At 66.3% G+C, this 57,465-nt stretch carries 49 protein-coding genes, 1 tRNA gene and 2 pseudogenes (1 of these 52 cut by a window edge); 19 read left to right on the forward strand and 33 right to left on the reverse strand.

Annotated features, from left to right (window positions below):
- Positions 1-67 precede the first annotated feature (67 nt).
- From TX76_RS10895 to TX76_RS10920, 6 genes are all read right to left on the reverse strand, one after another.
- On the reverse strand, positions 68-1,270 hold the full coding sequence (locus tag TX76_RS10895; RefSeq protein WP_049902478.1) for a GNAT family N-acetyltransferase: 1,203 nt from the start codon (positions 1,268-1,270) through the stop codon (positions 68-70).
- 64 nt (positions 1,271-1,334) lie between these two features.
- Positions 1,335-3,497: a heterodisulfide reductase-related iron-sulfur binding cluster gene (locus tag TX76_RS10900; RefSeq protein ID WP_049902480.1), complete on the reverse strand. Its 2,163-nt coding sequence runs from the start codon at positions 3,495-3,497 to the stop codon at positions 1,335-1,337.
- Positions 3,498-3,607: 110 nt separating this feature from the next.
- Entirely contained in the window at positions 3,608-3,844 is a 237-nt protein-coding gene (locus TX76_RS10905) for a hypothetical protein (RefSeq protein ID WP_049902481.1), read from the reverse strand.
- A gap of 105 nt (positions 3,845-3,949) precedes the next feature.
- Complete coding sequence (locus TX76_RS10910; protein WP_049902482.1) at positions 3,950-4,666, reverse strand: energy-coupling factor transporter transmembrane component T family protein; 717 nt, start codon at positions 4,664-4,666, stop codon at positions 3,950-3,952.
- Positions 4,660-5,367, reverse strand: coding sequence for an energy-coupling factor ABC transporter ATP-binding protein (locus TX76_RS10915; RefSeq protein ID WP_049902483.1), 708 nt, complete (start codon positions 5,365-5,367; stop codon positions 4,660-4,662). Before TX76_RS10915 ends, TX76_RS10910 begins: the two co-directional genes overlap by 7 nt.
- On the reverse strand, positions 5,364-5,948 hold the full coding sequence (locus TX76_RS10920; protein WP_049902484.1) for a biotin transporter BioY: 585 nt from the start codon (positions 5,946-5,948) through the stop codon (positions 5,364-5,366). The genes TX76_RS10915 and TX76_RS10920 overlap by 4 nt, the downstream gene beginning before the upstream one ends.
- A 143-nt stretch (positions 5,949-6,091) precedes the next feature.
- Between TX76_RS10920 and TX76_RS10925 the strand changes: the two genes are divergently transcribed.
- Both TX76_RS10925 and TX76_RS10930 read left to right on the forward strand, forming a co-directional pair.
- Positions 6,092-6,760 carry a hypothetical protein gene (locus TX76_RS10925; RefSeq protein WP_049902485.1) on the forward strand — a complete coding sequence of 223 codons (669 nt, stop codon included), beginning with the start codon at positions 6,092-6,094 and terminating at the stop codon, positions 6,758-6,760.
- An 88-nt stretch (positions 6,761-6,848) separates the two neighbouring features.
- Positions 6,849-7,571 (forward strand): competence/damage-inducible protein A, encoded by a 723-nt coding sequence (locus tag TX76_RS10930; RefSeq protein WP_049902487.1) that lies wholly within the window; start codon positions 6,849-6,851, stop codon positions 7,569-7,571.
- 12 nt (positions 7,572-7,583) lie between these two features.
- Here the strand turns inward: TX76_RS10930 and TX76_RS10935 are convergent, their stop codons facing one another.
- Complete coding sequence (locus TX76_RS10935) at positions 7,584-8,762, reverse strand: CBS domain-containing protein (RefSeq protein ID WP_049902489.1); 1,179 nt, start codon at positions 8,760-8,762, stop codon at positions 7,584-7,586.
- A 79-nt stretch (positions 8,763-8,841) separates the two neighbouring features.
- Between TX76_RS10935 and TX76_RS10940 the strand changes: the two genes are divergently transcribed.
- Entirely contained in the window at positions 8,842-9,312 is a 471-nt protein-coding gene (locus TX76_RS10940) for a cupin domain-containing protein (RefSeq protein ID WP_049902490.1), read from the forward strand.
- Between the two features lie 71 nt (positions 9,313-9,383).
- Positions 9,384-11,447, forward strand: a complete 2,064-nt coding sequence (locus tag TX76_RS10945) for a DEAD/DEAH box helicase (protein WP_049902492.1) — start codon at positions 9,384-9,386, stop codon at positions 11,445-11,447.
- A gap of 2 nt (positions 11,448-11,449) precedes the next feature.
- Here the strand turns inward: TX76_RS10945 and TX76_RS10950 are convergent, their stop codons facing one another.
- The gene (locus TX76_RS10950; RefSeq protein WP_049902493.1) at positions 11,450-11,725 is read right to left on the reverse strand and encodes a pro-sigmaK processing inhibitor BofA family protein; all 276 of its coding nucleotides are present in this window, start codon (positions 11,723-11,725) and stop codon (positions 11,450-11,452) included.
- Positions 11,726-11,806: 81 nt separating this feature from the next.
- Here TX76_RS10950 and TX76_RS10955 point away from each other — a divergent pair.
- The 3 genes from TX76_RS10955 (at position 11,807) to TX76_RS10965 (ending at position 18,064) form a co-directional block, all read left to right on the forward strand.
- Positions 11,807-11,879: transfer RNA gene (locus TX76_RS10955), tRNA-Pro, on the forward strand.
- A 38-nt stretch (positions 11,880-11,917) separates the two neighbouring features.
- Positions 11,918-12,334, forward strand: a complete 417-nt coding sequence (locus TX76_RS10960; RefSeq protein WP_049902495.1) for a group I intron-associated PD-(D/E)XK endonuclease — start codon at positions 11,918-11,920, stop codon at positions 12,332-12,334.
- Between the two features lie 102 nt (positions 12,335-12,436).
- Positions 12,437-18,064, forward strand: coding sequence for an LAGLIDADG family homing endonuclease (locus TX76_RS10965; RefSeq protein ID WP_049902496.1), 5,628 nt, complete (start codon positions 12,437-12,439; stop codon positions 18,062-18,064).
- A gap of 27 nt (positions 18,065-18,091) precedes the next feature.
- Here TX76_RS10965 and TX76_RS10970 read toward each other — a convergent pair whose 3' ends face one another.
- From TX76_RS10970 to TX76_RS10985, 4 genes are all read right to left on the reverse strand, one after another.
- Positions 18,092-18,943 carry a transcription initiation factor IIB gene (locus TX76_RS10970; RefSeq protein WP_049902497.1) on the reverse strand — a complete coding sequence of 284 codons (852 nt, stop codon included), beginning with the start codon at positions 18,941-18,943 and terminating at the stop codon, positions 18,092-18,094.
- A gap of 69 nt (positions 18,944-19,012) precedes the next feature.
- On the reverse strand, positions 19,013-19,438 hold the full coding sequence (locus TX76_RS10975; RefSeq protein ID WP_049902498.1) for an HIT family protein: 426 nt from the start codon (positions 19,436-19,438) through the stop codon (positions 19,013-19,015).
- 55 nt (positions 19,439-19,493) lie between these two features.
- Positions 19,494-20,123: a uracil-DNA glycosylase gene (locus TX76_RS10980; RefSeq protein WP_049902552.1), complete on the reverse strand. Its 630-nt coding sequence runs from the start codon at positions 20,121-20,123 to the stop codon at positions 19,494-19,496.
- Positions 20,124-20,340: 217 nt separating this feature from the next.
- On the reverse strand, positions 20,341-21,000 hold the full coding sequence (locus tag TX76_RS10985; RefSeq protein ID WP_049902499.1) for a bacterio-opsin activator domain-containing protein: 660 nt from the start codon (positions 20,998-21,000) through the stop codon (positions 20,341-20,343).
- A gap of 308 nt (positions 21,001-21,308) precedes the next feature.
- On the opposite strand from TX76_RS10985, the gene ileS reads away from it, so the two are divergent.
- Positions 21,309-24,569 (forward strand): isoleucine--tRNA ligase, encoded by a 3,261-nt coding sequence (ileS, locus tag TX76_RS10990; protein ID WP_049902500.1) that lies wholly within the window; start codon positions 21,309-21,311, stop codon positions 24,567-24,569.
- A gap of 6 nt (positions 24,570-24,575) precedes the next feature.
- Here the strand turns inward: ileS and prs are convergent, their stop codons facing one another.
- The 3 genes from prs to rocF form a co-directional block, all read right to left on the reverse strand.
- Positions 24,576-25,427, reverse strand: a complete 852-nt coding sequence (prs, locus tag TX76_RS10995) for a ribose-phosphate diphosphokinase (RefSeq protein ID WP_049902501.1) — start codon at positions 25,425-25,427, stop codon at positions 24,576-24,578.
- 21 nt (positions 25,428-25,448) lie between these two features.
- Positions 25,449-26,282, reverse strand: a complete 834-nt coding sequence (locus TX76_RS11000) for an HVO_0234 family beta-propeller protein (protein WP_049902502.1) — start codon at positions 26,280-26,282, stop codon at positions 25,449-25,451.
- A gap of 329 nt (positions 26,283-26,611) precedes the next feature.
- Positions 26,612-27,523 carry an arginase gene (rocF, locus tag TX76_RS11005; protein ID WP_049902503.1) on the reverse strand — a complete coding sequence of 304 codons (912 nt, stop codon included), beginning with the start codon at positions 27,521-27,523 and terminating at the stop codon, positions 26,612-26,614.
- 131 nt (positions 27,524-27,654) lie between these two features.
- Here rocF and TX76_RS11010 point away from each other — a divergent pair, with 131 nt between their 5' ends.
- Positions 27,655-29,007 (forward strand): diaminobutyrate--2-oxoglutarate transaminase, encoded by a 1,353-nt coding sequence (locus tag TX76_RS11010; protein WP_049902504.1) that lies wholly within the window; start codon positions 27,655-27,657, stop codon positions 29,005-29,007.
- Positions 29,008-29,143: 136 nt separating this feature from the next.
- On the opposite strand, the gene TX76_RS11015 is transcribed toward TX76_RS11010, so the two are convergent.
- Complete coding sequence (locus TX76_RS11015) at positions 29,144-30,067, reverse strand: NAD-dependent epimerase/dehydratase family protein (protein ID WP_049902505.1); 924 nt, start codon at positions 30,065-30,067, stop codon at positions 29,144-29,146.
- A 126-nt stretch (positions 30,068-30,193) separates the two neighbouring features.
- On the opposite strand from TX76_RS11015, the gene TX76_RS11020 reads away from it, so the two are divergent.
- Positions 30,194-30,718: an Rrf2 family transcriptional regulator gene (locus TX76_RS11020; RefSeq protein ID WP_049902506.1), complete on the forward strand. Its 525-nt coding sequence runs from the start codon at positions 30,194-30,196 to the stop codon at positions 30,716-30,718.
- A gap of 34 nt (positions 30,719-30,752) precedes the next feature.
- Here the strand turns inward: TX76_RS11020 and TX76_RS11025 are convergent, their stop codons facing one another.
- From TX76_RS11025 to TX76_RS11045, 5 genes are all read right to left on the reverse strand, one after another.
- On the reverse strand, positions 30,753-31,352 hold the full coding sequence (locus TX76_RS11025; RefSeq protein ID WP_049902508.1) for a winged helix-turn-helix transcriptional regulator: 600 nt from the start codon (positions 31,350-31,352) through the stop codon (positions 30,753-30,755).
- Positions 31,353-31,426: 74 nt separating this feature from the next.
- Entirely contained in the window at positions 31,427-32,662 is a 1,236-nt protein-coding gene (locus TX76_RS11030; RefSeq protein WP_049902509.1) for an SPFH domain-containing protein, read from the reverse strand.
- A gap of 77 nt (positions 32,663-32,739) precedes the next feature.
- Positions 32,740-33,363 carry an NfeD family protein gene (locus TX76_RS11035; RefSeq protein WP_049902511.1) on the reverse strand — a complete coding sequence of 208 codons (624 nt, stop codon included), beginning with the start codon at positions 33,361-33,363 and terminating at the stop codon, positions 32,740-32,742.
- 45 nt (positions 33,364-33,408) lie between these two features.
- On the reverse strand, positions 33,409-33,651 hold the full coding sequence (locus tag TX76_RS11040; RefSeq protein ID WP_049902512.1) for a DUF7312 domain-containing protein: 243 nt from the start codon (positions 33,649-33,651) through the stop codon (positions 33,409-33,411).
- An 83-nt stretch (positions 33,652-33,734) separates the two neighbouring features.
- On the reverse strand, positions 33,735-34,517 hold the full coding sequence (locus tag TX76_RS11045; RefSeq protein WP_049902513.1) for a DNA polymerase sliding clamp: 783 nt from the start codon (positions 34,515-34,517) through the stop codon (positions 33,735-33,737).
- Between the two features lie 140 nt (positions 34,518-34,657).
- Here TX76_RS11045 and TX76_RS11050 point away from each other — a divergent pair, with 140 nt between their 5' ends.
- Entirely contained in the window at positions 34,658-35,197 is a 540-nt protein-coding gene (locus tag TX76_RS11050) for a hypothetical protein (RefSeq protein ID WP_228842362.1), read from the forward strand.
- 33 nt (positions 35,198-35,230) lie between these two features.
- On the opposite strand, the gene metG is transcribed toward TX76_RS11050, so the two are convergent.
- The 5 genes and pseudogenes from metG to mfnA form a co-directional block, all read right to left on the reverse strand.
- On the reverse strand, positions 35,231-37,288 hold the full coding sequence (gene metG / locus TX76_RS11055; protein ID WP_049902516.1) for a methionine--tRNA ligase: 2,058 nt from the start codon (positions 37,286-37,288) through the stop codon (positions 35,231-35,233).
- Positions 37,289-37,606: 318 nt separating this feature from the next.
- Positions 37,607-37,917: pseudogene (locus TX76_RS11060) on the reverse strand (hypothetical protein); the annotation flags it as partial.
- A gap of 87 nt (positions 37,918-38,004) precedes the next feature.
- Positions 38,005-38,805 (reverse strand): hypothetical protein, encoded by an 801-nt coding sequence (locus tag TX76_RS11065; protein WP_049902517.1) that lies wholly within the window; start codon positions 38,803-38,805, stop codon positions 38,005-38,007.
- A gap of 91 nt (positions 38,806-38,896) precedes the next feature.
- Positions 38,897-39,478: a YqaA family protein gene (locus TX76_RS11070; protein ID WP_049902518.1), complete on the reverse strand. Its 582-nt coding sequence runs from the start codon at positions 39,476-39,478 to the stop codon at positions 38,897-38,899.
- 37 nt (positions 39,479-39,515) lie between these two features.
- Positions 39,516-40,589 carry a tyrosine decarboxylase MfnA gene (mfnA, locus tag TX76_RS11075; protein ID WP_049902519.1) on the reverse strand — a complete coding sequence of 358 codons (1,074 nt, stop codon included), beginning with the start codon at positions 40,587-40,589 and terminating at the stop codon, positions 39,516-39,518.
- 111 nt (positions 40,590-40,700) lie between these two features.
- Here mfnA and TX76_RS11080 point away from each other — a divergent pair, with 111 nt between their 5' ends.
- Positions 40,701-40,925 carry a hypothetical protein gene (locus TX76_RS11080; RefSeq protein WP_154019059.1) on the forward strand — a complete coding sequence of 75 codons (225 nt, stop codon included), beginning with the start codon at positions 40,701-40,703 and terminating at the stop codon, positions 40,923-40,925.
- A gap of 68 nt (positions 40,926-40,993) precedes the next feature.
- On the opposite strand, the gene ppsA is transcribed toward TX76_RS11080, so the two are convergent.
- The 3 genes and pseudogenes from ppsA to TX76_RS11095 form a co-directional block, all read right to left on the reverse strand.
- Positions 40,994-43,270: a pyruvate, water dikinase gene (ppsA, locus tag TX76_RS11085; protein WP_049902521.1), complete on the reverse strand. Its 2,277-nt coding sequence runs from the start codon at positions 43,268-43,270 to the stop codon at positions 40,994-40,996.
- A gap of 113 nt (positions 43,271-43,383) precedes the next feature.
- Positions 43,384-44,287: pseudogene (locus TX76_RS11090) on the reverse strand (PhzF family phenazine biosynthesis protein).
- A 59-nt stretch (positions 44,288-44,346) separates the two neighbouring features.
- The gene (locus tag TX76_RS11095; RefSeq protein ID WP_049902523.1) at positions 44,347-44,697 is read right to left on the reverse strand and encodes a DUF7344 domain-containing protein; all 351 of its coding nucleotides are present in this window, start codon (positions 44,695-44,697) and stop codon (positions 44,347-44,349) included.
- Between the two features lie 255 nt (positions 44,698-44,952).
- Here TX76_RS11095 and TX76_RS11100 point away from each other — a divergent pair, with 255 nt between their 5' ends.
- Together TX76_RS11100 and TX76_RS11105 are read left to right on the forward strand one after the other, a co-directional pair.
- Positions 44,953-45,648: a phosphoribosyltransferase gene (locus TX76_RS11100; RefSeq protein ID WP_049902525.1), complete on the forward strand. Its 696-nt coding sequence runs from the start codon at positions 44,953-44,955 to the stop codon at positions 45,646-45,648.
- Positions 45,630-46,532, forward strand: coding sequence for a prenyltransferase (locus tag TX76_RS11105; protein WP_228842363.1), 903 nt, complete (start codon positions 45,630-45,632; stop codon positions 46,530-46,532). Before TX76_RS11100 ends, TX76_RS11105 begins: the two co-directional genes overlap by 19 nt.
- Here TX76_RS11105 and TX76_RS11110 read toward each other — a convergent pair.
- The gene (locus tag TX76_RS11110) at positions 46,512-47,327 is read right to left on the reverse strand and encodes a DUF547 domain-containing protein (protein WP_079890808.1); all 816 of its coding nucleotides are present in this window, start codon (positions 47,325-47,327) and stop codon (positions 46,512-46,514) included. The two genes, TX76_RS11105 and TX76_RS11110, sit on opposite strands and share 21 nt — an antisense overlap.
- A 75-nt stretch (positions 47,328-47,402) precedes the next feature.
- On the opposite strand from TX76_RS11110, the gene mtnP reads away from it, so the two are divergent.
- The 3 genes from mtnP (at position 47,403) to TX76_RS17620 (ending at position 49,952) form a co-directional block, all read left to right on the forward strand.
- Positions 47,403-48,254 carry an S-methyl-5'-thioadenosine phosphorylase gene (gene mtnP, locus TX76_RS11115; protein ID WP_049902527.1) on the forward strand — a complete coding sequence of 284 codons (852 nt, stop codon included), beginning with the start codon at positions 47,403-47,405 and terminating at the stop codon, positions 48,252-48,254.
- Positions 48,255-48,334: 80 nt separating this feature from the next.
- Positions 48,335-49,813, forward strand: a complete 1,479-nt coding sequence (locus TX76_RS11120) for a sodium:solute symporter family transporter (RefSeq protein WP_079890809.1) — start codon at positions 48,335-48,337, stop codon at positions 49,811-49,813.
- Positions 49,806-49,952: a hypothetical protein gene (locus TX76_RS17620; RefSeq protein WP_154019060.1), complete on the forward strand. Its 147-nt coding sequence runs from the start codon at positions 49,806-49,808 to the stop codon at positions 49,950-49,952. Before TX76_RS11120 ends, TX76_RS17620 begins: the two co-directional genes overlap by 8 nt.
- 385 nt (positions 49,953-50,337) lie before the next feature.
- On the opposite strand, the gene TX76_RS11125 is transcribed toward TX76_RS17620, so the two are convergent.
- Genes TX76_RS11125 through TX76_RS11135 form a run of 3 tightly spaced genes read right to left on the reverse strand, consistent with a single transcriptional unit; the run spans position 50,338 to position 55,093 of the window.
- Positions 50,338-51,228: a segregation and condensation protein A gene (locus TX76_RS11125; protein WP_049902530.1), complete on the reverse strand. Its 891-nt coding sequence runs from the start codon at positions 51,226-51,228 to the stop codon at positions 50,338-50,340.
- The gene (gene smc / locus TX76_RS11130) at positions 51,221-54,787 is read right to left on the reverse strand and encodes a chromosome segregation protein SMC (protein ID WP_049902533.1); all 3,567 of its coding nucleotides are present in this window, start codon (positions 54,785-54,787) and stop codon (positions 51,221-51,223) included. The genes TX76_RS11125 and smc overlap by 8 nt, the downstream gene beginning before the upstream one ends.
- Positions 54,788-54,805: 18 nt before the next feature.
- A complete protein-coding gene (locus tag TX76_RS11135) occupies positions 54,806-55,093 on the reverse strand; it encodes a DUF7518 family protein (RefSeq protein ID WP_049902535.1) in 288 nt (95 codons plus the stop codon).
- 142 nt (positions 55,094-55,235) lie between these two features.
- Between TX76_RS11135 and gatB the strand changes: the two genes are divergently transcribed.
- Both gatB and trpB read left to right on the forward strand, forming a co-directional pair.
- A complete protein-coding gene (gene gatB / locus TX76_RS11140) occupies positions 55,236-56,729 on the forward strand; it encodes an Asp-tRNA(Asn)/Glu-tRNA(Gln) amidotransferase subunit GatB (protein ID WP_049902538.1) in 1,494 nt (497 codons plus the stop codon).
- Between the two features lie 78 nt (positions 56,730-56,807).
- Positions 56,808-57,465, forward strand: partial view of a tryptophan synthase subunit beta gene (gene trpB, locus TX76_RS11145; protein WP_049902540.1) — the 5' portion only. Its footprint extends 509 nt past the window's final position; the window shows 658 of its 1,167 coding nt (coding positions 1-658); its start codon is at positions 56,808-56,810; its stop codon lies beyond the right edge, outside the window.

Raw genomic sequence — 57,465 nt, forward strand, 5'->3', positions numbered from 1 at the left:
CGAGATGGGAAACCGTGACCGATCGGCCCCGATCGGCGCGACCCGACTTCCGGCGACGATTCCGTTCTCAGAAGCGCTCCGGCAGGAACACCTCCTTTTCGGGGAACAGTTCGGCCAGGGCGTCGGTCGCCGCCGTCGAGCGCACGTCGAGCCCGCCGATCCGTCGAGCGCGCTCCGCCGAGCAGTAGCCGACGAGGAGCTGTGAGAGCGTGCCGATGTCGACGGTCGCGGCCGGTTCGTCGTCGGTCGTCGCGACGCTCGCTTCGCCCTCGGCGACCTCGATCGCGAACGTCGCGTCGTTCCACGGCGCGTGCGGATCGTCGACGGCGATGGTGAGGGTAGCGTCGTCGACGTCGGGATACGGAACGGCTTCGAGCGCCCCCGGGACGTCGACGATCCGGACCATCTTACCGGCGGCCACCTCGACCTCGATCGCGTCCCGGTCGGTGACCACGTCGAGGAGTCGGTCGTGGTCGTGGCCGTACAGTTCGACCGTGCTCACCTGGGAGTCGTGGTCGTGGCAGAAGCGCAGCAGGTTCAGATACGCCTCGTGGTCGGTGGACGCCATCTCGTCGACCACGAGGCACCGACCGTCGTCGTCCTCCCGGACGCGATACAGCAGGTAGCCCCGTGGCTCGCCATCGCGGAGCCACGCGTAGCAAAAGCGCTCCGTGTCGTGAGCCTGAAAGACGCGATCGCGCCACCAGTCGGCGCTCCGGCGGGTCGCGAGGTTCACACCGTGGAGCCATCCCTCGAAGACCGGCTCCAGCGTGGCGTACTCCTCGGGCTCGATACGGCGGAACTCGCCGGCCGCGGCGGATCGCACCGTCGACAGCGCCGCGGGATCGACGGTCGCCGTCTGATACCGACAGCCGGTCGCCCAGCCGTAGCGCGCGTAGAAATCGTGCTCGAACGGCCGGAGCGCGGCGATCGGCCACCCCCGTTCGCGGTACTCCCGAAGGGAGGCTTCGAGGAGTTCCCCGACGAACCCCTGGTGTCGGCGTTCCGGTGGGGAGGCCACCCCCGAGAGGCCGGCCACCGGCAGCCACTCGCCGCGCAGCCGGGCGGTGAACTCGATGTGGGTGCCACAGGCAACGAGATCGTTGTCGTCGAATACGCCCCGATCCTCGCCGAACGCCCACCGTCGCCGACGGCGTTCGTCGATCGGCTCGTCCGGATCGTACGGCCCCGATCCGGCGTCGAAGGCGTAGCCCGTGATCGCGTGGTGGCGGTCCTCGTACTCCTCCTGGATGGGACGGTACTCGGTCATACCGATCCGGGGGTACCGTGCGTCAAATACTTTCAGGCCATCCGGTAGATCGCCGTCATCGATCTCAGTCGTTCGCCGGGGCCGCACCCGTCTCCGCGTCCGTGTCCGCCGTCGCTCCCGCTCCGCCCGCATCGAGTGCCTCCGCGAGGAGTTCGGCAAGCCCGACGATCTCGATCTCGTCCTCGAAGCTCCCGGTCTTGCGGCCGTCCTCGTACATCGTCATGCACATCGGGCACGCGACCACGAACTTCTCGACCGCCCTTCCCGCGTCGGTGTCTTCCAGCGCCTCGCGGAGTCGTTCCTCGCTCGGCTTTGGCTCCTCGTCGAAGTCCATCCAGAGCCCGCCGCCACCGCCACCACAGCAGAAACTGTTCGCGCGATTTCTGGGCATCTCGTTCAGGTCACAACCAGTCCGGCGGACGAGATCTCGGGGAGCCTCGTACTCGTCGTTCATCCGGCCGAGGTGACAGGGATCGTGGTACGTCACGGTGTGATCGAGCTCGGTCCCCGCGAGGTCGAGCGCGCCACTATCCGCGAGTTCCTGAACGACCTGCGTGTAGTGGTGCACGTCGATCTCGCCATCGGCGTTCCACTCTACGCCGTCGAGTTCGGGGTACTCGTTCGCAAACGTGTTGTAGCTGTGGGGGTCGGTGCAGACCAGCGTGTCGAACTCACAGCTCTCGAACGCGTCGACGTTGTCCTCGGCGAGCATCTCGTAGAGGCCCTCTTCACCGACTCGGCGAACGTCGTTGCCGTCGTTCTGCTCGTCCTCGTAGAGGATGCCGTAGTCGACGCCCGCGTGCTCGAAGATGGTGGCGAGCGACCGGGCGACTCGCCGGTTTCGCTCGTCGTAGGAGGGGTAGTCGCCGACGTACCAGAGGTACTCGACGGGTTCGTCGCGCGCGTCGGGCACCGCGAAGTCGAGCTCCTCGGTCCACTCGGGGCGCTTGCGCTCGGGATCGCCGAAGGAGTTGCCCTGGCCGAAGATGTCCATCATGGTCTCCTGGACGTTCTCGTCCATCTCGCCCGACTCGGTGAGCCGGCGGTTCATCTCGGTGAACTGCGGGACGTGCTCGATGTCGACGGGGCAGGCGTCCATGCAGGCCATGCAGGACATACACGACTCCATCGTGCGCGAATCGATGACGCTCGTGCCGCCGTCCGCGACGATCTCCTTCGTCTCGCCGCCCGCGTTCACCGACTCGCGATACCCCTTGAGATCGAGGATCACGTCGCGGGGGTCGAGCGGGCGGCCCGACGCCTTCGCGGGACAGACCGACGAACACCGGCCGCACTTGGTGCAGGCGTCCTGATCGAGGATCTGTCGCCACGACATGTCCTCGACCTCCGTGAACCCGATCTCGTCGGGGTCGGCGTCGGCGGGGACGCCCGGCAGCCGAACCCCTGCCTTCTCGTCGCGGGTGACGACGTTCGCGAACGAGGAGAGCATGTGGAACGGCTTGGCGTAGGGCACCCACGCGACGAACCCGAGCGCGAGCAGCGAGTGCGACCACCACGCCGCCGGGTAGATCGTCGTCGCGAGCCCTTCGGAGATGCCCGCGCCCTGGAGGACGAGCGCGACGAACCAGCCGACGAAGCTCACCGTCTCGAACTCGGGAAAGCCGGTCGCGAGGATCCGGACGCCCTCGACGAGATACCCTCCGAGGGCGAGGAGAAACAGCGTCCAGACGAACAGCCCGTCTTCGAGGCTGGTGTGTTCGCCCCAGAGCCGCTCGTTCCGGACGACGTATCGTCGGTAGATCGCCATCCCGAGACCGACGACGAACAGAAAGCCCATCGCGTCCATCACCAGCGAGTACGAGAGGTAGAAATCGCCGACGAAGAACGACTGTGTCTCGCCCAGCAGTCCCGTAATGAGACGATAGCCGTCCATGTCGATGCCCAGAATGGTGGTGCCGATCAGCAGCGTGAGGAAGCCCCACATGATGAACGCGTGCATCAGCCCGCCGTAGAGGTCGCGGTTGAACTGGTTCTCGTTGGTGGCGACGGTTTTGGCGGCGCTCACGATCCGGTTCGGGAGGTCGTCGAGCCTGGCGAAGGCGTCCTCCGTTCCCCGAGTGTAGCGGGCGAACCGCTCGTAGACCCCGTACAGGAACACCGCGACCGCGAGCGCCGCGAGGAAATAAAAGAGCGCCTTCCCGACGGGACCCACCAACCAGAACGTCTCTCGGGTGACGGTCTCTCCCGTCTGGAGCACGAGTGTCATCGATTATCGTCGTAGAGCCGACCGGCGGGGTTAAATCTTGTCCACCCGGCACGATCGGGCCGCAGTCGGTCGGGAATCAACAATGAATTTATCGTTTCCGGGCGGTAGCGTCACTGGCCTTCCGCTTGCCACTCATACCGATCCGGCAGTACGCCCACCACAGACAGTATCCCGTACAGAACCAGAAGAGCGCCAATAACTATCGCCAGAAGTGGCACTACAGGTGTTCCTGTTGGAGACACGCCGGTGAACAGCGCAAACGGATTATCGTTTGTCCAGAAGCCGATAGCGATTATCAGGAGACCGAAGCCCCCAGTGAAGAGGCCCCCTTCTGTCGCAGCGTCCATGTGCCGGTGCTCGGGTGGACCTTAGTTATCTGTTATCGTTTCCGCATCGATGTTTGAGAGTCGATTAGCGAGTGCTCATCGACCGCTCCGCTGTGATCGTCCCGGTCAGAGCGGATTTCCGACGAGTGCCCAGCCGACGAGCACCGCGGCGAAACCGAGCGCCGGCAGGTCGCGGCGGGCGAATCGGAGGTGTGGCAGGGTCGGGTTCCACGCGAAACACCGGGCACGGAGCGCCACGCCCAGCCGGTCGGCCCGCCCGAACGCCCGCCGGATTCCCGCGTTCGCGACGATTCCCATTCGATCGGTGAGCCCGCGTTCGCTCCCGAGGCGTGCGCGCATCGCCGCGCGCGTCCGCGAGAGGTCGGCCACCAGGACGGGAAGGAACCGGAAGACGAGCGCCACGCCGACGCCGAGGAAGCGACCCGGACGGCCGGGCACGAGCGACTGGACCGCCGTCCGGGAGTCACGCACGCGCGTCGTCCGGACGTAAGCGACGCTCACGGCGAGGACGAGCAGGACGCGATAGCTCGCAAGCGCCGGCGCGACAGCTTGCGAGAGGGCGATCCACGGCGGTCCGAGGGTGAGGGCGGCGATCGCCGGCCCGGCGATCAGGAGGGGGAGCGCATAGCGCGCCTCGGCGAGGGCGGCGACCGGTGACACCGCCGAGGCCGCGAGAACGACGCCGGCGAGCGCGGTCAGCACCGCGAGGCCGCGCGGCGTGGTGTGAGCGAACGCCGCAAGCGCGAATCCCACCTGCACTGCGATTTTCGCCCGCGGATCGAGTCGGTGGGCGAGCGAGTCGCCAGGCTCGTAGGTCAGCACGGCGCGCGAACGCCGAGCCCCGGAAGCCGATCGATCGCGCCGTCGGGCGGTGCGTCGAGCGCGACCCGCCCCTCGTTCATCACGATCACCCGATCGGCGGGAGCGACGAGATCGCGAAGGTCGTGGGTGACGACCACGATCCCCGTTCCATCCATGTGAAGCGCACGCATCCTGTCCAGCACCGACTGTCGCGCCGGCTCGTCGAGGCCCGCGAACGGCTCGTCGAGCACGAGGTGATTGGGTTCCATCGCGAGCGCACCCGCGATCGCGACTCGCGCCCGCTCGCCGCCGGACAACCTGTCGATGCGCTCGTCCTCGCGGCCATCCAGCTGTACTGCCGCGAGCGCGTCGGCCACCCGATGGTCGATTTCATCCCTGTCGAGCCCGAGGTTCTCGGGCCCGAACGCGACGTCCGCGCCCACGGTCGCGGCCACGAACCCGTCGCGCGGATCCTGAAACGTCATCGCGACCGCGGTTCGCGCGGCCACCACGCTCTCCGCGACCGCCTGGCCGTTCACCGACACGCTACCCGCATCGGGTTCGAGCAGGCCGTTGAACTGCCGGACGAGCGTCGTCTTCCCCGAGCCGTTCGGCCCCGCGAGCACGACGAACGACCCGTCATGGATGGTGAGCGAGACACCGTCGATCGCCGGCCCGTCGGCTCCGTCGTAGCGATGGACGAGATCGCGGGTCTCGATCATCGAGCGGCGGCGATCGCGTCGCTCCGAACGATCCCCACGCCGGCCACGATCTTCAGCACCTCGGCCGGAATGAACGCGGCCGCACCCCCGAGGAACGCCTCGACAGGGCCGAGATTTTGGACGGCCATCAGTCCGACCACCCCGAACGCGTAGATTACAACCACGCCGAGGGCCATCGCGCCGACGAGGCGGAGCAGCGAGATCGACGTGGGATCCACGAGCGAGGTGCCGCCGTGGACGACGACGCCGATCGCGGCGGCCGCGAACGGGTACGACCAGAGGTAGCCCGCGGTCGGCCCCACGAGGACGCCGAGTCCCGCCGACCCACCGGCGAACACCGGTGCGCCGAGTGCGCCCGCGAGGAGATAGAGCCCACAGGCCGCTCCGCCCCAGACCGGGCCGAGCAGGATGCCCGCGAGGAACACGCCGAGCACCTGGAGCGTGACCGGGGCGGGCGAGACGGGGTTCGGGAAGCTGACGTAGGCGAACGCGCCGATCAGGGCGGCGAACAGCGCCGCGCGCGCGAGGTTGCTCGCGGTCGCGTCACCAACGAGCTCCACGTCGCGAGTGGCGCTCACGATGCCCCCGTTCGACGGTCGCAGCGTGGTTCGGTCATCGGTACAGTCACCCGACCGTCGACTCTCTTAGCCTCGTCGGTTGACGAACCTCCTGTATCGCCGGCAGACTTTTATGGATCGGTGTCAGACGCTTCGTTCGCGCGACGATGGACGAGAAAACTGCAGAGCTCCGTGACATCTTCGTCGACGTCACCGACGAGTCGACGGTCACCGAGCGCCAGGAGGACACCCCCGGCTCGCTCACGCGCGACGAGCCGGCGGCCGAGCGCGTCGAAGCGGTCGTGGCCTCGATGCGCGAACGCTACGACTTCGATACCGACCTTCCGGACGCGGCGCTCGCCGATCTGGTCGAGGGGTTCTACGACGGCGCGAGCGACGCCGCCCTCGCGGAGCGCGCGGCAGGTGCGGTTGACGAGACCGGCGCTGAGGACGAAGACGGGGGTTCCGACGACACTTCGGCTGCCGACGTGACCGACCTCTCGCGCCGCGACGTCTTCCGCGCGCGGATGGATCTCCACCTCGTCCGGGAGGCCGACACCGACGCCCCGTTCGCCCTCGGCGACCTCCGGGATCGACTCGCGAACGACGAGTCGATCGCCGGGATCGCCGACGAGTTCGACGTCGCGGAGTCGACGGTGCGGCGCTACCGGCGGGTGCTCGACACCCAGACCGAGCGCCGGCGCGTCGGCGATCGCTTCCGCGAGGAGTTCGACGAGATCCTCTCGGACGCCGATCTCGCCTCGCTCACCGAGGACGTCACTCGCGACGGTCTTGACGACGCCACCGACGGGATGGAAAACGACCTCTCCTTTTGATCCTGTCCCCGCTGCCGGCTGTCCTAGGCTTCGACCCGAGCGCCGCACGCGAACGGGTTATCCGTCCGTGGCTCGTCGTTTCTGGCGAATGCAGGTCGCGCTCCTCACCGTCGGCGACGAGCTCCTCGCGGGCGACACCCAGAACACCAACGCGACGTGGCTCGCGGGTCAGCTCACCGATCGCGGCGCGACGATCGCACGGATCCTCGTGGTGCCCGACGACCGCGACCTGATCGCCCGGAAGGTGCGCGAGTTCGCCGGGAGTTTCGACGCCGTGATCGTGACGGGTGGGCTCGGTGGCACGCCCGACGACGTCACGATGGACGCGGTGGCGGCGGCGTTCGATCGTTCGCTCGCGCCCGATGACCGTGCGCTCGCGGATATCGAGACCACGGTCGAGGCCGTTCGTGAGGAGTTCCCCGACATCGATCTCGACCACGAGGCCGAGGCCTCGATCCCCGACGGGAGTCGACCGCTACTGAACCAGCCGGGCCTCGCACCCGGTTGCGTGATCGAGAACGTCTACGTGCTTCCCGGCGTCCCCAACGAGATGAAGGCGATGTTCGAGAACGTCGCCGAGTCGTTCGGCGGCGACGTCGAATCACGAACCTTCCACACCGCGACGCCGGAGGCCGATCTCGTCGCCGATCTCGAAGCGACTGGCGAGCGTTTCGACGTCGCCGTCGGCTGCTATCCCGATCCCGCAGTCCGTCACAACCGGATCAAACTCACGGGTGAGGACGAGAGCGAACTCGACACGGCGGCCGACTGGTTGCGCGAGCGCGTCGACGTGACGACGCCCGCAGAGTGAGCGGAAACGCGTTCAGCGCATCGTTTCGTCTGGCGACCGTGGCGCGTCCGGTGTAGATGTCGCGCTCTCGCTCGACTGGAGGATCGTGAGCGCGGTCATCAGATCGGTCCGGGAGACGAGACCGGTGAACTCCCCGTTGAGGTCGACGACCGGGAGCCGACCGACGCCCGCCGACTGCATCGTCGTGAGTGCGGTCATCGCGTCGGCGTCCGCCGGGACCGTCGTGAGCTCGCGGGTCATCACCTCCTCGACCCGGTAGGCGTCGCGCTCGACCTCGCGGACCTCGCGGGCGTCCGACAGCGTGACCAGACCGACGAGCTCGCCGTCGCGCAGCACGGGGTAGCCGGTGTGGCGCTCGGTCAACATCCGGTCGATCAGTTCGGCGACCGAGGTCTCGGGCGAGACGGCGTCGATCCCACTAGCGGGAGTCATGACCCGCTCGATTGCAACCCCCTCCAGAGCGGCCTTCGTGGTGGCCTGCTGGGCCTCACCAGCGGCGCTCATGTAGATGAAGAAGGCGATCCCGATGTAGATGATGTTGCCAACCAGCAGCCCCGCGAGACCGAGAAGCACCGCGAACCCCTTGCCGACCTCGGCGGCGAGCTGGGTGGCCCGTGCGTGGGTGCGATTGCGCGCGAGCAGCGCACGCAGGACGCGACCCCCGTCCATCGGGAAGCCGGGGAGGAGATTGAACCCCGCGAGCACGACGTTCGCCAGCGCGAGATACGCGAGGACGAACCGGGCGGCCCCGAGCGAGTCGGGGAGTGCGAGGAAGCCGAGATACGACACCGCACCGACCGCGATGCTCACGATCGGCCCGGCGATCGCGACCGCGAACTCCTGTCGCCAGTCCTCGGGCATCTCCGTTAACTGAGCGATCCCGCCGAGAAACCAGAGCGTGATCGAGTCGATCGGGTAGCCGTACCGCATCGCCACCAGCGAGTGGCCGAGCTCGTGGAGCACGACCCCGACGAACAGCCCGACGGCGGCGACGCTGCCGAGCACGATCGGGGTCTGGCCCGCCGACAGCGACGCTTCCGGGAGGTTCGCCCCCACGACGTCGTTCATGATCGAGGTCCACCGCCCCACGTCGGTGGCGATGAGCCACGCGAACAGGGGGAGGACGAGCAGGAACGATAGACCGACCTTGATGGGGATCCCGGCGATGCGGCCGATCCGAAAGCTGGGCATACCCCGAGTAGGGTCGGCGGCATCTTAAGCCCGCCCCCGCCCGCGAACGGTTTTTGCCCGCGGCGTTCGTACGTGATCCATGAGCGAGTCATCCCCGGTGGTGCGGCGGACGGAAGACATCGAGTACGAACCCGTCGATGCGGCCGACGGTCTCGAAAAAGGCGTGCTCGTCGACGAAAAACGCGGTGCGCCGAACTTCGCCATCCGGCGATTCACGCTCGAACCTGGGGGACGGGTCCCGAAACACACCAACGAGGTCGAACACGAGCAGTACGTCCTGAAGGGAGAGTACGTGGTCGGGATCAGCGAGGCGTCTTCGACGCCTCGGGCAGACGGCGACAGCGAGGCACGGTGTGCCTCGGGCCGTGCGAGCGGGCAAGGCCCGCGAGCAGAAGCCGTCGACGACGACGAGGAACACGTCGTGAGCGCCGGCGACTCGCTGTTGATCCCGGCAGGAGCGGTCCACTGGTATCGCAACGAGGGAGACGAAGAGGGGGCGTTCATCTGCGCGGTGCCGAACGGCGACGACGCGATCGAACTCGTCGAATAGCCCGGTTTCCGTCCAAAGCATCGCGATGGTCGTTCGAACCGCTGAAATACCACGATCACGTATCACCGGACGTGTCACAGCAGGTCGGGCGGGTCGAGACGCTGTTCGTCCACGGCGTCGGTGACGAGTATCTCGTCGCTGCGATCCGCGACGGGACGCGGCTCTTTCATGCGCGGCTCGAACTCGGAACGACCGACGCCGGGCCGCGGCCCGCAGCCTTTCGGATCAAGGAGGGGTCGGGTGAGGAGCCGCGCAGCCCGGATCAGTTCGTCGAGATCGCACGCCGTGCCGGCCGCATCCGGATCTCCGAGCAGACGAGCCGTCGCGACCGCGACGCGATCCGCGAGATGCTGTCGGGCTACCAGCTCGACGCGAAAACCGTCCGGACCTGCCGGTACTGCGCATCGGCCGGCCGGTACTCCCCGATCACGAGCGAAACCGCGATCGCAGCCGACGGCGAGACCATCTGTCCCGACTGCGCGCGGACAGAGCTCGAACGCGAACTCGCCCACCACGACGTGAGTTCGACCGCCGGCGACCGGCTCCAGGAACTCCTCACCGAGGTCCAGGACCTCGAACGCGTCGTCAACCTGCTCTCGGGCCACCTCGATCCCGATCTCACGAAGTTCGACGAGATGAGCGCCACTACAGAGAGTGTGGACCCCGTTCCGGTGGGCGATCTCGATCTCCATCCCGGAATGGGCGAACTGCTCGACGACCGCTTCGAGACCCTCCTACCCGTGCAGAGCCTCGCCGTCCACGGCGGCGCGCTCGACGGCGAGGATCAACTGGTCGTGAGCGCGACGGCGACGGGCAAAACCCTGATCGGCGAGATGGCGGGGCTCGATCGCCTCCTGCGCGGCGAAGGGAAGATGCTGTTTCTCGTGCCGCTCGTCGCGCTCGCCAACCAGAAGTACGAGGACTTCAGCGACGAGTACGGCCATCTCGCCGACGTCACCATCCGGGTGGGCGCGAGCCGGGTTCGCGGCGACGGCGAGCGGTTCGATCCCGACGCCGACATCGTGGTGGGCACCTACGAGGGGATCGATCACGCGCTCCGGGTCGGCCAGGACCTCGGTGACATCGGCACGGTGGTGATCGACGAGGTCCATACGTTGGAGGACGACGACCGGGGCCACCGCCTCGACGGGCTGATCGCGCGTCTCAAGGGGTACTGCGAGGACCGCGCCAACGCGGGTGCGGGCGGAAGCGAAACGAATGCAGGAACGCAGTGGCTCTACCTCTCGGCGACGGTCGGCAACCCGCGCTGGCTGGCGGGACGGCTCGACGCGAACCTCGTGGAGTTCGAGGAACGCCCGGTGCCGATCGAGCGCCACGTCACGTTCGCCGACAGCCAGGAGAAAGCCCGCGTGGCGAACAAACTCGTCCGACGGGAGTTCGATCGCGAGTCCTCGAAGGGGTATCGGGGTCAGACCATCGTGTTCACCAACTCACGGCGGCGGTGTCACGAGCTGAGCCGAAAGCTGGAGTACGACGCCGCACCGTATCACGCGGGGCTCGACTACTCCCGTCGGAAGACGGTCGAACGCCAGTTCGCCGACCAGGACCTCGCCGCGGTCGTGACGACGGCGGCGCTCGCTGCCGGCGTCGACTTCCCGGCTTCGCAGGTGATCTTCGACTCGCTTGCGATGGGAATCGAGTGGCTGACAGTACAGGAGTTCCACCAGATGCTCGGGCGCGCGGGGCGGCCGGACTACCACGATCGGGGCGTGGTCTACGTCCTCGTCGAACCCGACGGGAGCTACCATTCGAGCATGCCTGGCTCCGAGGACGAGACCGCCTTCAAACTCCTGAAGGGCGAGATGGAGCCGGTCGCGATGCGGTACGACGAGACCAGCGCCGTTGAGGAAGTCCTCGCGAACATCACCGTGGCGGGCGAGGGCGCGAAGGGGCTCACCGATCGGATGGTCGGCGAGGTACCGCTGAAACACGCGGTCGGCAAACTGCTCGACTACGGGTTCATCGACGGGCTCGAACCCACGCCGCTCGGTCGCGCGGTGACGCGACACTTCCTCGAACCAAGTGTGGCGTTCACGATGCTCGACGGGATCCGGAAGGGAACCGATCCCTACGACGTGGTGGCCGACGTCGAGCTCCGCGACGAGGAGGAGTGAGCTCAGGCCAGCGCGGCGACGACCGCGGGGACGAACGCGACATCGAGCACCGAGAGGAGCACGACGAGGATCGCGCCGGGCAGTCCGCCGATCGCGACGATCACGAGGGTGAGCCAGTCGATCTGGACCCCGACGCCGAGCCACTCCGCGACGAGGAACACGAGGAGGCCGACAACCGCGTTGACCAGCAGCGGGCGCACGGCCTGGACGATCCGCGCCGCACCGAGCAGGAAGACGACCGCGAGCGCGAGCGCCGCGATCTCGATTCCCGTAACCATACTGCGACTCCGCGGCCGTGACGTATCCCTTCTGCGATCGAACGGAAGGGTTTATTCGCGGCCGGGCGGTAGAGGGGACGCGGGACCGTGGGTTAGCCTGGTATACTCTGGCCCTTGGGTGGCCAAGACCGCGGTTCGAATCCGCGCGGTCCCACTGAGGTTTTTCTACGATACCGGAGTCAGTTCGGGGAGATGGAAACACATCGGAAAGGCGACCTCACCGAGGCGATCGTCATTGCCGAACTCAAGAAACGAGCGATTCCGGTTTCGATCCCGTTTGGGGACAACGAACGGTACGACGTCGTGACGGAAACTCCCGATGGTCGTTTGCTGAAGGTACAGATCAAGACCGGCTGGATGGCCGACGGAAAAGTGACGTTTCACGGGAAATCGCAGCACACGAACGCGAGCGGAAACGTCTATGAGACGTACGACGGCGATGTCGACTTCTTTCTCGTGTACTGCTACGAGCTCAAACGGATGTACTGGATCCGAGAAGACGAGTTTCGAACACAGATGTCGTTGCGAGTCGAAGAGCCCGAACAGGTGAAGCCGAGCATCAACTGGGCCGAGGACTACGAGTTCGACGCGACCTGGCCACCGGGGTGATACACCCCCGATCCGGTCGACCGTGGTTCCCACGGTAGGGTTCACTTTCACTCTCCACGTTGCGAAGGTTCTTACCCGGAAGCGAACAATCCAGAAACAAGGATGGCTCGTGCGGAGAACACCGAACTGATCGACGACTTCGAGGAGTTCTACCGCAACTACTACCGGAACGAGATCGGCGAGCTCGCCCGGCAGTACCCCAACGAGCAGCGATCGCTCTTTATCGACTGGGACGATCTCTACCGGTTCGACTCGGATCTCGCGGACGACTACCGCTCGCAGCCAGGCCAGCTTCAGGAGTACGCAGAAGAGGCGCTCCGACTGTACGACCTCCCCGTCGACGTGGGCCTCGGGCGCGCACACGTCCGGATCAGGGGACTTCAGGAGACCACCGAGATCCGGGAGATCCGGGCGCGCCACCGCGGCCAGCTCCTTTCGGTACAGGGCACGGTCCAGAAGGCGACCGACGTCCGCCCGAAGATCACCGAGGCCGCCTTCGAGTGTCAGCGTTGCGGGACGCTCTCTCGGATCCCACAGACGGGCGGCGATTTTCAAGAACCGCACGAGTGCCAGGGGTGTGAGCGCCAGGGCCCCTTCGACATCAACTTCGACCAGTCGGAGTTCGTCGACGCCCAGAAGATCCGGGTTCAGGAGAGCCCCGAGGGGCTGCGCGGTGGCGAGACGCCGCAGGACATCGACGTCCACATCGAGGACGACATCACCGGGAAGGTCACTGCTGGCGACCACGTTCGCGTGACGGGCGTACTTCACCTCGATCAGCAGGAATCGGGCCGGGAGGCCACGGCGATGTTCGACGTGTACATGGACGGCGTGTCGGTCGAGATCGAGGACGAACAGTTCGAGGACATGGACATCGACGAGGCCGACAAGCGCGCGATCGTCGACCTCTCGACTGCCGACGACATCTACGAACAGATGGTCGGCTCGATCGCGCCCTCGATCTACGGCTACGAGCAGGCCAAACTCGCCATGACGCTCCAGCTCTTCTCGGGTGTCGCCAAACACCTCCCCGACGGGTCGCGGATCCGTGGCGACCTCCACATGCTCTTGATCGGGGACCCTGGGACAGGGAAATGCGTCAAGGGCGATACCAGCGTGACGCTCGCTGACGGCTCGGAGCGTCCGATTCGTGATGTCGTCGAATCGAACCTCGACACGCCGACCGCGATCGAGGACGGCGTCTACGACGAAGTCGACATCGGGCTACCGTCGATGGAGCCGGATGGAACCATCACCGAGGAACGTGCGACGAAGGTGTGGAAGCGCGAAGCGCCCGACACGATGTATCGCATTCGGACGGCGAGCGGCAAGGAGATCGAAGTCACACCTTCACATCCGTTGTTCGTACAATCGGATGGACAGTTCTCCGCAACGAGGGCGTCGGAGCTACACGAAGAGGTCTTCGTTGCGACGCCGCGGACGGTGCCGACAACCGGGGACGACGCGCTCGACATCGACTACCGGCGGTCGGCGTCGAACAGCGCAGTTCGGCTGGATCTACCGACCGACTGGACGCCATCGCTCGCCCGTCTTCTCGGCTACGTCATCGCGGAAGGACACGTCCAACACCGCGACGATCACACCGGCAGCGTCTACATCACGAACAACGATTCGGCGATCATCGCGGACGTCGCGGCCGCGTACGACTCGCTCGGGGCGAACTACTCGGTCGACGAGCCTCGTGACGGAAAATTGGCGGCGCGCATCCGTTGCTCGTCCAGCGAGCTGGTGAGTTTTCTCGAAACCCTCGAACCCGCGATCCTCGAACGCTCAGCCAAGCAGCGAGTCCCTGACGCGATCCTCGGCGCAACCACGGAGACCAAACGCGAGTTCCTTCGGGCGTACGCTGACGCGGAAGGCCACGTTTCGACGAGCCAGCGCGAGCTGGCGATCGCCTCGATGAGCCGCGAACTTCTCGATGGCGTCCAGTCTCTGCTGCTGTCGGTCGGTGTTCAGTCGTCCATCGAGCCGCGCACCAACGGGAGTTACCGGGTCCGTGTCAGTGGTGCTGCCTTCGAACGATACGTCGAACGCGTCGGCTTCGTCACCGAACGGAAAGCGGACGCAGCTCACGACCTCGGCGACAGCCCGCACAACACGAACCGCGACGTCGTGCCGGACGTCGGCGACGAACTCCGGCGCGTCCGGGAAGCGCTCGCGCTCTCACAGTTCGAGTGTGGCGTCGCCCGAACGACCTACCAGCACTACGAACGCGGCGACCGGAACCCGAGCCGTGACTCGCTGCTGACTGTTGTGGAGGCTTTCGAGGAACGGATCGAATGGCTTCGGGGGACGAAACACCGGATCGAGACCGGCAGTTGGGAGGACATCGAGTCAATCAGGGACGAACTGAACGTCTCACAGGCCGATATCGCCGACGAGATGGGCGTCGAGCAGACGGCGGTGAGCTACTACGAACGGAACGACGTCGTCCCCGACGGTGGCCGAACGATGGCTGGCAAGAACGCGATACTCGAACGCATCACGACGGCCCTCGATGTCGTCGATAGCGTGGCGCGGCTGCGAGCGCTCGCCGAAAGCGACGTCCGCTGGGATCGGATCATCTCCATCGAGGAACTCACGCCCGAGGACGACTGGGTGTACGACCTCGAAGTCGCCGATACGCACACGTATCTCTCGAACGGTGTCGTCTCACACAACTCCCAGCTCCTTCAATATATCCGACAGATCGCGCCCCGATCGGTGTACACCTCGGGGAAGGGGAGCAGTTCGGCGGGGCTGACGGCGAGCGCGGTTCAGGACGACTTCGGCGAGGGCCAGCAGTGGACGCTGGAGGCCGGGGCATTGGTGCTCGCCGATCAGGGGATCGCGGCAGTCGACGAACTCGACAAGATGAAATGCGTGACTGGCGACACGCTGGTCCACCTCGGTGATCGAATCGCTCGAATCCGGGATATCGCCCACGACGCGGTTCGAGACGGCAGTATCGAGTCACTCGAGAACGGTCGGAGTATCCGTGATGTCGACCTCGAGACGTGGACGATGACCGACGACGGGCGGCTGGTGACGCGTCCCGTGACGGCCATCCACGAGTACGATGCGCCCGAGTCGCTCGTCGAGGTCTCGCTCTCGACGGGCGAACGGTTGAGTGCGACCGCCGATCACCCGTATTTCGTTTTCGAGGACGGCGAGCGCGTCGAGAAAGCCGCCGCCGACGTCGAATCGGGGGACTGGGTGTACGTGCCCCGATCCATCGAGACACCGGCGACGGACGGCGGGACGCTAGCGAGTCAGCGCGGCGATTCGAACACCGTTCCGCGTTCGTTCTCGGACGAAGCTCGCGGACAAGGTGGCGTCTCGCCATCCATGGGAGCAGTACTCGGCTACCTCGCCGGCGATGGGAACCTGTACTACCAGCGCGATGCCGGCGTCTACGGGGTTCGATTTACGAACACCGAAGAGGAGCTACTGGCGGACTTCGAACGAGCCTGTGGGGACGCGTTCGACGCGGAGACGGTTCGGCCACCGAGCGAGCAACGCGAGGACGGCGTCGAGACGGTTCGACTGTGCGGCCGGCAGTACGCCGACGCCGTCCTCGAAGCGGGGATGAATCTGGAGACGTACGACGGCAAACGCGTTCCCGAGGGAGTCACCGAAGCGTCCCGCGCTGCGAAGGCGGCGTTCGTGCGTGCGTTCGCCGACAGCGAGGGGAACGTCGACGGTCGAAAAGTGAAACTTTGCTCGGCAAGCAATCAACTGCTACTGGGCGTCAAACACCTCCTGTGGGAGTTCGGCATCTCCTGTCAGATTCAGCACCGCGTACGGGAGGAAAGGCGCGATATCTCTCTGCTCGTCATCACCGACGCCGATTCGCTGGGCGCGTTCGACCGGCACATCGGCTTCACGCTGGATCGAAAACAGACGGCCCTGACGAGGACGGTCGAGACGGTCAGCGGCGATCGAACGATTCTGGACGTCCTCCCCGACTGCGGGGCCTTGCTCGAGACGTGTCGAACGTCGCTTCGCCTGCACCAGTCCGAGTGCGGGATCGACGACGTCACGTACTGTAACTTCGAGAACGGCGACGCCGATATCTCGTTCCGTCTGGCTCGAGTCATCTTGGCGGCATTCGAAGACCGCAAATGCCGGGCGTCGCTCGCACTCGACGACCTCGACAGCGCCGGGTGGGACGATCTGGAGCGGATTCGGACCACGTTCCACGTTTCGCAGTCGGAACTCGCCGAGGGGACGGGGTTCAGCCAACAACAGGTGTCCCGGCGCTGGGGTGAGGACGAGGGACTGAAAGGGACCGTCACCGACCGGCTCCGATCGATCCTCGGATCGGTCACCGATACGGACATCAGTCGGTTCACGCAACTGGTCGACGGGGACGTCAAATGGCGACGCGTCGAGACCGTCGAAACGGTCCCTGCGACGATCGATGACGACCGCATTCGCCTGCTGGAGGAAGAGTTGGCGGATATCTTGGGCTGTTCGACCGACGAAGCCCGTGAAAGAGCACGCGCGTTCCGCACGGACGACCCCTCGCCCACGGAGTGGGACGAACTACGCACGGTTCTCGAACGATACGACATCTCGATGACGGCAGTCGCAGACGATCTGGGCGTCGATCAGGCGACGGTTTCTCGATGGTTCAACGGCCTCGTTGCGACCGATGGGTTCGAGACTGTCAGGGACGCTGTTCTGGATCGGGCCGATGCCGTCCGTTCGACGGCGATCCGAAAGCTGGAGGAGATCGAGGAACGCGAACAACCCAGTGTGTACGACCTGACCGTGGACGGGACGCACAACTTCGTTGCGAACGGGATGATCGTCCACAACTCCGACGATCGGTCGGCGATGCACGAGGCCTTGGAACAGCAGACCATCAGCATCAGCAAGGCGGGGATCAACGCCACCCTGAAGTCGCGGTGTTCGCTGCTGGGTGCGGCGAACCCCAAGTACGGACGATTCGACCAGTACGAGTCGATCGGCGAGCAGATCGACCTCGAACCCGCCCTCATTTCGCGGTTCGACCTGATCTTCACCGTCACCGACGATCCCGACCCCGACCGGGACAGGGAGCTCGCAGAACACATCCTCCGGACGAACTACGCGGGCGAGCTCAATACGCAACGAACTGAACAGACCGCGGCGAACGTTACCCAATCGGAGGTCGACGCGGTGACCGACACCGTCGCGCCCGCGATCGAACCCGACTTGCTCAGAAAATACGTCGCCTACGCCCAGCGCAACTGCTTCCCGACGATGACCGAGGAGGCGAAGGAAGCGATCAGCGATTTCTACGTCGATCTCCGATCGAAGGGAGCCGACGAGGACGCGCCGATCCCCGTCACGGCACGGAAACTGGAGGCGCTCGTCCGGCTCGCGGAGGCGTCGGCCCGGGTCCGGCTCGCGGATACGGTCGAACTGGAGGACGCAGAGCGCGTCATCGAGGTCGTCCGCACCCAGCTCCAGGACATCGGCGTCGATCCCGAGACCGGCGAGTTCGACGCCGATATCGTCGAAACGGGGACCTCGAAGACCCAGCGCGACCGGATCAAGAACGTGAAGGCGCTGATCGCGGAGATCGAGGAGGAGTACGACGCGGGTGCGCCAGTAGAGGAGGTGCTCGACCGCGCCGAGGAGACGGGAACCGAGCGCTCGAAGGCCGAACACGAACTCGAAAAGCTCCGCCGCCAGGGCGAGGTGTACGAACCCCAGGCCGACCACCTCCGGACGACCTGAGACCGGTGACGTGAGCCGCGGACCGGATCATGCACGCAGCTTCTGGTAGGTCACCCGGAGCGTCACTGGCGTGACGTCCGCGATCTCGGCGGCCGCCTGCTGGGTGAGGCCGTGATCGGTTTCTGCCGCCGCGGTGTAGAGACAGGCCGCAGCGACTCCGCTCGGATTTCGGCCGCTGATCACGCCACGGTCGCGGCCCTCCGCGACGAGTTCCCGAGCGCGCGCCTCGACACCGTGCGGGAGATTCAACTGCGATGCGAACCGCGCGAGGTACTCCGTGGGATCGATCGGCCCCGTCGGGAGACCGAGGTCGCGATTCAGGGCGTCGTAGGCCGCGGTGAGTTCGTCCCGCGAGGCCTTCGCGACCGCGACGATCTCCGCGAGCGTGCGCGAGACGCCGTCGGTGCGACAGACCGCGTAGATCGTGGCGGCGGCGAACCCCTCCAGCGAGCGCCCCCGGAGGAGGTCGGCATCCTGAGCCGACTCGAACAGCACGCAGGCCCGATCCCGAACGCTGTCCGGCAGCCCGAGCGCACATACTTGACGGCGGATCTCGGTGAAGGCGTACACCCGGTTGCGCTCGGCTTTCGAGGCGATCTGCGTCCGGGTGTGCTGGCGGCGGAGCCGGGCGAACAGGCGGCGCTTCCGTCCGGTGAGCCTGGTCGAGCGCCCGATCTCGGTCGAGAGGCCGCGGTCGTGCCGCGAGCGCGTCAGCGGTGCGCCGGTTCGCTCGCGCGTCTCGCGCTCGAACGACCGCCACTCGGGGCCGCGGTCGATCTCGTCGGTTTCGACGACGAGACCGCACCCGTTGCAGGCCGTTTCCTCGTCGACAGCGACTAGCCGTCCGTTGCATTCCGGGCAGCCGCCACTTGATTTCATACCTAGGTGTCGCTACATCCTAACCACTTAAACGTTTGTGATTTGTCGATCGGGGGTTCGCGTGGCCGGTCACTGGGCATCGCGGACGTCGTCGGCGATCCGGTCGAGATCGTCGTCGGCGAGATCGGGTCGATCGCCGGCAACGACGTGGATCGGTGCGCCGCCGTCGCCCTCGAACCGGGGGATGACGTGACCGTGGACGTGGGGCACCTCCTGGCCGGCGGCCGGGCCGTTGTTGAACGCCACCGTGGTGGCGTCGGCGTCGACCGCGCTCTCGACCGCCGGCGTCAGTCGGTGGAGCGCGGCGAAGACGTCGCCAGCGAGGTCCTCGGGGAGGTCGTCGAGGCGCTCGTGGTGGTCGTTCGGGACGACGAGCGTGTGGCCGGGCGCGAGCGGGTTCGCGTCGAGGAAGGCGGTCACGGTGTCTGATTCGTGGACGATGCGGCCGGGGATCTCGCCGGCGACGATCCCGCAGAACGGACAGTCGGCGGACATGGTCGACTCGTTGTGCGCACGAGACAAGAAGGTTCCTGCCGTGGGCGGTTCGACCTTAGCCGATCTCAGCGAGCGTCTCGTCGATGGCGGCGAGGTACGATTCGCGGGTGTAGCCGAGTCGCGACAGCCAGACTTCCTGGTACGATGGATGGAGCACCGGAACCAGTGTGGTGTCGAGGTTGGCGAGTGAAACGGGTTCGAGCACCGCGTCGAGGAACCCGTCGAGATCGCGGTCTTCGGTCGCCAGCAGGCTCTGGGTCGCGTGTTTGCCGGTCGCGATGACAGCCCGTGGCTCGACGGTGCCGATCTCGCGTTCGAGATACGGGCGACAGTTCGCGCGCTCGTCGGCCGTGGGTTCGCGGTTCGAGCCGTCCTCACCTTCGGGGAAGCACTTCACTGCGTTCGTGAAGTAGCACTCGTCGGGGTCGTAGCCGAGATCGGCGAACAGCTCCCTGATCTTTCGGCCGGAGTGGCGTGCAGTGTAGGCCATCCCGGTCCAGTTGCCGCCCCGCCAGCGGTCGGCCGCCGGCGTGCCGGCCCCTGGTGCTTCGCCAACCACCACGAGATCGGCGTCGAGCGATCCGTTGCCCCACGAGATGCACTCGCGCGAGTCGACCAGCGCGGGACACCGCCGGCAGTCGGCGGCGAGGGCATTCCTCGATTCTGGATCCGGGAACTCGGGCACGGTCGGGTTAGCGGTCGGCACAGGCTTGAGTCTGCTCCCTATCGGGATCAGCACTGATTTTCAGAATCCCCACCTCTCAGATTGTTGGTTTGGTGGACTCAGTCTGCGAGATGCAGAGAGTATAGTCAGCAAAGAGACTCTGATGATTCCACCTAGCTGATTTCTGTTGGTGGAGGGCCTACAATGATCGATGACGTTCTCCTGTCGGCTGACAGGGTCAATATTCGTCGTCCTCCTCGACGAGAAGCGAGCTCGTGATAAGATTCTTATGTCCCCTTCGGAGCCGCTCGGAAAGCGCTTGATGAGAGATATTGAGGTCGTCGGCGAATTCCTGGGCGTTCGTCTCTCGTGGAATATCGTAGTAACCGATTTCGATGGCCGCCGTAAGAGTATTGTACTGTTGCTGGGTGAGATCATGCTGGGCTTCTTCGAGGTTTTCCAGTCCGTAAATGTGGGTTACGTTGAGCGTGAATTCGTTTTCCTGAGCGTATTCGCTCGTGGCTGCGAGCCCGCTCCGTTCGGGGAAGAACACCCGTAAGTGCCACTCACCGTCGCTTGCGGTGGCCTCGTGGACAGTTGCCTCTTGTTCGGCGACCATGTAGCCGATGACCTGCGCGCGGTCGGTCCATACCATCCGATAGTACGATTCGTCTTCGACCTCGGCGAGCAGTTCGACCTCCTCGACGCTCGAATCGGCTTCGAGTATCTCGGTCAATTCATCGAACTCGCCCCGCGTTGCCCTCACGAACGGCACCACGTGGGACGTATCGTGAGCCACCACGCGGTCGACCTCGAACACCATGTCCGGTCGGCGTTCGAGCGTCTCCGAAAGCGCGAACTCTGCGGTCGGGATACTGAACTCGGCTATCGTTGACACGTGAATGTGTGGTGCGGCTTTTACATGAAGGCGTCGGCTGGAGAGCAGTCGAGATGTGTCTTGTCGCGACTGACGGATACACATCGATATCCCGCCGATCCTGATTCGCCCCATCAGATCACGGTCATGAACGCGGGCGATATGCAAGATATGCGCCCTGTATCTCGCATGCTGTTCTTCTCAACTGCTGGGATGGATTCGCGCAAAACGATGGATTGCTCCGATAATTCGTATAGCATCGATCGCGGTCCCGCTGGTCGGTCTGCCCAACCGAGGTGGCTTTAGTCCCCGGGACGGATAGCACTGCCATGAGCAGGTTCGAGGACGTCGCGGATCGGTACGATCCCGATGCGGTCGAGGAGCGGGTGTTCGATCACTGGGACGAGACCGACGCCTACCGGCAGACGAAGGAGCACCGCGCGGGCGAGGAGGCGTTCTTCTTCGTCGACGGCCCCCCCTACACTTCGGGTGCAGCTCATCTCGGCACGACGTGGAACAAGACGCTGAAGGACGCCTACATCCGGTATCACCGAATGCAGGGCTACGACGTGACCGATCGGCCCGGGTTCGACATGCACGGCCTCCCGATCGAGACGAAGGTCGAGGAGAACCTCGGCTTCGAGAACAAGAAGGACATCGAGGCGTTCGGGATGGAGCCGTTCATCGAGGAGTGCAAGACCTACGCCGAGGAGCAACTCGACGGTCTGCAGTCTGACTTCGAGTCGTTCGGCGTCTGGATGGACTGGGAGAACCCCTACAGAACCGTCTCCCCGGAGTACATGGAGGCGGCGTGGTGGGGGTTCGCCCAGGCCGCAGACCGGGGTCTCGTCGAGCAGGGCAAACGTTCGATCACCCAGTGTCCGCGGTGTGAGACCGCGATCGCGAAAAACGAGGTCGAGTACCACGAGGTCGAGGACCCCTCGATCTACGTGGAGTTCCCGCTCGCCGAGCAAGAGGGTAGCCTGGTGGCGTGGACGACCACCCCGTGGACGGTCCCGGCGAACGCCTTCGTCGCGGTCGACGAGGACGTGACCTACCAGCGGGTTCGTGCCGAAAGAGGCGACGAGAGCGAGGTGCTCTACCTCGCAGCCGACGTGGTCGAGGAGGTCCTGAAGAAGGGCCGGTACGGGGACTACGAGGTGCTCGACGAGTTCGCAGGCAGCGAGATGCTCGGCTGGGAGTACGATCACCCGCTGGCCGATGAAGTACCAAACCACCCCGACGGCGACGGTGCGGGGCAGGTGTATCACGCCGATTACGTCGAGGTCGACCGCACAGGTCTGGTCCACTCCGCGCCCGGCCACGGCCAGGAGGACTTCGAGCGGGGCGAGGAGCTCGGCCTCGACGTGTTCTGTCCAGTCGGGAGCGACGGCGTCTACACCGACGAGGCAGGGAAGTACGCCGGCGAGTTCGTCCGCGACGCCAACGACGGTATCATCGCGGACCTCGACGAGAAGGGGCTGCTGCTCGCCGAGGAGACCTACGCCCACGACTACGGCCAGTGCTGGCGGTGTGACACGGACATCGTGTTCCTCGCCACCGACCAGTGGTTCATCACGGTCACCGATATCAAGGACGAACTGCTCGACAACATCGAGGACAGCGAGTGGCACCCTCCGGAAGCCCGTGACGAGCGCTTCCGCAACTTCGTCGAGGACTCGCCCGACTGGAACGTCTCCCGGCAGCGCTACTGGGGCATCCCCGTTCCGATCTGGACGCCCGAGGGCGACGAGGACCGCTCGGAGAGCGGAGCGACCGACGACGCCCGCGAGATGATCGTCGTCGGAACGCGCGAGGAGCTCGCCGAGCGCGCGGACCAGGACGTCGATCCCGAAGCGGTCGACCTCCATCGCCCCACTGTGGACGACCTGACGATCACCGAGGGCGGCACCACCTACACTCGGGTTCCGGACGTGTTCGACGTCTGGCTCGACTCGTCGGTGGCGTCGTGGGGCACGCTCGATTACCCCGGCGAGACCGAGGCCTTCGAGGAGCTCTGGCCCGCCGACCTCATCATGGAGGCCCACGACCAGACCCGCGGCTGGTTCTGGTCGCAGTTGGGAATGGGAACGGCAGCGCTCGGTGAGGTTCCCTACGACGAGGTGTTGATGCACGGCTACGCCAACATGCCCGACGGACGAGGCATGTCGAAGTCGAAGGGCATCACGATCGAGCCGGGCGAGATCGTCGAGCGCCACGGGGCCGACGCGATGCGGCTGTTCCTCCTCTCGGTCACGCCCCAGGGCGACGACATGCGCTTCTCGTGGGAGGAGACCGAGGAGATGGAGCGCACGCTCAACATCCTCTGGAACGTCTTCCGGTTCCCGCTCCCCTATATGCGCCTCGACGGGTTCGATCCGGGCGTTGCGCCGGAGGCGCAACGAGGTGAAGGCGGTGAAACCGCCGGAGCGACGACGCTTGCGGACGTCGAGGGCGCGCTCGAACGCGAGGATCAGTGGGTGCTCTCGCGGCTTCAAACTGTGGAGGCGGAGATGGCCGACGCGTGGGCCGACTTCCGCCAGGACCGTGCGCTCGACGCTCTCCTCGATTTCGTCGTCGAGGACGTTTCCCGATTCTACGTCCAAGGCGTCCGCGAGCGGATGTGGGAGGAAGCCGACAGCGACTCGAAGCGCGCGGCGTACGCGACCTTTTACCGGGTACTGGAGGAGGTCGTCGCGCTGCTCGCGCCGTACGCACCGTTCGTCGCCGAGGAAATTTACACGACTCTCACCGGCGACGACGGGTTCGACACCGTCCACATGTGTGACTGGCCCGAGTCCGACGACGACCTCCGCGACCCCGACCTCGAACGCACGGTGGCGGTCGCGCGCGCGGTCGAGGAGGCCGGTTCGGCCGCCCGCCAGCAGGCAGAACGCAAGCTCCGGTGGCCCGTCACGCGGGTCGTGGTCGACGCCGAAAGCGAGGCGGTCGCGAGCGCGGTCGATGACCAGCGCGACCTCGTCGCCGATCGGCTGAACGCCCGCCGCGTCGAGCTGATCGACCCCGAAGATCGGTGGGACGAACTCGCCTACAGCGCCGAGGCCGACATGAGCTTACTCGGTCCGGAGTTCGGCGATCGCGCGGGCGACGTGATGACCGCGCTCAACGAGGCTCGGGTCGACGAACCCACCCTGTCGGCGCTCGAAACCGCCGTCGCGGACCGCCTCGACGATTCGGTCGATCTCTCCGAGGAGATGGTGACGATCGTGACCGAGACCCCCGACGCGGTCGCCGCGGCCGGGTTCGACGAGGAGGGCGGCGGCACGGTCTACGTCGACACCGCGCTCACCGAGGACATCGAGAGCGAGGGGTACGCCAGGGACGTCATCCGCCGGATCCAGGAGATGCGCAAGGAGCTCGACCTCGATCTCGAAGAGCGGATCCGCGTCGAGTTCGCCGTCGCCGACGACCGGATCGGTGATCTCGTCCGCGAGCACGAGACCCTGATCGCAGAAGAGGTCCGCGCCGACGAGTTCGGGGCGGTCGAGGACGGCCACCGCCGCGAGTGGGACGTCGAGGACACCACGGTGGAGATCGCGGTCGAGCCGCTCGCCGGCGCACGAGCGTAGCTCGGACTATCCCGAGATCGCATCGGCGATCGCGGGCGCGACGCTCACGGTGCTCTCGGCGCGTTCGACCGTATCGGTTCCGTGGACGGCTTCGACGCCGGCGCGGGCGAGCCTGGTCCGAGCGGTGCCCGCGAGAACGGGATGGACGCAGGTGACGAACGCGCGGGCGGCGTCGCGCTCGCGGAGATGCGAGACGGCCGTGGCCATCGTCGAGCCGGTGGCCACGATGTCGTCGACGAGCACGGCGTCGCGCCCGGCGACGTCGGTCGCGTGCGGTTCGATCTCGACCTCGGTGGCACTGTGGCGCGTTTTCTCGAAGTAATCGACCGATCCCGCGCCGTACGCGTCGCGAACGGTCGTCGCGAGTTCGCGCGCGCCAGCGTCGGGGGCGAGGAAGACGGGATCGTCGAGGGCCGGCAGGGGGGCCGCGAGTCGGCCGGCGGCGTCGACGGTGTCACAGGGAACGTCGAAAAAGTCACTCACGCTCTCTTCGTGGGGATTCACGGTGAGCACGCGGTCGGTACCCGTACTCAGGGCGCGGGCGACCGCGCGAGCCGAGACGGGGTGGCCCGCCGCGAACGCGCTGTCCTGGCGGGCGTAGCCCATGTACGGCAGCACAGTAACGACCTCGCTCGCGCCCGCCTCGCGCACCGCATCCTGAAGCTGGAGGGCTTCGAGGTGGGCGTCGCTGGTGGTGGTCGCACACACTACGATCGCGCGCTCGGCGTCGAAGTCGGGCACCGAGGCGCAGAGCTCGCCGTCGGGAAAGCGCTCGTACTCGGTGGCCGCGAGCGGCTCGTCGAGCGCGGCGGCGAGCGAACTCGCGAGCGACTGCGACGTCGAGGCGCTGACGATCATGGATGCGTGTTCGCGGGCCACCTAAACGGCGTTTCGATCCGGCCGCGCGGCGATCGCTTCGACGCCACGCAGCCCGAGCGGGTGATCGCGCCACGCGTCGTCGGTCTTCGAGAGCAAGGTCCCGTCCGCTGCGACGGCGTAGACACCGCCCACTTCGGTCCCCGTTCCGGTGTACGCGACGTCGACGACCCGTTTTTCGATGCCGTCGACGATCGTCCACTCGCCGTCGGCGTGGCGGTACAGCGTCCCGTCGGTCGCGGCGTGGGCGCGGCCGAGCGCGCCTGGTTCGGCCGTCGAGCGATCCGCGCACACCATCGAGAACGATCCCTCAAAGGCTTGGAGCCAGCCGTTGCCGAGCCGGTAGAGCCCGTCGGCGGTCGCGGCGTGGGGCGTGCCCGCGGCGGCGACGTCGCGGACGGCGTCGAGTCCGACGTGCTGGCAGTCGGTGTCCGAGCAGCGGTAGATGCCGTCGGCGGCCGCCACGAGGTCGCCGTCGATGGCTCGCGGTTCTTCGACGCTGCCGACAGCCGTCCACTCACCGTCGATGCGACGAGCCACGGTTCCGTCGGAGGCGGCGGCGAGGAGCGTTCCGTCGAAGCCGATCGCGGTCGCCCCGCCGAAACCGGTCGGCTCGGCGTCCGCACCGACCCCGAGGAACACGTCCTCGTCGGTCGCGGCCGCGAGCCGGCCGTCACAGAGTGCGAGGTCGCGCGCCGCGTCCCGGTCGACGAGCTCGATCTCGCCGATGCGTGCGCCGACCGCCGTGACGCGCGCGAGGCCGGTTTCGCTCGCGACGAACAGCGCCACCGGGTCGGCGTTCGGCCCGTGAACCCGCTTCTCGTCGATGCTGCTCATGATCGAACACGACCGGCGACCGTCGAAAGCGTTCCGGCGTGCTGGCGAGCCGTGGATGGTGTGGCTGACGGCGATCCGATGGTTCCGACCGGCGAGAGCGACCGCCGCGCGTGGTGCGGTCTGCGGTGGCGGTGCCTGGCGAATGAAGGGCGAGGCGCGCTCCGCGCGCCGAGGGCTTCGGCGGTGCTGTGCGGTCGCGGAGAGGGGTAGCAATTCTACCGCGAGCGACCGAAGGGAACGAGCGGATGTTTTTGATGCAGATTTTTGCGAGGAGAGGTGCCCGCAGCGCGCCGGAGGCGCGCAAGGACACCCGACGAAGTAAAAAGGTGCTAGAGCACGCGCTTGCCGAGCGCGCTCGCGGCGAGTTCGACACCGAGTTCGGCGGTCTCGTTGTGCGAGTCGAGGATCGGGTTCGCCTCGACGAGTTCGAGCGAGCGGAGCACGCCGTCCTGGGTGTCGCGGTCGGCGACGGTTTCGAGCGCGGAGTGAGCCTCGCGGTAGGTGACGCCCCCTCTGACTGGGGTGCCGACGCCCGGCGCGTGGCTGGGATCGAGCCAGTCGAGATCGAGGCTGACGTGGATCCCGTCGACGCCGTCGGTGGCGACGTCGAGCGCCGCCTCGGTGATTTCCGTGACGCCGCGCTGGTCGATATCGGACATCGTGTAGGCCGTGATCTCGCTGTCGCGGATGCGCTCACGTTCGGGGTCGTCGACGCTCCGGAGGCCGACGAGTGCGACGTTTTCCTCGGACAGGTTTGGGGCGTTCGCCCACGGCGTGTCGGCGAACGTTCCCATCCCGAGCGCGGCCGCGAGCGGCATCCCGTGGACGTTGCCGGAGGGGGTCGTCTCGGGCGTGTTGACGTCGCTGTGGGCGTCGAACCAGATCGCGCCGATCTCCCGGTCGCGGGACGCGCCGGCCAGCGTGCCGATCGCGATCGAGTGATCCCCCCCGAGGACGAGCGGGAGCGCGCCGCCGTCGAGCGAGGAAGCGACCTCGTCGGCGAGTTTCGTACAGACCGACTCGACCTCGTCGAGATACTTCGCGTTGGCCTCGATCGACCTCGCCTCTGGGTCGCGCTCCTCGGCATGGGGAACCGTGAGATCGCCGGCATCGACACACGAGCGACCGATGTTCCCGAGCGTCGACGCGAGCCCGGCGTACCGGATCGCCGAGGGCCCCATGTCGACGCCCCGCCGGTCGGCTCCGAGATCCATCGGGACGCCGATCGTACTGATCGTCATGGAGGGACTCCGCGGCGACATCATAAAACCGGCGTGCACCGGGGTCGGTGGTTGCGAACGCCACGCGAAGGCTGAATGCGCTCCACGACCGACGTTCCCCCCAGCGCGGCCCTCGAACACCGAGATCCACAATGGACGACACTACTCCCGTCGAGGCGACAAACGAGACGTTGCTGGCCCGACAAGCCGCCCGCGAATCGAACGCCAGAACCTACCCCCGCGAACTCCCGCTGGCCATCAGCGAGGCCGAGGGGATCGAGGTCGTCGATGCCGACGGCAACCGCTACTACGACTGCCTCGCGGGCGCCGGCACGCTCGCGCTCGGTCACAACCATCCCGCCGTCATCGAGGCGATGGAGGACCTCCTCGATCGCGACCGGGCGCTCCACACCCTCGACATCACGACGCCGGCAAAGGAACGGTTCGTCGATACGCTCTTCGACAGCCTGCCCGACGAGTTCACCGACACCGCACGAGTCCATTTCTGTAGTCCCGCCGGCACCGACGCCGTCGAGGCCGCAGCGAAGCTCGCCAAGACTGCGACGGGCAACGAACCCCTCCTGAGCTTCCAGGGCAGCTACCACGGCATGACCCACGGCTCGCTCAGCCTCACCGGCGACAGGAGTGCCAAGGCCGACGTATCAGGTCTCGTCCCGAACGTCCACTTCCTGCCGTACCCCTACGACTACCGACCGCCGTTCGGCCTCGGCGGCGAGGACGGCCACCGCGCGATCAGCCGGCACATCGAGCGGGTGCTCGACGATCCCGAGAGCGGCGTCACCGAACCGGCAGGCGTGTTCGTCGAAGCGGTCCAGGGCGAGGGTGGATCGATCCCCGCACCCGACACGTGGCTCCGGCGGCTCCGCGAGCTCACTCGCGAGCGCGACGTTCCGTTGATCGTCGACGAGATCCAGGCTGGCCTCGGCCGCACCGGTGAGCTGTACGCCTTCGAACACGCCGGCATCGTGCCCGACGTGGTGACGCTCTCGAAGGCGGTCGGCGGCGGGCTTCCGCTGTCGGTGATGCTGTACGACGAGGAGGTGCTCGACTGGGAATCGGGCGCACACGTCGGCACCTTTCGAGGCAACCAGCTCGCGATGGCCGCCGGCCGGGCGACGATCGAACACATCGTCGAGAACGATCTCGCAGCCCACGCCACGGCGATGGGCGAACGGTTCATGGAGCACTTCGCGGCGATCGACGAGCGGTTCGCGGCGGTCGGCGACGTCCGCGGTCGGGGGCTGATGCTCGGACTCGAGCTGGTCGATCCGACCGCCGACCCCGACTCCGCTGGCAGCCACCCGACCGATCCCGACCTCGCTGCCCGAGTCCGTCGGGAGACATTCGACCGGGGGCTGATCGTCGAACTCGGCGGTCGTGCGAGCGCCACCGTGCGTCTGCTTCCGCCGCTGATCGTCACGCCCGAGGAGGTCGACGAGATCGCTTCGATCCTCACCGACGCGTTCGCTGCGGCGATCGACTGATACTGTCGGACAGAACCGACACAACGGATTCAGCGGCTCGTTCCGACGAAGTCGTTGAAAGGCTTCTGTCCGACAGTATGAGCCAGCGGCAGTCGAGCCTCGATTCGTCGCGCGTCGCTTCACACGACCTGTGCTGTTACTGCCCCTCGTACTGGGCACAGACCCGGCGAATACCCTCTTCGAACTCGATTTCGGGCTCCCAGCCGGTGGCTTCGTGCATCTTCGTGGCGTCGGCCATCGTGTCGTGGACGAACATGTCCTCGTCGATCGGGTTTTCGACGTGTTCGGGCTCGATGTCGGTACCGAGTTCGTCGTTCAGCATCTCGACGACCGTGTTCGCGGCGTAGCTCTCGCCCGTCCCGAGGTTGTAGATCCCCGTCAGCCGGTGGTCGGCGGCGAGTTCGAGCCCGCGGACGATGTCCGAGACGTGGGTGAAATCGCGGGTGTGCGAACCGTCGCCGTAGATGACCGGCGGGCGACCGTTCGCGAGATCGTCGGCGAACTGGGCGATGATGTTGGCGAACTCCCCCTTGTGCTCTTCCGAACCGCCGTAACCCTGGTACACCGAGAAAAACCGCATTCCGGCAGCCGTCATCTCGTAGCGGTTGGCGAAGTACTCGGCGTAGCGCTCGCGGGCGAGCTTCGAGGCCTCGTAGCCCGAACCCGCCTCGATCGGCATGTCCTCGGGCGAGGGCTCGGTCCGGTCGCCGTAGATCGAGGACGTCGAGGCGTAGACCACGGTGTCACAGCCCTCGCGTCGGACCTGCTCGACGGCGTTCACGAACCCCTCGACGTTGACCCGCGCGCCGCGCTGGGGCTCTTCCTCGTGCATCTTCTGCGAGGAGAGCGCCGCGAGATGGAAGAGGACGTCCACGTCGCTCGGGAGATCGTCGTCGACCACGCTCGCCTCGACGAACTCGACCTCGTCGTCGAGATTGTCTGGTGTCCCGAGGTAGCCGTCGTCGAGCGCGATCACGTCGTTCGTTTCGGCGAGGTGGTTCGCGAGGTTCGACCCGATGAACCCCGCACCGCCGGTGACGAGCACGCGCTGGCTCTGCATGGTTCGACGGGGCGTGCGGATCGTCAAGTCTCTATCGGAACGGTCCCGTGGATGCCGAGATCGAAACCACAGGACCCGGAACGGACACCCACCGGGTTTAAGTGTGAGTGTCACGAAAGCGGACATATGTCATCTATCGAACTGACTGACAGTCAGAAGAAGATTCTTCAGGAACTGGTCGATCTCTATCGCGAGAGCGAGAGCGCGGTCAAGGGCGAGTCGATCGCGGAGATGGTCGACCGCAACCCCGGCACGATCCGCAACCAGATGCAGAGCCTCAAAGCGCTCCAGCTCGTCGAGGGTGTTCCAGGGCCGAAGGGCGGGTACAAGCCGACGGCGAACGCCTACAGCGCACTCGACATCCAGGAGATGGACGAGCCAGAGACCGTCCCGCTTTCGCACAACGGCGAGCCCGTCGAGAACGCGAACGTTCAGGAGATCGACCTCATCAGCGTCCACCACCCCGAGAAATGTCGCGCGGAGATCCATCTCCAGGGATCGGTCCGGGAGTTCCACGACGGCGACTCCGTGACGGTGGGTCCGACACCGAAATCACACCTCGTGATCGAGGGCGACATCGACGGAACGGTCGACACCGACAACGTCCTCGTCCTCAACACGACGGGGATGCAAGCCCCGGCCGAGAACTGAACACCGAGCCACCCTCAGACAGTCGCCAGCGTTCTCAGCGATCGAGCCGGATGAGCCGGTCGGCCTCGCCCGCGAACTGCACCGTGGCGGCGTCGAAGGAGTCGGCGTACCGCACGAGCAGCGTCAACAGCAGCTCCGGCCGGTCGAGAGCGTAGCCGTCGGCCCGCGAGAGCAGCCCCGCGCGTTCGAGGTCGGCGGCGTGCTTGCTCACGGTGGGTCGCGAGACGCCGAGTTCGGCCGCGAGATCGCTCGCGGTCGCGTCGGGATCGATCAAGAGCGTGCGCACCATCCCGCGGGGTGTCTCGCGCCGGAGGTAGCCGAGCGCGATCCGTTCGAACTCGTCGAACTCGCCCGCGGGGAAGAAGCGTCGGTAGTCGCCGTCGCGCCGGCTCTCGACCGTTCCTTCGTCCTGGAGTCGCCGGAGGTGGTGTTGGGTCTCGCCGGTGCCGAGATCGAGGTCGTCGCGGAGCTTCGAGAAGTGTGCGCCGGGCGTCGCCGCGAGGTAGCCCGCAATCGCGCTCCGGGCGTCGCTGTCGTCGTCGGCTGCGAGGTGTGTGAACGGGCCGACCGCTCCGAGCGCGGCGAAGCGCCGGAGCGTGGACCGCTTCTGTTCGTCGACCTCGCGCTCTCCCATTGGCTCTCCTTAGTGGAAGTTACCTAAAACCTCTTCGACCGTGTGCGCCGCTGCACCACGAGCGACGCCGCCGCTCAGTTGGCTTCCGGTTCGGCCTCGCTCTCTTCGGCGTCGCTCGCCTCGTCGGTGACGTTTGGTCCTTCCATCGACTTGCTGCCTTCCGACGTCCCCTCGTCCGTGCCGCCGCCACTCGTCGTGCCGCTGGGTTCGTCCATCTCCGCGATGACCTGATCGGGATCCTGGATGTCGCCGGTCGCCTCCCCGGTTTTGATCGCTTCGGCCTCCTGTTCCATCGCCTCGATGTCGAGTTCGGCGTCCTCGTCGATGTTGCCGATGATCTCGTCGATGTCGTCGAGCCCGATCAGCTCGCGGGTCTCGTCGTCGAAGTCGAGGCTGTCGAGGTCCTGTCCGTCCTCCCGGACGTCGCTGCCCGTGAGGTGCTTGCCGTACCGGCCGAGCATCGAGGAGAGCTCCTGGGGCAGGACGAACGTCGTCGACTCGCCCTGACCGATCGATTCGAGCGTCTCCATCCCCTTGTCGATCACCGCGCGCTCACCCATCGACTCGGCGGATTTCGCTCGCAACACTGTCGAGACCGCATCACCCTGCGCTTCGAGGATCTGGCTCTGCTTTTCACCCTGGGCGCGGATGATGTTCGACTGTTTCTCACCCTCCGCACTCTCGACCGCGCTCCGGCGTTCACCCTGGGCTTCGAGGATCATCGCACGGCGACGCCGCTCGGCGGAGGTCTGCTGCTCCATCGCCTGCTGGACGTCCGCCGAGGGGTTCACTTCGCGAACCTCGACCGACTCGACACGAACGCCCCACTCGTCGGTCGGCTCGTCGAGCTCTTTTCTGATTCGGCCGTTGATCTCCGAGCGCTTGCTCAGCGTGTCGTCGAGGTCCATGTCGCCGAGTACGGCTCTGAGGGTGGTCTGGGCGAGGTTCGAGACGGCGCGCTTGTAGTCGTCGACCTCCAGAAACGCCTTCTTCGCGTCCATCACCTTGATGTACACCACTGCATCGGCGGTCACGGGCGAGTTGTCGCGCGTGATCGCCTCCTGGCGCGGGACGTCCAGGGTCTGGGTCCGCATGTCGAACGGGTAGGTGTTGTTGACGAACGGCGGGACGAAGTTGATCCCGGGTTCGAGCAGTTTCCGGTAGTCGCCGAGCACCGTGAGCGCACGCTTCTCGTAGGCGTTGACGATCTCCACCGCGCTGTAGACGGTGATGATCGCGACCAGCAACACCAGCAGTACCACGATGACCGGGGCGAAGCCGAGCCCGGCCTGAAGCGGAACGAGTGTCATCCAGCCAGACTTAGGAAGACGGGGACATAAGGGTTCGGTCGGGGGAAACCGGCAGCCGGGGCCGATCGCGTCGCGGTTCAGGCGGTTTCGCGCTCGCGCTCGTCGTCGGCCTCCTCGCGCCCGCGGGCGAGCTCGCGATCGATGTCGCCCTCGATCGCGCCGAGCGCCTCGACGGTGACGACGTTGCCGCCGCCGGGGTCGGTGACCATGACTGGCTCGCCCTCGGGGATCTCGCTGTCGAGGGCGCGCGCGGCGTAGTAGGGGTTGAACCCGCCGCCGTCGAGCTTGACCTGGCCGCCCGACCGGGTCACGCGTTCGGTGACGTGACCCGACTTCCCCCGGAGGGAGTTCGAGTCGCTCGTCTGGCCCATGTGCTTCCCGCCGTAGAAATCGAACTTCCGATAGGCGTACAGGGTCCCTGCGCCGCTGGCGAGCACGATCCCCGCGAGGATGACCGCGAGCACCACTGGGCCGAGGATGCCACCGAAGACCGTTCCGAGCACCACCCCGACCAGTCCGGCGACCAGCAGCGCGACCCCGAGGACCACGAAGTGCGCACCGGGAGCGAGCGCCTCCAGGCCCATCAGCCCGAGTCCGGCGACCACGAGCACCAGCGGGAGCTGGTTGAGGACGAGATCCGTGGCCTGGAGCACGACTGCGCCAGGCACGGCAGCCAGCGAATGGCCGAACGCCAGTACCATGATGGTGTGTTAGGGCGACGCGTGATTAACTGTTGGGTCCATGACTCAGATCCCGAGGATCACGAGCAGCGCGACCGCGACCCCGAGACAGACGAACAGCGTGTTCTCGAGGCTCGGCGATCCGGGTTCGATGTCGGTCGCGCCCGCCTCGCCGAACACGTCGGTCGCCTGTCCGTCGACCTGGTCCGTTCCCGACTCGCCCTCCGTCTCCGGCGCTCCACCACCGTCCTCGTCGGACTCTTCGAAGTCCTCGACCGCATATTTCCAGTCGTCGGCGTCGTCGGTCATGTCCCGAGAACGGGTTCCAGCCTGAAGTGCGTGCCGCCAGGCCCACGAGAGAAACCGGTTTCGGTGGAGAGAGGGCGAGGAGGTCAGTAATCGACGGTTCTCCGTGGACTGACGACGTACTCGACGGTGCCGGCACCGTCGGCGAACTCGTACCCGATCTCGACCGGCGTTTCGGTACCGAGTCGGAGGTCCACGTCCGGCGTTCCGGCGATCGCTCGGTCGATCGCCTGCAGGTAGTCGAGCGAGAACAGCGAATGGGCGTCGTCCGGCGTGAACGCGACGAGGTCGTCCTCGCTGAGGACGAGCGAGACGTCGTCGGTGTCGCCCTCGGCCTCGACGTAGAAGGTGCTCGCGTCCGCGTCGATGCCGAAGGCGACCTGGTTCGAAACCATGTCCGCCGCTCGCAGGGCGTGGTCGATGGCGTCGGCCTCAACGACGACCCCGCCAGGGAGGTCGACAGCCGTCTCCGAGAGGTCGGGCGGCGATCGGATCGAGCCGGGGTCGATGAGCGCGAGCGTGTATTCGAGGTCGTCGATGGTGATGTCGAGGGTGCGCGTTTCGGGATCGAGAACGAACTCGATCAACTGTCCGCGGTCGGCCATCCCGACGACCTCCTTGAGTCGGCCGACATCGACGCCGATCCGTCCGCCAGCGGACTCGTACGACTCGAACGCGTCGTCGGACAGTTCGAGGTCGACCATCGCGACGCTCGCCGGATCGACCGCCGGAACCCGGATGCCGCCGTCGTCGAGTTCGATGCGACACTCGTCGACGAGCGCATCGACGAGGTCGACGATCGTCCCCATCGTCTCGGCGTCCGCGATCGCCTCGAAGGAGTGACCAGCGGTATCGTCTGCGGTACGCATGTGTCCCATTGTCGTCTGCGAGACACATAACCACTTTGTGAGTTGTACTGATAATAACCTGATTTGGGGTATGTTTATATGCGTGTGACTAGTTTCGTAACCCGATATAGAGTATGAGCGGTGATGGCCGAGAACGCGGCATGCTGAGTCGAGCGGATCGAGCGTATCTCCGGGGTGAGACGGAGCTCGCGAGCGCCCAGTCGGAGCGAAACGCGCGCTCGCGGATCCGTGACCGTATCCACGACGCCACGCTCGATTTCGAGGTGCTGGTCGAGCATCTCTCGGATCGCGACCGGGAGCTGGTGTTCGGAAAGCGCTTCGAGGAGATGGAGGGGGCCGAGGCGTTCGACGTCCTCGTGTCCGCGATCGCGTTCCTCTATCGGGCGACGGGCGACACCGACATCGCGTTCGAGACGGTGCTGAAAGAGGGGATCAACGTGGCCGAGGCGAAGGCGGATCGAGCCGCGACCGTCGACCTCGATCTGACCTTCCAGACGCTCACTGCCGAACAGCTGCGCCACAAACTGGAACAGGGAGAGACGCTCTCGCTCACCGAGATCGCGTATCTGCACGAAAGCGACGACGTGAGCATGGACGAGCTCGCACAGTACTTCACGGACGCCGATGGAGCCGAGGCGATCGACGACGGTCGCATCCAGTCGAAGGTCACGAACTTCTGAACCGGGAGTTCGACGAACGCGATTCGAGGGTGGTTAGCGAACCCGCGTGCCGGGCACGCTGTCCGCGTGGGTGGTGAGCAGGTCCGCATCCTCGCCCGCCGCGAGCACCATCCCGTTGCTTTCGACGCCGAACAGCTCGTTCTTCTCGATGTTGGCGAGCACGACCACGCGGGTTCCCGGGAGGTCGTCGAGATCGTGGAGCTGCTTGATCCCCGCGACCACCTGGCGAGTTTCGACGCCGAGATCGACCTCCAGCCGTGCGAGGTCGTCCGCGCCCTCGATCCCCTCCGCGAGTTCGATTTCCCCCACTCGGATGTCGAGGTTCTGGAACGCCTCGAACCCGATCCGCTCGTCGGCGAGCGCCGGGAGATCGACGTCGGGTTCGGCGGTGTCGTCGTCGGAACTGTCTTCGTCGGCGTCGCTCTCGCTGGCGGCTTCGATCTGGGCTTCGAGCTCCTCGTTCAGCTCCGCGACGCGATCGTCTTCGATCGTCTCGAACAGCTCTTCGGGGGCGTCGAAGTCCGCGGACGGCGCGTCGAGCGCCGCGTCGAGGGTGGCGTCGTGGACCGAGCCGGACTCGTCGAGCTGGTCCCAGAGTCGTTCGGCGGTGCTCGGTAACACCGGCTCGGCGAGCACCGCGATCGCCTTCACGAGCTGGACGCAGTCCCGGATCACCGCCCCGCGCTCGGGATCGTCGAGCTTCCACGGCTCGTGGCCCTGGATGTACTCGTTGCCGAACTGGGCGAGTTTGACCGGTGCCTGGCCGATCGCTCGGATGGAGTAGTCGTCGAGTGCGTCGCCGAAGTCCTCGATCGCCGACTCGATGCGCTCCGCGACCTCTTCGGAAACGTCGCTTTCGGGTGTGCCGTCGTAGTTGCGGTGGGCAAAGAGTAGCGACCGATAACAGAAGTTGCCGAGCGTCCCCACCAGCTCGCCGTTGACCCGCTCGGCGAACCGTTCCCACGAGAAGTCGACGTCCTGCTGGAACCCCGTCCCGGTGGTGACGTAGTACCGATAGAGGTCGGTATCGAACCCCTCGTCGAGGTAGTCGTCCGCCCAGACCGCCCGATTCCGGCTGGTCGAGAACCCCTTGCCGTCGAGGTTGACGAACCCGCTCGCCAGCACCGATCGGGGTTCGTTGTAGTCCACCCCGTGGAGGACGGCGGGCCAGAAGACGGTGTGGTGCTGGATGATGTCCCGGCCGATGACGTGGACGATCTCTCCCCCCTCTTGCCAGACTTCCTCCCAGTCGTACTCGTCGGCCCCAACGCGTTCGCTGTACTGCTTCGTGGAGGCGATGTATTCGATCGGCGCGTCGACCCAGACGTAGAGCACGAGGTCCTCCTCGCCAGGGTACTCGATCCCCCAGTCGAGATCGCGGGTGATACACCAGTCCTGGAGCTCCCCCTCGATCCACTCCCGGGGCTGATTTTTCGCGTTCGACGTGCCGTCGAGCCGGTCGATGAACCCCGTGAGGTAGTCCTGGAACTCCGAGAGCCGGAGGAACTCGTGCTCGCGGGTGCGGTACTCCGCGGGGTTCCCCGTGATGACGCTGGTGGGCTCTTCGATCTCGCCCGGTTCGAGGTGGCGACCGCAGCCCTCGTCGCACTCGTCGCCGCGGGCGTGTTCGCCACAGTACGGACACGTTCCCTCGACGTACCGATCGGGCAGGGGTTGGTCCTCCTCGGGGTCCCACGCGACCTCGATTTCCTTCTCGTAGATATACCCACCGTCATCGAGTTCGCGCACGAACTCCTGGGTGAGTTCGACGTTCGTCTCCTCGGCGGTGTGGCCGTAGTTGTCGAATGCGACGTCGAACTCCGGGAACGTCGCTTCGTACTTCTCGTGGTGGCGCAGCGCGAACTCCTCGGGCGAGACGCCCTCGCGCCACGCGTTGACCGCGACGGGCGTGCCGTGCATGTCCGATCCCGAGACGAACGCGGTGTCCTGGCCGAGTTTTTCGAGCGCGCGCGCGAACGCGTCGCCGCCGACGTAGGTTCGGAGGTGGCCGACGTGGAGATCGCCGTTGGCGTACGGGAGTCCGCACGTGACCACCGCCGGGTTTGCGGTGGGGAACGACTCGTGGCTCATGGGTAGCGATACCTCGATGCGGGCCTAAAGCCCGCGGTTTTCTCGTTGGCGTGCATGGTCGGTGATTGGGATTGCGTCGTAACTGAAGAGCGAACGATCGGAGAACGCGCCGCGGTTTCTGCGCCGTCCGTCGGCACCGCGTCAGCGGGTTCGACGCGCCGGCGGGTCCACCACGCGCTACGCGGGTCGCATAGCGTGTGAGCACATCGCGTGGTGGACCGACGGGAACATACTCTCCTGTGCGAAGGCGGGACACATAACGGTGTTCCTCACGGTGAGCGGCCGACACCGATAGTCGTCGGATCGCCGAACGCCGGTTCAGAGGGCGAAAAACGGCGCGAACACGCCCACCGTGACGAGCAGGCGACCCACGCTCCCGGCGAACGTGGCGGCGGCGAACTTCACGTAGTCCTCTTCGAGGACGGTGAACGCGTAGATCGAGAGCGTATCGGGGAAAAGGGGACAGAGAGCGCGAGCGCGATGTAGCCGTACTCCCGCGCGAGTTCGACCGTCCGGCGCTCGGACCACTCCACGACGTCGAACCGCGACTCGCGGAGCCGGTCGATGACGGGACCGGACTGTCGTTTCGCCTCGTGACCCAGGTGGAAGGCGACGACGCTGCCGGCGGCGCATGCGGTGGTTGTCGGGGACGACCGCAGTCACGCTAACACGCTCGGCGTACTCCAATAAAGACAGTACGGTCGGCCGCCGGCGATTCAGACCTCGATCGAGTTCAGTGAGTGGACCCACTCCGTGCCTTCCGTCCCACCCCAACTGATGCTGATGCCAGCGACCTTCCCGGCGGCGGAGAACGCGACGTTGAGGCCACTCAGGCAGTTCCCGCCGAGGAGACCCTCGGTCTTCCACGTGTGGGCGTAATCCGCGTAGATTCGATGCTGGCCAGATTCCTGCTTCTCCATGTCGAACGCGAGGTGCGAGGAGACGTCGCCGTTGTAGTCGTTGTCGTCCTTCCGGTGGGCGTCTGACTCGTACTCGGCGGTGACGCCGTAGCGTTCGTCGTCGACGGTATCGACGTAGGGGCCAGTGTCGACGTTGCCGTCGTACGCCCAGCGGTCGTCGGAGTAGGTAACCGAGACGCCATCGGCGGGGTGGTTGCCGAAGCAAATCTTGTCCGCGTCGGGCGAAACGGTCCAATGGTACGAGGTCCGGAACACATCGTTGCCCTCGCCGTTGTTGTAGTCGTACCACGAGTAGATGTTGAACGTCGACTCGGACTCGACGAAGGCGTCCTGCGTCGTGACGCCGTCAAGCGAGGTGCGGGAGAGCGAGGGGCCGGTGGTGCTTCGGCCCCCGTATTCGATGTCGTGTCGCTCCAGCAGGCGTTCGGCCTGTTCCGGCTTGTCGTTGTGAAGGAGTTGCTCGACGGTATTGCTGATGCCAGCACGTTGTGCGCTGGGGCCGTCGCCGGAGGTCCCTGGCGAACCGGAGACGGAGACCGATGCGAGTGCGGTTGCGAGGACGGTACCACTGCTTTTCAGAATGGTTCGTCGTCGCATACATAGTTATTACTGATGAAGAACTTGATATTTGTGGCCGACGGAATACTTGGTTGTTGATTAATCCTTGAGCGCTGTCGGACGTAGCCGGTCAAACGAGCTCGAGAATGGCCTCGAATCCCGCCTCCCAGAGGACGAGTCGTCCGACGCTACCGGTAAATGTGGCGAGCGCGAACTTCACGTAGTCCTCCTCGAGAACGGAGAACGCGTAGATGGAGAGCGTATCCGGGAACCCGGGGACGCACAGCGCCATCGCCAGCCCGGCGTAACCGTACTTGCGGGCTATCTTGATGGTTTTGTTCTCGCTCCACTCCACGATGTCGAACCGCGACCGGCGCAAGAAGCGGATGACGGGGCCGGCCTCCTTCGCCTCCTGTCCGAGATGGAATGCGAACAGGCTGCCGGCTGCCTTCCCGGCCCCGCTGACGACGATGATGAGGCCGAGCTCCCCCCACCACGGGAGGCCGAGCTGAAGCGGTGCGAACAGAACGATCTCGCTGGGTAACGGCAGGACGAACGCAATGAGGAAGGAGTAGACGGCGATGATACCCAGACCCGCCCAGCCGGTTGCGGTCTCGACTGCCTCCTCCAGCCCGCCGAACTGCAGCGGCACGGCCCCGACGGCCGCGAGATCGGCGAGCGCGGCGAACGCGGCGGCCGACGGGAGTGACACGGCAGTGTGTGCGCTCGCGTCACATCTAAGTGTGGCGTTATTCGACGCGATCGAGATCGGTCACGAACTCCCGAAGCGTCTCGCGGGTGACGTGGGGCATGCACACGATCCGGAGATCGCCCGACGCGGTGCGTGCGATCCGCCAGCCGGCCTCACGGAGTGCGTCGAACTCGCGTTCGGGGAGGGTGGCGGCGACCAGCGGCAACTCGGGTTCGACGACGTCGTAGCCCCGTTCGTCGAGTGCGGCGGCGAGCCAGTCGGCGTTCGCCTGACAGCGCTCGGCCTGCTCGCGATAGCCATCGGGCCAGAGTTCGTCCATCGCGGCGGCCGCGCTCGCGACGCCCGCGCCGCTCCGCGTCCCCGTGAGGCTGGCCTGCGAGGCCGATTCGAGATACGGCGTATCGATCGCGAGTTCGTCGAGCAGATCGGACGAGCGCGCGAGCAGTCCGCCGGCGGGCACGGCCGCCTGACCGAGCTTGTGGGGGTCGATCGTCAGGGTGTCGATGGCGGCGTGATCGAACTGCCAGTCGTGCTCGGTGAATGGCAGATGAAAGCCGCCCCACGCGGCGTCGACGTGACACAGCGCCTCGGCCTCGCTCGCGAGATCGGCGATCGCGGGGATCGGATCGACGCGCCCGTACTCGGTCGAGCCGGCGACGCCGACCACCGCGACGGTGTCGCCGTCGACGAGTTCGCTCATCGCGTCGGGATCGGCCCGGTAGTCGTCGTCGAGCGGTGCAGTTCGAAGCTCGAGGCCGAGCACGTCGGCGGCCTTGTGGAAACTGAAGTGGACGCTCGCGGGTGCGACGACGTTCGCCCGTTCGCTGGTCACCGGACCGCCGGTCGGCCCGCGATCGCGCGCGATCCGCATCGCCTGGATGTTCGCCTCGGTGCCACCGCTGGTGATGTATCCTACCGCATCCGGATGGCCGGCGATCTCGGCGAGCGCTGTGATGGCCTCGCGTTCGAGATCCGCGACCGTCTCGTAGGTGGCCGGATCGCCGGGGTTCGTCGCGAGGAACTCCTCGGCTGCCGCGCGAGCCGCGGGGTGGGGTTCCGTACACATCGAGGAGAGAACCCGGGAGAACTCCTGCGGGGAGGCCCGCTGCATGTGGTCGAGTTTTGGGTCGTGATCGGTTTAGCCGTTGTGTCTCGGCGTCGCTGTGGAACAGGTAGCGAACGGCACCGAAGATACTTGTTTCTCGCCATCACACTCGAAATCATGATATCCTTTTCCGCCGACGTTTTCGTGATTTTCGGCACCGTGCTCGTGAGTTCGGCGTTCGCGAGCTCCCGGCTGTTCGAGTTTTTCTCCCGCATTGGCGTTCCTGGCGGGTTCTACGGCCGGGCGGTTTCGAGTTCGGTGCTCGGCGTCGGGGCGGGCCTCGTGACGACGTGGATCGTCGTGGGGCTCATCAACGCCACGACGTTCGGGGTAGGGACCTAACGCCGCAGCGCGGATGGAAAAACGGTGTATCGAGCGGCAACTCCCGATCGGCGGGCCGAACCGCCAGCTCAGCGGACGGTATCGAGAATGAGCTTCTGCTCGACCCGCTTGACCTCGTGTTGCACGTCTCGAACGGCGTCGATGTTCGCCGAGATCGAGGAGACGCCCTCGTTGACGAGGAAATCCACCATCTTCGATTTCGAGCCGGCCTGGCCACAGATGCTCGTCTCGACGTCGTGCTCGCGACAGGTCTCGATCGTCTCGCCGATGAGTTCGAGCACCGCGGGGTGGAGCTCGTCGAACCGGTCGGCGACCTGGCCGTTGTTGCGGTCCACGGCGAGGGTGTACTGGGTGAGATCGTTGGTGCCGAAGGAGGCGAAGTCGATGCCGGCCTTTGCCATCTCGCCGACGCACAGCGCGCTCGCGGGCGTCTCGATCATCACGCCCCACGACCGCTTGTCGATGTCGATGCCCGCCTCCTCCATCAGATCGCGTGCCCGCCGGACGTCCTCGACGTCGTTCACGAGCGGGAACATGATCTCGACGTTGTCGTAGCCCATCTCGTACAGCCGCCGGAACGCTTCGAGTTCGTGGACGAACACCTCGGGCGTGTCGAGGCTCCGGCGGATGCCCCGATACCCGAGCATGGGGTTGTGTTCATCGGGTTCGTCGCCGCCGCCCTGGAGCTGGCGGAACTCGTCCGTGGGTGCGTCGAGCGTGCGCACTCTCACTGGTCGAGGGTAGAACTCGTCGGCCGAGCGCCGGACGCCCTCGACGATCTCCTCGATGTAGGCGTCCTCGCCGTGGTCAGCGATGTACTTCTGTGGGGTCTTGTTCGTCGAGAGGATCATGTGCTCCAGTCGGAGAAGCCCCACTCCGTCGGCCCCCGTCGCGGCCGCGCGTTCCGCAGCTTCAGGAATCGAGACGTTGACCTTCACTTCGGTCGCGGTCATCGGTTTGACCGGGGATTGCGGGCGGACCTCCTCGACGGCGTCGCGCTCGCCGTCGGTCGTCCGGCCCTCGCGGATCGTCCCCTTGTCGCCGTCGATCGTGACGAGCTGGCCGTCCTCTAGAGTACCAGTCGCGCTCTGGGAGCCCACTACGGCAGGGACGCCGAGTTCGCGCGAGACGATGGCGGCGTGGGAGGTCATCCCGCCCTCGTCGGTCACGATGCCGCCCGCGCGCTTCATCGCGGGCACCATGTCGGGCGTGGTCATCTCGGTCACGATGAGGTCGCCCTCCTCGACCTTGTCGAGTTGGTCGAGCCGCTCGACCAGGCGAACCGGACCGCTCGCCACGCCGGGACTCGCACCGAGTCCGGTCAGAATGACTTCCTCGGCCGTCGTGTCGTCGGCACCGCTGCCGTCCGCGACGCCCGTTTCGGCCCCGGCTCCCGCGTCGGCTTCGGTGATCGTCGTGATCGGCCGCGACTGGAGCATGAACACCTCGCCGTCTACAATTGCCCACTCCACGTCCTGGGGCTCGCCGTAGTGGTCCTCGACGCGCTCGCCGAGCTCGACTAGCCTGTCGATCTCGCTCTCGTCGAGCACCTGGGCGGTGCGTTTGTCCTCGGGAACGCCCTCCGAGACGGTTTCGCCGGTCTCGCTTTTGACGTACATCGTGTTCTTCTCGGCGACCGTCACGGAGTCGAGGTCGCCGCTCGCCCGATCGATCACGTAGTTGTCGGGCGAGACCTCGCCCGCCACGACCGCCTCGCCGAGCCCCCACGCGGCCTCGATGATGAGCTCGTCCTCGCCGGTCGAGGGATGGGAGGTGAACATCACGCCCGACTTCTCGGCGTCGACCATCCGCTGGACGACCACCGCGATGTCCACTTTTTCGTGATCGAACCCCTGCTGTTCGCGGTAGTAGATCGCCCGCTGGGTGAACAGCGACGCCCAGCACTCCCGGACCCGCTCGACGAGATCCTCCTCGGTGACATTGAGGAACGTCTCCTGCTGGCCCGCGAAGGAAGCGTCCGGGAGGTCCTCGGCGGTGGCCGAGGAGCGCACCGCGACGAACGCCTCCCCGTCGTCGAGATTGCCGTAGGTTTCGACGATCTCCTCGCGGAGGTCGGCGGGCATCTCGGTGTCGAGGATGAGCTCCTCGGCGCGGGCCTGGGCCTCCGCGAGCGCGGCCGAGTCGTCGGGGTCGACGTCGACCGCCTCGAACAGTGCCTCGTCGATCCCGGTCTCCTCGATGAACGAGCGGTAGGTTCCCGCGGTGACGACGAACGCGGGCGGCACGGGCAGTCCGGCACCGGCGAGTTCGCCGAGCGACGCGCCCTTGCCGCCGACGTCGCCGATGTCGTCCTTTCCGACCTCGTCCAGCCAGAGTACGGCCATGTGGCTCAACACTCACGAACGTCGATAAAGAAAGTTCCGAACCGATCGACGGGTGCGAAGGGACACCAGGGCGGTCGCCACCTCCGAGAAGCGGTCGCCGCACGCAGCGGGGATCAGGCTTCGATGAGGTCGCTCTCGTCGATTTCGGGGACCGTCAGCTCCCCGTCGAGCGCCACCGCCGCACGCCCCCCGACCCGCCACCCGCTCGCCAGGCGGCGCGCCGTCGTCGATGCGGACCGCGACCCGGCCCGGCCGATCCACGAAGTGACCTTGCTCGAAGGTCATCTCGTTCGCCTCGACGGCGTCGAACTCTCGAAGGTAGGCCCCGACCGCCCCGCTCGCGGTGCCCGTCACGGGGTCTTCGGGAATCCCCGCGCCCGGCGCGAACATCCGGCCGTGGGCGGTCGCGTCAGCAGTCAGAGTGTCGAACGTGACGGCGTACAGCCCGGTCGCGTCGACCGTCTCGCAGAGCGTTTCGATCGTGGCCATGTCCAGTTCGCACTCGCCGAGCACCGAGAGGAAGGTGACGGGCACGACCAGGAACGGGAGTCCGGTCGAGCTCCGGGCGAGCGGCAGGTCGACGTCCGCGATCGCCGCCGGATCGACATCGAGCGCGCCGGCCACTCGCTCGGTGTCGAGATCCACGGTTTCGATGTCGGGATCGTTCTGGGTCATCCACACCCGTTCGCCGTCGATCTCGATGTCGAGCACGCCGACGTTGGTGGCGAGGCTGTGCGTGTCGTCGTCGATCGTCCCGTCCTCGCGGAGCAGCGCGTGGCTTGCGATCGTGGCGTGGCCGCAGAGATCGACCTCGGTCGACGGGGTGAAGTAGCGCACCCGGCGGTCGGCGTCGTCGGCTGGCTGGAGAAAGGCGGTCTCGCTCGCCCCGAGTTCGCGCGCGATCGCCTGCATCTCGGGTTCGGAGAGATCGTCCGCTGCTGGCACCACGCCGGCGGCGTTGCCTGCGAGCGGTTCGTCGGTGAAGGCGTCGACCAGGAGCGCCCGGACCGATTCCATACCGACGGGTCGCCGTCGGGCGTCCTCAATCCTCCGGACGGCGGTTCCGTGCTGGCGACCTATGCGCCGTCCGGGCCGGCGGCGGTCGCCGGCCGCTCGTACCGGCTGGCGAGTTCGAGATACGACATCGCCCGCTCGTGACCGTCGGCGAGGCTGGCGTGCTCGCGCTCGCGGTCGTACTCCACGAGTCCTTCCCGGTCGAGCGCCGGGAGATGGGTCCGCGCGAGATCGGCGGCGACCCGTCGGCACGCGCCGGCCACCGCCGCGATCGGCCGGCCCGACTCGGCGGCCGCGATCAGGCCGGCGAGATCACGGAGCGCGAGCCCGCCGTCGGCTTCGAGCAGGGCGTAGAGCACGTAGCGGCGACGACGCACGGCGAGGACGTCGAAGACGGCGTCGGTATCGAGCATAGCGTCGGAGTTCGGGCGGTTCGGCATAAACAGCCTGCACGCACACGCAGGGGCGTCGGACGTAGCGTTCGAGGAGGGGTTCCGAACGGACGGTCAGCAGGCGGCGGACGGCGGCCGGCGAGCGGCGGGCAGCGGGGATCGGTTCGCCGTCGCCCGGCCCACGACGAACGGCGTGTGAGGACCGATCGCCGTTCGGCGAACGGTCGACGAACAGGGTTAACCGATCCGATCACGGAGTCACGCCGGAGCACCACCATGTCCGAACTGCCGGACGATTTCACCTGCACCGTCACCAACTGGGAGTACATCTACGGTCGGTGTCGAGCGGTCGCCGACCAGGTCAAGCGCTCGGGGTTCGAACCGGAGGTGGTCGTCGCGCTCGCCCGCGGCGGCTGGTTCGCGGGCCGGTGTCTGTGTGATTTCCTCGGGCTCGACGACCTCACCAGTCTGAAGATGGAACACTACGTCGGCACCGCCGCGAAGAGCGGCGAGCCCGAGATCAGATACCCGATGCCCGAGGGGTCGGTCGAGGGCAAGGACGTGCTCATCATCGACGACATCGCCGATACTGGAGGAAGTATCGAACACGCCCACGAGTACGTCCACGACCGTGATCCCGGAGATGTGCGCACCGCGACCCTCCAACTCCTCGGCACCAGCGAGTTCGAACCCGACTACGTCGGCGAGCGCTTAGACGAGTGGGCGTGGATCGTCTACCCCTGGAACTTCATCGAGGACATGATCGACCTCGTGAGCGGCGTGATGGGGCGCACCGACCGCGAGACGGTCTCGACCGAGGCGATCCGCGACCTCCTCGCCGACCACCACGGGCTCGACCGGATCGGGATGGAGGTCGCCCAGCCGAATCGGTTGGACGAGGTGCTGGCGGAGATGCACCGCCGTGGCGTGATCGAACCCACCGACACCGACGAGTGGCGACTCGCCGGCTGACGGCTTCGCGGCTCCGGACGATGCTCTGGGCGTGCTGGAAGATGAGCCGTCCCGCACAGCTCCTCCTGGTGCTCGTCGTCTACGCGCTCGGCGCGAAGATCGCGCTGTCGAGTGGGGCGTCCGTCGACGCCACAGGGCTCGCGATCGGCGGGACGGCGCTGCTCGCCGTCGCCGCGAGCGTCCACTACGCCAACGAGTACGCCGACCACGCAACCGACGCGCTGACCGACCGCACGCCGTTTTCCGGTGGAAGCGGCGCGCTCGCTCGGACGGGACTTCCCCGAAGCCTCGCGCTCCACGCTGGGATCGCTGCGCTGGCCGTCGGGACGATCGCTGCGGTGGCCGGGATGGCTCTCGGCGTCCTTCCGCATCCCGCAGTTGCGCTGCTCGCGGTCATCGCGTGGTTCGGCTGGCAGTACTCGGTCGGGCCGCTGCGGCTCGCGTGGCGCGGCTGGGGCGAACTCGACAACGCCGCACTCGGCGGCCTCGTCCTCCCGGCGTACGGCACAGCCGTACTCGACGGCCCGGTTTGGAGAACGCTGCTCGCGTGTGTTCCCTTCTTCCTGCTCGTGTTCGCCAACCTGCTGGCGACCCAGTGGCCCGACCGCCACGCCGACGCCGCCGTCGGGAAGCGAACGCTCGTCACGCGGTGGTCGCCGCGACGACTCAGACTGTTGTACGTCGGGGCGGTCTGTCTGGCGTTCGGATCCCTGCCCGTGCTGGCGGGCGGAGCGCTCCCGGCCGTGGTCGCGGCGGCGAGCCTGGTCGTCCTACCGGTGTCAGTGTGGGGGGCTGCGGGCTACACCGAGCGTCGAGTCCCGTTCCCGAGCGTCGCCGCGATGGTGGCGCTCGTCGTCGTTCAGCTACTCGCGTGGTGTGTCTGAGCCGTCCGATCGCGAGCCCGCGAACCGCCCGAGCGAGAGCGACCAGTCGTAGGATCGATACCGGATCGCGGGCGTTGCGTCCGCCGGAACGATCCCGTGTTCGCAGAGCAGCGAGCGGATCCCGCGCCGACCGCCGAAGTCGCCGCGATACCACAGCATGTGTCGCGGCACGCGAACCACGCCGCGGTCGGGATCGTACGCGACTTCCGTTTCCAGGTAGCCCGCCGTCGCGGTGTCGAGCTGGTCGTCGATCGTCCCGTGGTCGTACGCGAGGATCGGCGGGCAGCTCTCGGCCCCGCAGTTGAGCGCGAAGTGGATCCGTGGGTCGCGACTGTCGAGACGGTGAACACGTTCGAACGTGTCCGCAGGCCGCGGGAGGTAGCCGAGGCCCAGCGAGTGTCGCGATCGCCGGAGGAGGCCGTGTTCGATGTCGTCGAGGCTCAGCTCGTGGCCCGCGACCGCGACGATCTCCGCAGCGAAGAATCGCCGCCGATCTTGGAGCTGCTCGGGCGCGGCGTCGAGCAGGAGCTGGACGTGGGCGTTGTAGACGTTCAGCCAGAAGGCGAGCCGACGGTCGTCGGTGGCGAGCGCGTCCCGAAGCGCCGCTGGTGGGAGGTCGCGGAGCGCACGCTCGTAGCGCCGGGTCGGCTCGCCGTAGCGCACCGATCGGAGGAGGGCCGCAGCCAGCGCCAACGGATCGTCGTCGGCGTCGCTAGTACGATCCGTATTCTCGGTGTGTCGAGTGTCGTCGGTGCGTTCGGTATCCGACCGATTCCCGGTGTCAGCGCGAACCACGTTCGATCGAGGGTCGGCGGCGGCATGGTCCTTTTCCCGTCATGTTTTAGCCACGCACACGCGATCGAACGGTGTATGATCGGCATCATCGGCGGCAGCGGGATCTACGAGGCGTTTGATCTCGAAAACGTCCGCGAGGAAGGAGTCACGACACCGTTCGGCGACCCGAGCGCACCGATCACGGTCGGCGAACTTCAGGGGACGGATGTCGCCTTCCTCCCACGACACGGCCGCGATCACCAGTTCTCGCCCACCGATGCACCGTATCGGGCGAACGTCCACGCCCTCAAGCAGCTCGGCGTCGAGCGCGTGCTCGCGACCAACGCCGTGGGAAGTCTCCGCGACGACCTCCCGCCGCAAACCCTCGTGGTGCCCGACCAACTGTTCGACCGGACGCGCCACCGGCCGTACACCTTCTTCGACGACGGGATGGTGGTCCACATGGAGTTCGCCGAGCCGTACTGCCCACACATGGCCGAGCATCTCGTCACGTCGGCCGACGCGGCCACCGACGACGGCGCACGCGAGGGCGGGACCTACGTCTGCATCGAGGGACCACAGTATTCGACGAAGGCCGAATCGGAGTGGTTCCGCGAGCAGGGCTGGGATCTCGCCGGCATGACCGCGGTCCCGGAGGCAAAGCTCGCCCGCGAGGCCGAACTGTGCTACGCGACCATCACCGGGATCACCGACTGGGGCGTGTGGAAGGGCGCAGTCGATGATCGGCTCGGCGACGTCCTCGAAAACGCCGCCGCGAACGAACAAGCGATCAACGCCACTCTCGAACGCGCGATCCGGACGCTGCCCAACGAACGTGAGTGTTCCTGTGAGCACGCTCTGGAGGGGACGATCAACACCCCGAGCGAGGCGATCCCCGACGCAACGAAAGAGCGCGTCGACCTGCTCGCCGGCGGGTATCTCGACTGAGTACGACGGTCATCCGTCGTCCCTCGCTGTTACAAGGCAGGGACAGCCCTTATCCATCTTTGGACGAACCATGTTTTGTCATGGCTAATACAGTTGTTGGCTACGTGATGGTAGCGCTCTTTTCGCTCGTGTTACTTGGCATCGGTCTCTACTCCGCACGCGGAAACGTGGTCGATTTCGACGATTACTCCGTCGCCGGCCGGAACGTGGGGCTCGGCCTCGGCATCGGCACGCTGCTGGCGTCGTGGGTCACCGCCAGCACCATCATCGCGGCTCCACAGATCGCCTACCAGCTCGGCTATCTCGGGGCGATCGGCTACGCGATGGGCGGCCTCGGGCTGGTCTTTTTCGCGCCGATGGCCAAACGACTCCGGCGGATGATGCCGGAGGGGACCACGGTGACGGACTTCTTTCTCGCGCGGTACGACAGGAAGAACTACTACCTGTTCATGGTGTTTTTCTTCACCTTGATCTTCATGAACAGCGCACAGCTCCCCATCGCGGCGGGCACGCTGCTGGACGTCATCTTCGATATTCCCTACCACGTTGGGATGCTCGCCGCGACGGTCCCCGTGTTGATCTACGTGCTTTCGGGCGGCCTCCGGGCGTCGATCTCGACGGACTACCTCCAGACGCTCGGTATCATCGTGCTCCTGTTGGTGTTCGTTCCGCTGGTGCTGTTCACCGTCTCGCCGAGTCAGATCGTGGATGGAATGGCGGCCGCGGACCCGGCGACGGTCTCGCTGACCGCCCCTGAAGGGCTGCTCTGGGCGCTCTCGGCCGTCTTTTTCCTGTTCGGGCTGATCCTGATGCTCAACTCCTTCTGGCAGCGGCTGTTCTCGTTCGACGAGGATCAGGTGACGAAGGCGTACGTCATCGCCGGTATCGCGTGGGCGGCGATTCCGCTGCTCACCGGGATCTTCGGCTTCGTGGCGCGGGCACGGGGGATCGCGGTCGAGAGCCTCAACAACGTCGCGCCGCTGGTGATCGAACAGCTGTTTCCGCCGACGCTCGTGGTGGCGTTTGCGGTCCTCGTCTATCTCGCGTTCTCGTCGAGTCTCGACACCCGCATCAACGGGATGGCGGTGCTGTCGGCTCACGAGCTGTACTACAAGCATTTCAATCCCGACGCGAGCAACCAGCGGATGGTGCGTGCCGGGCGAATCGCAACCGCGGTGTTCGGCGTCGTCATCCTCACCATCGGGTGGGCGCGACCGGCGCTGATCGACATCATCGTGGTGTTGTCGCCGATCAACGCGGCGTACGTGCCGGCGTTCGTGCTGGGCGTGTTCTGGAAGAAGACCTCCTCGGACGCGGTGTTCGTCGGCACGCTGCTGGCCTCGCTGTTCGGGATCTACGGCACGCTCGGTCCGTTCCTCGGCCTCTGGCAGCCGCCGGACCTCCCCATCAACACCGAGTACATGACGACGATGATCTGTTTCGTGCTTTCGACGGGGATCATCGTCGGCGGGTCACTGCTGTTCCCCGACTCCTACGACTTCGACCGGTTGGCATCCGTCAAATCGAGCACGAGCACGGGGGAGCCTGCCGATGATTAGCGCACCCGTGCTGGCGATCACCGGCGGCAGCGCGTTCCTCACTGCGTGGGCCGTGATCTCGCTGCTGGTGGTCGCCGTGACGTTCGTGATAATGCTCCGGGCGACCTACATCGAATGGCAGAACGGAACACTCTGGTGAGAACGGGTCTCCCGCGCTGATCGGGCCGTCCGGACGGTTCGGCGAGGCCGCTACTGAATTTTTCTGGTCGGTGAGTACCGTCGCTGGCCGCCACAGACGCCACGAAACCTGCCGATGGCGAGCGACCTGTGAGCCGAACTCACGACCGGCCATCGTCGCGGACGTATTCGAGCGCCGCGACGAACTGATCGAGGTCGATCCGATCCTCGGTTTCGGACAGACGCTCTCGGATGCGCTCCGGTGTCATGGCCAGTGTTATCATACATCTCCGAGAGATATGACTCTTTCGCCGGTCGACATCGCACTGCCCACGTCGGAGTCTCACGCGTCCAGGCAGCCTCTCATCCGGCGATCGAACCGCCGCATCGCCGGAGCGTCGAGCGTATCAGTCCGCGATCGCTTCGGTCGAGCCGGCGTCGGCTGCCGGGTTCTGGATCCAGAGGTCGCCGAACAGTTCGTCCTGTTCGAGCCGGACGTGCCCCCGGTGTGAGAGAAAGAGCACGGCGAGGAAGGTTTCGACGCGCGAGCCGCCCGCTTCCTCGATCTCGGCGTAGAGTACCTCCTCGCGCCCGGCGTCGTACTGGGTTCTGAGGACGCGCTGGACGTCCGCGATGATGGCTTCGATGTCCTCGCCGTGGGCCGTGGCCGTGACCTCGGCCTCGGTCGGCTCGTCGTCGACCCGGAGATCGTCGCCTGACCGGTACTCCACCGTTTGGGTCCCGCGCTGGAACCCCTTCGGCGAGCCGTCGGTGTCGTAGGTTCGGGACTCCTTCCACCACGAGTCGCGTTCTGCCTCGCGGAGCTCCCGCACGAGCTCGTCGAGCGTCTCGGGCGTCCCGCGGGCCTGTTTCCGGTCGAGCCGGCGGTCCATCTCGTCTTCGAGCGCGGCCACCGGATCGGGGCCGAACTCGTCGTCGCCGTCGCCTTCAGCCCCACCCCACGCTTCCTCCCACGGCTCGGGCGCGGGGTCGGGCTCCGGCTCGTCGGGTTCGAGCAGCGCGTCGCTTTTCATCCGGAGGAGCACGCTCGCGTAGAACAGCGCCCGACCGGAAGTCCGGAGGTCGGCAGCGTCGAGCCGCGAGAGGAAGGCGTCGGTGACCTCGACCACGTCGATGTCCCACGGCTCGATCTCGCCCTCTTCGGCCAGCCTGACGAGCAACTCGACCGGTTCAACCTCCTCGTCGGCCTCGTCCGCATCGCCGTCGGTCTCGCCGGCAGCGTCGTCGGTCGCTTCCGCCACACCCGCCGGGGTCGCGGGATCGGCCGGCTCAGTCATCCGCCGGGACCTCCTGGGCTCCGAGTTCGATCCCCGTCACCGCCGAGACGTTGTCGCCCTGCATCGTGACGCCGATCGCGCGCTCGGAGCGTTCGAGCATCGCCGAGCGGTGGCTGACCACGATGAACTGGGCCTCGCTCGCGAGCTCGTCGACCAGTTCGCCGACGCGTTCGGCGTTGGCCGCATCGAGGAACGCGTCGATCTCGTCGAGCGCGTAGAACGGTGCGGGGTTGTGACGCTGGATCGCGAAGATAAAGGCGAGCGCGGTGAGCGATTTCTCGCCGCCGCTCATCGCGTCGAGGCGCTGGATCGGCTTATCGCCCGGTTGGGCCTTCATCGTCAGCCCGCCCTCGAAGGGATCTTCGGGGTCTTCGAGGTGAAGGGTCCCCGACCCGGCGGAGAGCCGCTCGAAGATCGACTCGAACTGGTCGTTGATCGCTTCATAGGAGTCCATGAACGTCCCCTTCTTCTGGGCCTCGTAGGACTCGATCCGCTCCTCGATCCCGTCGCGCTCGTCGGTCAAGGTGTCTTTCTTGTCGGTGAGGTCCGCGAGATCCGCCTCGACGGCGTCGTACTCGTCGATCGCGAGCATGTTGACGGGCTCCAGTTCCTCCATCGCGCCCTCGATCCGCGAGATCTCGCGTTCGACCTCGTCGTGGTCCGGGATCTCGTCGGCGTCGTACTCGCCGACCGTCGCGGCGAGCTCGTCGATCTCCCAGTCGAGACGCTCGGCGGTCTCGCGCCGGTCGTCGAGGGCGTCTGCGGCCTCGTCCACGATCTCCTGCTGTTCGTCGCGGGCCGCCCGTGCGTCCTGGAGTTCCTCCTTCAGCTCGGCGCGGTCCTCCTTCAGTTCGGCGAGCTCGTCCTCCAACTCGGCGACGGCAGCCTCCTTCTCGTCGAGGGTGTCCTCGCGCTCGTCGATCTCGGCTTCGAGCTCTTCGATCCGCTCCTCGTTTTCGGCCTTGCGATTCTGTGCGGTTTCGAGCGTTTCGTGAAGATCGTCGATCGAGTCCTCGGCGTACTCCTTCTCCAGCTGAAGCTCGTTCAGCCGGCCGTCGAGATCGTCCATCCGGTCCTCGCGGTCGTCGATCTCGCCCTCGATCGCGTCGGCCTCCTCGGTGAGTTCCGGCACGTCCGAATCCGCAAGCTCGCCCTCCAGGTCGGCGATCTCGCCCTCGATCTCGTCGATCCGGTCGTCGTGATCGCCGATCGCGCTTTCGAGGTCGCCCATCTCCTCGTCGACCTCTTCGCGGGCGGTCTCGATCTCGTCGATCTCGGTTTCGAGCGAGGCGATCCGCTCCTCGACCTCCTCGCGCTCGCGCTCTTTGGCCTCGATGTCGGCCTCGACCTCCCGCACTTGCTCGGCGGCCGCAGAGCGCCGTTCGCGCGCGTCGTCGAGGCGTTCTTCGACATCGCGCACTGCCTCCTTCGCCTCGCGGCGCTTCTCTTCGAGCTCCGCCACCCGATCCGCGACCCGTTTCAGTCGTCCTTCGCTCGATCCGAAGGAGTACCGCGACCCGCTCTTCGAACCCCCGGTCATCGCGCCGCTCTTCTCGACGAGTTCGCCCTCCAGGGTGACGAGGCGATAGTCGCCCATCAGCTCCCGCGCGGTCGCCATCTCCTCGACCACGAGCGTGCTCCCGAGGACGTACGAGAACACGCCCGCGTACTCGGTGGGATAGTCGACGAGGTTCGCGGCGAAATCCACTACGCCCTCTTGGCCAGGCAGCTGTGGCAGCGAGCGCTGGTGCATCTCGGTCAGCGGGAGGAAGGTCGCCCGGCCCGCGTTCCGGGACTTGAGATACTCGATCGCACGTTCGCCCACACCGTCGTCGTCGACCACGACGTGGGCCAGTCGCCCGCCGGCGGCGGTCTCACACGCGGTCGCGTACTCCGGATCGACGCCGCCGAGCTGGGCGATCGTGCCATGAATCCCGTCGAGGTCGGCATTGAGAACCGTCGACACCGCCCGGCCGTACGACGAACCGCTCTCGTCGGTCTTGGCTTCGAGATCGGCGTATTTCTGTTGGGCGGCCCGCAGGTCCTCCTCGACCTCGTCGAGATCCTCGTTGCGCTCGCGTTTCTCGGTTTTGAGGTCCGCAACGACGTCCTCGATGTTTTCCTCGTTCGTTGCGGCCTTCTCGCGTTCGTCCTCCAGATCGTCGATCGCAGCCTCGATCTCGGGGATTTTCTCGCGTGCCTCGTCGAGTTCGGACTCGGTTTCGTCCTGCTCGGTCGAGCGCCGCCGCGCCGCGTCGAGCAGTCGGTCCTGCTCGCGCTGTTTCTCGTTCTTTGCGCTCTTCTCGGCTTCGAGCGCCTCGCGTTGCTCCGCGAGATCGGCCTTCAGCTCGTCGTACGCGGTGTCGGTCGCCTCGATTTCGGCTTCGACCTCGGCGAGATCGTTCCCCAGATCCTCGATCTCGGTCGCGATCGACGACTTCTCGACTTTCACACCCCGAATATCGCCGTCGAGTTCGTCGACGGTCTCCTGCTTGCGGTCGATCTCCACGAACGCCTGGCGGCGCTCGTTCTCTGCGTCCTCGATACGCTCTTCGGCGGTTTCGATCTTGTCCTCTAGACGACCGATCTCGCCTTTGACCTCCTCGATCTCCCGTTTGATCGCGAGCTGCTCGTCCTCACCCTTCCGTTCGATCTCGGTGTTGAGGTCGTCGAGGTCGCTTTCGAGTCTGGAGACGCGACCCTCGCGCTCGTCGAGTTCGCGCCGGAGCTCCGCGAGTTCGTCCTCGCGCTCGTCGATCGCCTCGCGGGTGTCGGCGAGCGCCTCGCGTTTTTCCTCCAGTTCGGCGGCCTTCCGATAGCTCTCGTACTCCTCCTTCTCGTCGCGGAGGTCCTGATATTCGAGTGCCGTCTCGCGCTCGTCCTCCAGTTGGTCGAGCCGCTCTTCTTTCTCCTCGATCCGGAGTTCGGCCTCCTCGATCCGGCCCTCGACCACTTCGAGCTCCTCGAAGGCATCCTCCTTTTTGGCGTCGAACGCCGCGACGCCCGCGATCTCGTCGATGATCTCGCGGCGCTCGCCCGCGGTCATGTTGATGATCCCCGTGACGTCGCCCTGCATCACGACGTTGTACCCCTCCGGGGTGACGCCGGCCTGCGCGAGCAGGTCCTGGATATCGGCGAGGTTCACCGACCGGCCGTTGATGTAGTAGTAGGAGTAGTAGTTGTCCTCGGTCTGTTTGACCCGGCGCTTGATCGTGATCTCCTCGACATCCCCCACGTCCTCGGTACCGGCGGCGCTCTCGACCTCGGCGCGGGTGAGGGTGCCGTCGCCGTTGTCGAGGACGACCGCGACGCTCGCCTCGCGCGTGCCACTGACCCCATCGCCCTCCTCGTGCGCGGGGTTGTAGATTAGGTCGGTGAGCTTCCGTGCGCGAATCCCTCGGGTGCGGGCGAGGCCGAGCGCGAACAGTATGGCGTCGATGATGTTCGACTTGCCCGAGCCGTTCGGTCCGCTGACGGTAGTGAAATCCTCGTAGAAGGGGATTCGGGTCTTCCGGCCGAAACTCTTGAAGTTGTCTAAGACGAGCGTCTTGATGTTCATGGGGTGCTCGTGGGGGCGTTACGCGACGATGATATCGTCGGCCTCCGTCGTATCTTCCGTCTCGTCTTCGGTGCGCTTATCTCCTTCGACAGCCGCCTCGACGGCGCTCTCTTCGGACGAATCCGTCTCCGCCTCGGGCGTCGTCCCGACGCCGGCCTCGATATACTCGTCCGATTCGTCGGCACCGTCGGCTTCGAGCTCGCGGAGTCGATCCCTGGTCTCGACGAGCTCCTCGGTGAGGCCGTCCAGCGTGGCTTCGAGTTCAGTAACCCTCGATTCGAGTTCCTCGACGCGATTGCCCGACATACCTCTCAAAGCCCGTCCCACGCCAATAAACGTGCGTCAGACGATTATCGAACTTCCGTCATTTCTGAGGGCGAAACGTACTGCAATCGGGTCGAACGGCGATGGCGTCACGTTTTAGCGGGTGCGGACGAACACGGCCACAATGACTGCCCACGCCGCCACGGCGCGCGAACACGCCGTCGTCATCGGGCTCGAAGTCCACGTCCAGCTCGAAACCGATAGTAAGGTGTTCTGTGGCTGTGGCACGGACTTCGAGGACGACGACCCCAACTCCCATACCTGTCCGACGTGTCTCGGCCTGCCCGGCGCGCTCCCGGTGCTGAACGAGGCGGCGGTCGAGGCCGGGCTCAAGCTCGCCGCCGCGATCGACGCCGACGTGCCCGAGACCACCCAGTTTCACCGGAAGAACTACTACTACCCCGATCTCCCGAAGAACTTCCAGATCACCCAGTACGACTCCCCGCTCTGTGAGAACGGCGCACTCACCGTCGCGATCGAGGACGACGAGCGGGAAATCGCGATCGAGCGCGCCCATCTCGAAGAGGACCCCGGCAGCCTCCAGCACGCCGGCGGAAGCGGCGGGATCGACACCGCCGAATACACCCGCGTGGACTACAACCGCGCGGGCGTCCCGCTGATGGAGATCGTGACCGAGCCCGACTTCCGGGGGCCTGAGGAGGTCAGAGCCTTCCTCGCGAAACTCACTGAGGTCCTCGAATACCTCGACGTGTTCGACAGCTCGCGGGACGGATCGCTCCGGGTGGACGCCAACATCTCGCTCGTGCCTGGCGAGGACATCGACGCCGACGGGACGATCGGGATCGAGGCGCTCGCGGCGGCCAACCGAACCGAGGTCAAGAACATTTCAAGCCACAAGGGCGCTGAGAAGGCGCTCGCCTACGAGGTCACGCGCCAGCGCAACGCGCTCCAGCGCGATCGGACGGTCGAACAGGAGACCCGCCACTGGGACGAATCGCGGGGTGTGACGGTCTCGATGCGCTCGAAGGAAGCCGAGAAGGACTATCGCTACTTCGCCGAGCCGGATCTCCCCGTGCTCCAGGTCGCCGACCGGGCTGAGGCGGTCGAGATTCCGGAGCTCCCCGACGCCAGACGCGAGCGGTTCCGGGAGGGGTACGGTCTGAGCTCTGCGGCGGCCCGGAAGCTCACCTCGTCCCGCGAGGTCGCGGACTTCTACGAACGGGTGGCCGACCGTTTCGATCCCGACGTCGCGGCGTCGTGGGTTGCCGACACCCTCCTGGGCGAGCTCAACTACCGCGACATGCGAATCGGGAACGTCGAGGACCGACTCGACGAGTTCGTTCGATTGGTCGAGCTCGCCGAAACGGGCGAAATCACCGAGAAGAACGCCGAAGAGGTCGTTCTGCGTGCGATGCTCGACGAGGGGCTGAGCCCGGACGACGTGATCGAGCGCGAGGGTCTCGGGGCCACCGGCGAGGACGAGATCGAGCGCGCGGTCGCGACCGCGATCGACGAGAACCCCGGTGCGGTCGAGGACTACCACGCGGGTGATGACGGCGCACTCAACTTCCTCGTCGGCCAGGTCATGGGGGCCACAGGGGGAAGCGCCGATCCGGGCACGGTGAACCAACTGCTCCGCGACGAACTCGACGGCTGAGTTCCCGGGAGCGAGACGACAGCGACGGATCGCATAGCCGGTATCTCTTTGTACGATACTGGCGAGGAGTGGCGTACGATGAGCAACGACGACGCGGAGCACGTGGGTGAGTTCGGGAACTTCGGCGGGCGACACGTCCCGCCGGTCATGGACGAACCGCTCGACCAACTCTCGGCAGCGTTCGACTCGATCGCCAGTACCGAGGAGTTTCAGACAGAGTTCCGGTCGATCCTCGAAGACTTCGCGGGACGACCCACGCCGCTGTTTCACGCCGAGCGTCTCTCGGAGCGCTACGGGGCCGAGATCTACCTCAAGCGGGAAGACCTGCTCCACGGCGGCGCGCACAAGATCAACAACGCGATCGGGCAGGCGCTGCTCGCGGAGAAGGCGGGCAAATCCCGCCTGATCGCCGAGACCGGGGCGGGCCAGCACGGCACCGCGGCCGCGATGGTTGGCGCGCTGTTCGGCCTCGACACCGAGATCTACATGGGCCAGAAAGACATCGAGCGCCAGCGGATGAACGTCTTCAGGATGCGGCTGATGGGCGCTGAAGTCAACGAAGTGACCCGTGGCGGCGCGGGTCTCGCGGATGCGGTCGACGCTGCCCTCGAAGACTTCGCGCAGAACGTCGACGACACCCACTACCTGGTGGGGTCGGTCGTGGGGCCGGATCCGTTCCCGCGGATGGTTCGGGAGTTCCACTCGACCATCGGCAACGAGGCCCGCGAGCAGTTCC

Origin of the sequence: Halococcus agarilyticus (assembly GCF_000334895.1) — an archaeon.
Lineage (GTDB): Archaea > Halobacteriota > Halobacteria > Halobacteriales > Halococcaceae > Halococcus > Halococcus agarilyticus.

Coding starts and splice junctions, on each gene's coding strand:
- TX76_RS11010 (WP_049902504.1), top strand. CDS start 27,655: ATGGACGACACTACTCCCGTCGAGGCGACAAACGAGACGTTGCTGGCC.
- TX76_RS11025 (WP_049902508.1), bottom strand. CDS start 31,352: ATGGGAGAGCGCGAGGTCGACGAACAGAAGCGGTCCACGCTCCGGCGC.
- TX76_RS11000 (WP_049902502.1), bottom strand. CDS start 26,282: ATGAGCAGCATCGACGAGAAGCGGGTTCACGGGCCGAACGCCGACCCG.
- TX76_RS11045 (WP_049902513.1), bottom strand. CDS start 34,517: ATGCGTACCGCAGACGATACCGCTGGTCACTCCTTCGAGGCGATCGCG.
- ileS (WP_049902500.1), top strand. CDS start 21,309: ATGAGCAGGTTCGAGGACGTCGCGGATCGGTACGATCCCGATGCGGTC.
- TX76_RS11100 (WP_049902525.1), top strand. CDS start 44,953: ATGTCCGAACTGCCGGACGATTTCACCTGCACCGTCACCAACTGGGAG.
- TX76_RS11015 (WP_049902505.1), bottom strand. CDS start 30,067: ATGCAGAGCCAGCGCGTGCTCGTCACCGGCGGTGCGGGGTTCATCGGG.
- TX76_RS10895 (WP_049902478.1), bottom strand. CDS start 1,270: ATGACCGAGTACCGTCCCATCCAGGAGGAGTACGAGGACCGCCACCAC.
- smc (WP_049902533.1), bottom strand. CDS start 54,787: ATGAACATCAAGACGCTCGTCTTAGACAACTTCAAGAGTTTCGGCCGG.
- TX76_RS11065 (WP_049902517.1), bottom strand. CDS start 38,805: ATGCGACGACGAACCATTCTGAAAAGCAGTGGTACCGTCCTCGCAACC.
- TX76_RS10900 (WP_049902480.1), bottom strand. CDS start 3,497: ATGACACTCGTGCTCCAGACGGGAGAGACCGTCACCCGAGAGACGTTC.
- TX76_RS10950 (WP_049902493.1), bottom strand. CDS start 11,725: ATGGTTACGGGAATCGAGATCGCGGCGCTCGCGCTCGCGGTCGTCTTC.
- TX76_RS11120 (WP_079890809.1), top strand. CDS start 48,335: ATGGCTAATACAGTTGTTGGCTACGTGATGGTAGCGCTCTTTTCGCTC.
- TX76_RS11050 (WP_228842362.1), top strand. CDS start 34,658: ATGCTGAGTCGAGCGGATCGAGCGTATCTCCGGGGTGAGACGGAGCTC.
- TX76_RS11020 (WP_049902506.1), top strand. CDS start 30,194: ATGTCATCTATCGAACTGACTGACAGTCAGAAGAAGATTCTTCAGGAA.
- TX76_RS10970 (WP_049902497.1), bottom strand. CDS start 18,943: ATGAAATCAAGTGGCGGCTGCCCGGAATGCAACGGACGGCTAGTCGCT.
- TX76_RS10965 (WP_049902496.1), top strand. CDS start 12,437: ATGGCTCGTGCGGAGAACACCGAACTGATCGACGACTTCGAGGAGTTC.
- TX76_RS10915 (WP_049902483.1), bottom strand. CDS start 5,367: ATGATCGAGACCCGCGATCTCGTCCATCGCTACGACGGAGCCGACGGG.
- gatB (WP_049902538.1), top strand. CDS start 55,236: ATGACTGCCCACGCCGCCACGGCGCGCGAACACGCCGTCGTCATCGGG.
- TX76_RS11040 (WP_049902512.1), bottom strand. CDS start 33,651: ATGACCGACGACGCCGACGACTGGAAATATGCGGTCGAGGACTTCGAA.
- TX76_RS17620 (WP_154019060.1), top strand. CDS start 49,806: ATGATTAGCGCACCCGTGCTGGCGATCACCGGCGGCAGCGCGTTCCTC.
- TX76_RS10940 (WP_049902490.1), top strand. CDS start 8,842: ATGAGCGAGTCATCCCCGGTGGTGCGGCGGACGGAAGACATCGAGTAC.
- rocF (WP_049902503.1), bottom strand. CDS start 27,523: ATGACGATCAGTACGATCGGCGTCCCGATGGATCTCGGAGCCGACCGG.
- TX76_RS10935 (WP_049902489.1), bottom strand. CDS start 8,762: ATGCCCAGCTTTCGGATCGGCCGCATCGCCGGGATCCCCATCAAGGTC.
- TX76_RS11035 (WP_049902511.1), bottom strand. CDS start 33,363: ATGGTACTGGCGTTCGGCCATTCGCTGGCTGCCGTGCCTGGCGCAGTC.
- TX76_RS10975 (WP_049902498.1), bottom strand. CDS start 19,438: ATGTCCGCCGACTGTCCGTTCTGCGGGATCGTCGCCGGCGAGATCCCC.
- prs (WP_049902501.1), bottom strand. CDS start 25,427: ATGATCGTCAGCGCCTCGACGTCGCAGTCGCTCGCGAGTTCGCTCGCC.
- TX76_RS11080 (WP_154019059.1), top strand. CDS start 40,701: ATGATATCCTTTTCCGCCGACGTTTTCGTGATTTTCGGCACCGTGCTC.
- TX76_RS10930 (WP_049902487.1), top strand. CDS start 6,849: ATGCAGGTCGCGCTCCTCACCGTCGGCGACGAGCTCCTCGCGGGCGAC.
- TX76_RS10925 (WP_049902485.1), top strand. CDS start 6,092: ATGGACGAGAAAACTGCAGAGCTCCGTGACATCTTCGTCGACGTCACC.
- TX76_RS11125 (WP_049902530.1), bottom strand. CDS start 51,228: ATGACTGAGCCGGCCGATCCCGCGACCCCGGCGGGTGTGGCGGAAGCG.
- metG (WP_049902516.1), bottom strand. CDS start 37,288: ATGAGCCACGAGTCGTTCCCCACCGCAAACCCGGCGGTGGTCACGTGC.
- mtnP (WP_049902527.1), top strand. CDS start 47,403: ATGATCGGCATCATCGGCGGCAGCGGGATCTACGAGGCGTTTGATCTC.
- TX76_RS11095 (WP_049902523.1), bottom strand. CDS start 44,697: ATGCTCGATACCGACGCCGTCTTCGACGTCCTCGCCGTGCGTCGTCGC.
- mfnA (WP_049902519.1), bottom strand. CDS start 40,589: ATGCAGCGGGCCTCCCCGCAGGAGTTCTCCCGGGTTCTCTCCTCGATG.
- TX76_RS10960 (WP_049902495.1), top strand. CDS start 11,918: ATGGAAACACATCGGAAAGGCGACCTCACCGAGGCGATCGTCATTGCC.
- ppsA (WP_049902521.1), bottom strand. CDS start 43,270: ATGGCCGTACTCTGGCTGGACGAGGTCGGAAAGGACGACATCGGCGAC.
- TX76_RS11030 (WP_049902509.1), bottom strand. CDS start 32,662: ATGACACTCGTTCCGCTTCAGGCCGGGCTCGGCTTCGCCCCGGTCATC.
- TX76_RS11135 (WP_049902535.1), bottom strand. CDS start 55,093: ATGTCGGGCAATCGCGTCGAGGAACTCGAATCGAGGGTTACTGAACTC.
- TX76_RS10905 (WP_049902481.1), bottom strand. CDS start 3,844: ATGGACGCTGCGACAGAAGGGGGCCTCTTCACTGGGGGCTTCGGTCTC.